General features: G+C 41.2%; 42 protein-coding genes, 2 pseudogenes and 1 riboswitch. Of the genes and pseudogenes, 23 read left to right on the forward strand and 21 right to left on the reverse strand.

What is annotated here, in order from left to right; translation table 11 throughout:
• Positions 1 to 629 (forward strand): annotated as a pseudogene (locus CWC18_RS10585) (transposase); the annotation flags it as partial.
• A gap of 218 nt (positions 630 to 847) precedes the next feature.
• Here the strand turns inward: CWC18_RS10585 and CWC18_RS10590 are convergent.
• Positions 848 to 1,084 (reverse strand): annotated as a pseudogene (locus CWC18_RS10590) (IS110 family transposase); the annotation flags it as partial.
• A gap of 132 nt (positions 1,085 to 1,216) precedes the next feature.
• Between CWC18_RS10590 and CWC18_RS10595 the strand changes: the two are divergent.
• The 3 genes from CWC18_RS10595 to CWC18_RS10605 all read left to right on the forward strand — a co-directional run bounded on the left by CWC18_RS10595 (position 1,217) and on the right by CWC18_RS10605 (position 3,319).
• Positions 1,217 to 1,714 carry a DUF1772 domain-containing protein gene (locus tag CWC18_RS10595; RefSeq protein ID WP_138675229.1) on the forward strand — a complete coding sequence of 166 codons (498 nt, stop codon included), beginning with the start codon at positions 1,217 to 1,219 and terminating at the stop codon, positions 1,712 to 1,714.
• Positions 1,715 to 2,035: 321 nt separating this feature from the next.
• Entirely contained in the window at positions 2,036 to 2,839 is an 804-nt protein-coding gene (locus CWC18_RS10600; RefSeq protein WP_138675230.1) for an alpha/beta fold hydrolase, read from the forward strand.
• A 228-nt stretch (positions 2,840 to 3,067) separates the two neighbouring features.
• Positions 3,068 to 3,319 (forward strand): YkgJ family cysteine cluster protein, encoded by a 252-nt coding sequence (locus CWC18_RS10605; RefSeq protein ID WP_138592276.1) that lies wholly within the window; start codon positions 3,068 to 3,070, stop codon positions 3,317 to 3,319.
• Positions 3,320 to 3,655: 336 nt separating this feature from the next.
• Here CWC18_RS10605 and CWC18_RS10610 read toward each other — a convergent pair whose 3' ends face one another.
• The 4 genes from CWC18_RS10610 to CWC18_RS10625 form a co-directional block, all read right to left on the reverse strand.
• On the reverse strand, positions 3,656 to 4,210 hold the full coding sequence (locus tag CWC18_RS10610; protein ID WP_138675231.1) for a DUF4136 domain-containing protein: 555 nt from the start codon (positions 4,208 to 4,210) through the stop codon (positions 3,656 to 3,658).
• Between the two features lie 63 nt (positions 4,211 to 4,273).
• Positions 4,274 to 7,057: an ATPase gene (locus tag CWC18_RS10615; protein WP_138675232.1), complete on the reverse strand. Its 2,784-nt coding sequence runs from the start codon at positions 7,055 to 7,057 to the stop codon at positions 4,274 to 4,276.
• Positions 7,054 to 7,605, reverse strand: a complete 552-nt coding sequence (locus CWC18_RS10620; RefSeq protein WP_138592273.1) for a condensin complex protein MksE — start codon at positions 7,603 to 7,605, stop codon at positions 7,054 to 7,056. Before CWC18_RS10620 ends, CWC18_RS10615 begins: the two co-directional genes overlap by 4 nt.
• Entirely contained in the window at positions 7,592 to 8,854 is a 1,263-nt protein-coding gene (locus CWC18_RS10625) for a hypothetical protein (RefSeq protein WP_138592272.1), read from the reverse strand. The genes CWC18_RS10620 and CWC18_RS10625 overlap by 14 nt, the downstream gene beginning before the upstream one ends.
• A 149-nt stretch (positions 8,855 to 9,003) precedes the next feature.
• Here CWC18_RS10625 and nhaD point away from each other — a divergent pair, with 149 nt between their 5' ends.
• From nhaD to CWC18_RS10645, 4 genes are all read left to right on the forward strand, one after another.
• Positions 9,004 to 10,251 carry a sodium:proton antiporter NhaD gene (gene nhaD / locus CWC18_RS10630; protein WP_138592271.1) on the forward strand — a complete coding sequence of 416 codons (1,248 nt, stop codon included), beginning with the start codon at positions 9,004 to 9,006 and terminating at the stop codon, positions 10,249 to 10,251.
• Positions 10,252 to 10,369: 118 nt separating this feature from the next.
• A riboswitch (Lysine riboswitch) is annotated at positions 10,370 to 10,543 on the forward strand.
• A gap of 88 nt (positions 10,544 to 10,631) precedes the next feature.
• The gene (lysC, locus tag CWC18_RS10635) at positions 10,632 to 11,978 is read left to right on the forward strand and encodes a lysine-sensitive aspartokinase 3 (protein WP_138592277.1); all 1,347 of its coding nucleotides are present in this window, start codon (positions 10,632 to 10,634) and stop codon (positions 11,976 to 11,978) included.
• Between the two features lie 103 nt (positions 11,979 to 12,081).
• Entirely contained in the window at positions 12,082 to 12,612 is a 531-nt protein-coding gene (locus CWC18_RS10640) for a DUF924 family protein (RefSeq protein WP_138592270.1), read from the forward strand.
• 111 nt (positions 12,613 to 12,723) lie between these two features.
• The gene (locus CWC18_RS10645; protein ID WP_138675233.1) at positions 12,724 to 14,046 is read left to right on the forward strand and encodes a sodium-dependent transporter; all 1,323 of its coding nucleotides are present in this window, start codon (positions 12,724 to 12,726) and stop codon (positions 14,044 to 14,046) included.
• Between the two features lie 70 nt (positions 14,047 to 14,116).
• On the opposite strand, the gene CWC18_RS10650 is transcribed toward CWC18_RS10645, so the two are convergent.
• Positions 14,117 to 15,424, reverse strand: coding sequence for an NAD(P)/FAD-dependent oxidoreductase (locus CWC18_RS10650; RefSeq protein ID WP_138675234.1), 1,308 nt, complete (start codon positions 15,422 to 15,424; stop codon positions 14,117 to 14,119).
• Positions 15,425 to 15,572: 148 nt separating this feature from the next.
• Complete coding sequence (locus CWC18_RS10655) at positions 15,573 to 16,439, reverse strand: helix-turn-helix domain-containing protein (RefSeq protein ID WP_138592267.1); 867 nt, start codon at positions 16,437 to 16,439, stop codon at positions 15,573 to 15,575.
• Positions 16,440 to 16,748: 309 nt separating this feature from the next.
• Between CWC18_RS10655 and CWC18_RS10660 the strand changes: the two genes are divergently transcribed.
• The 4 genes from CWC18_RS10660 to CWC18_RS10675 all read left to right on the forward strand — a co-directional run bounded on the left by CWC18_RS10660 (position 16,749) and on the right by CWC18_RS10675 (position 24,525).
• Positions 16,749 to 19,712, forward strand: a complete 2,964-nt coding sequence (locus tag CWC18_RS10660; RefSeq protein ID WP_138675235.1) for a TonB-dependent receptor — start codon at positions 16,749 to 16,751, stop codon at positions 19,710 to 19,712.
• 170 nt (positions 19,713 to 19,882) lie between these two features.
• A complete protein-coding gene (locus tag CWC18_RS10665) occupies positions 19,883 to 21,142 on the forward strand; it encodes an MFS transporter (RefSeq protein WP_138675236.1) in 1,260 nt (419 codons plus the stop codon).
• On the forward strand, positions 21,139 to 21,993 hold the full coding sequence (locus tag CWC18_RS10670) for an ROK family protein (protein WP_138592264.1): 855 nt from the start codon (positions 21,139 to 21,141) through the stop codon (positions 21,991 to 21,993). The genes CWC18_RS10665 and CWC18_RS10670 overlap by 4 nt, the downstream gene beginning before the upstream one ends.
• A complete protein-coding gene (locus CWC18_RS10675) occupies positions 21,994 to 24,525 on the forward strand; it encodes a family 20 glycosylhydrolase (RefSeq protein WP_138675237.1) in 2,532 nt (843 codons plus the stop codon). It abuts the gene before it with no gap.
• A gap of 91 nt (positions 24,526 to 24,616) precedes the next feature.
• On the opposite strand, the gene CWC18_RS10680 is transcribed toward CWC18_RS10675, so the two are convergent.
• Positions 24,617 to 25,597 carry a 2-hydroxyacid dehydrogenase gene (locus CWC18_RS10680; protein WP_138592262.1) on the reverse strand — a complete coding sequence of 327 codons (981 nt, stop codon included), beginning with the start codon at positions 25,595 to 25,597 and terminating at the stop codon, positions 24,617 to 24,619.
• Positions 25,563 to 26,078, reverse strand: coding sequence for a glutathione peroxidase (locus CWC18_RS10685; protein WP_138592261.1), 516 nt, complete (start codon positions 26,076 to 26,078; stop codon positions 25,563 to 25,565). Before CWC18_RS10685 ends, CWC18_RS10680 begins: the two co-directional genes overlap by 35 nt.
• A gap of 139 nt (positions 26,079 to 26,217) precedes the next feature.
• On the opposite strand from CWC18_RS10685, the gene CWC18_RS10690 reads away from it, so the two are divergent.
• Positions 26,218 to 27,105, forward strand: a complete 888-nt coding sequence (locus CWC18_RS10690) for an NAD(P)-dependent oxidoreductase (RefSeq protein WP_138592260.1) — start codon at positions 26,218 to 26,220, stop codon at positions 27,103 to 27,105.
• Between the two features lie 72 nt (positions 27,106 to 27,177).
• Here CWC18_RS10690 and CWC18_RS10695 read toward each other — a convergent pair whose 3' ends face one another.
• The 7 genes from CWC18_RS10695 to CWC18_RS10720 all read right to left on the reverse strand — a co-directional run bounded on the left by CWC18_RS10695 (position 27,178) and on the right by CWC18_RS10720 (position 35,266).
• The gene (locus CWC18_RS10695) at positions 27,178 to 28,944 is read right to left on the reverse strand and encodes an Lnb N-terminal periplasmic domain-containing protein (protein WP_171041084.1); all 1,767 of its coding nucleotides are present in this window, start codon (positions 28,942 to 28,944) and stop codon (positions 27,178 to 27,180) included.
• Positions 28,945 to 29,023: 79 nt separating this feature from the next.
• Positions 29,024 to 29,485, reverse strand: coding sequence for a DUF3015 family protein (locus CWC18_RS10700; protein ID WP_138592258.1), 462 nt, complete (start codon positions 29,483 to 29,485; stop codon positions 29,024 to 29,026).
• Between the two features lie 255 nt (positions 29,486 to 29,740).
• A complete protein-coding gene (locus CWC18_RS21495) occupies positions 29,741 to 29,929 on the reverse strand; it encodes a hypothetical protein (RefSeq protein WP_249348069.1) in 189 nt (62 codons plus the stop codon).
• On the reverse strand, positions 29,926 to 30,369 hold the full coding sequence (locus CWC18_RS21500; RefSeq protein ID WP_249348070.1) for a methyl-accepting chemotaxis protein: 444 nt from the start codon (positions 30,367 to 30,369) through the stop codon (positions 29,926 to 29,928). The genes CWC18_RS21495 and CWC18_RS21500 overlap by 4 nt, the downstream gene beginning before the upstream one ends.
• Positions 30,370 to 30,519: 150 nt before the next feature.
• Positions 30,520 to 30,681, reverse strand: a complete 162-nt coding sequence (locus tag CWC18_RS10710) for a hypothetical protein (protein WP_171041085.1) — start codon at positions 30,679 to 30,681, stop codon at positions 30,520 to 30,522.
• Positions 30,682 to 30,713: 32 nt separating this feature from the next.
• Positions 30,714 to 32,540, reverse strand: coding sequence for a di-heme-cytochrome C peroxidase (locus tag CWC18_RS10715; protein WP_138675239.1), 1,827 nt, complete (start codon positions 32,538 to 32,540; stop codon positions 30,714 to 30,716).
• A 173-nt stretch (positions 32,541 to 32,713) separates the two neighbouring features.
• Positions 32,714 to 35,266: a TonB-dependent receptor gene (locus CWC18_RS10720; protein WP_138675240.1), complete on the reverse strand. Its 2,553-nt coding sequence runs from the start codon at positions 35,264 to 35,266 to the stop codon at positions 32,714 to 32,716.
• A gap of 155 nt (positions 35,267 to 35,421) precedes the next feature.
• Between CWC18_RS10720 and CWC18_RS10725 the strand changes: the two genes are divergently transcribed.
• Positions 35,422 to 35,946 (forward strand): YaeQ family protein, encoded by a 525-nt coding sequence (locus CWC18_RS10725; protein ID WP_138592254.1) that lies wholly within the window; start codon positions 35,422 to 35,424, stop codon positions 35,944 to 35,946.
• Positions 35,947 to 35,987: 41 nt separating this feature from the next.
• Here the strand turns inward: CWC18_RS10725 and yfaE are convergent, their stop codons facing one another.
• The 5 genes from yfaE to ubiG all read right to left on the reverse strand — a co-directional run bounded on the left by yfaE (position 35,988) and on the right by ubiG (position 41,452).
• Complete coding sequence (yfaE, locus tag CWC18_RS10730; protein ID WP_119860558.1) at positions 35,988 to 36,260, reverse strand: class I ribonucleotide reductase maintenance protein YfaE; 273 nt, start codon at positions 36,258 to 36,260, stop codon at positions 35,988 to 35,990.
• Positions 36,260 to 37,390 carry a class Ia ribonucleoside-diphosphate reductase subunit beta gene (gene nrdB, locus CWC18_RS10735; RefSeq protein ID WP_138592253.1) on the reverse strand — a complete coding sequence of 377 codons (1,131 nt, stop codon included), beginning with the start codon at positions 37,388 to 37,390 and terminating at the stop codon, positions 36,260 to 36,262. Before nrdB ends, yfaE begins: the two co-directional genes overlap by 1 nt.
• A 47-nt stretch (positions 37,391 to 37,437) precedes the next feature.
• Positions 37,438 to 39,723: a class 1a ribonucleoside-diphosphate reductase subunit alpha gene (gene nrdA, locus CWC18_RS10740; protein ID WP_138592252.1), complete on the reverse strand. Its 2,286-nt coding sequence runs from the start codon at positions 39,721 to 39,723 to the stop codon at positions 37,438 to 37,440.
• 374 nt (positions 39,724 to 40,097) lie between these two features.
• On the reverse strand, positions 40,098 to 40,745 hold the full coding sequence (locus CWC18_RS10745; RefSeq protein ID WP_138675241.1) for an HAD family hydrolase: 648 nt from the start codon (positions 40,743 to 40,745) through the stop codon (positions 40,098 to 40,100).
• Positions 40,742 to 41,452, reverse strand: coding sequence for a bifunctional 2-polyprenyl-6-hydroxyphenol methylase/3-demethylubiquinol 3-O-methyltransferase UbiG (ubiG, locus tag CWC18_RS10750; protein WP_138592250.1), 711 nt, complete (start codon positions 41,450 to 41,452; stop codon positions 40,742 to 40,744). The genes CWC18_RS10745 and ubiG overlap by 4 nt, the downstream gene beginning before the upstream one ends.
• Positions 41,453 to 41,646: 194 nt before the next feature.
• On the opposite strand from ubiG, the gene gyrA reads away from it, so the two are divergent.
• The 9 genes from gyrA to pyrF all read left to right on the forward strand — a co-directional run bounded on the left by gyrA (position 41,647) and on the right by pyrF (position 51,966).
• Positions 41,647 to 44,340, forward strand: coding sequence for a DNA gyrase subunit A (gene gyrA, locus CWC18_RS10755; RefSeq protein ID WP_138592249.1), 2,694 nt, complete (start codon positions 41,647 to 41,649; stop codon positions 44,338 to 44,340).
• A gap of 68 nt (positions 44,341 to 44,408) precedes the next feature.
• Positions 44,409 to 45,491, forward strand: coding sequence for a 3-phosphoserine/phosphohydroxythreonine transaminase (serC, locus tag CWC18_RS10760; RefSeq protein WP_138675242.1), 1,083 nt, complete (start codon positions 44,409 to 44,411; stop codon positions 45,489 to 45,491).
• The gene (gene aroA, locus CWC18_RS10765) at positions 45,491 to 46,771 is read left to right on the forward strand and encodes a 3-phosphoshikimate 1-carboxyvinyltransferase (protein ID WP_138675243.1); all 1,281 of its coding nucleotides are present in this window, start codon (positions 45,491 to 45,493) and stop codon (positions 46,769 to 46,771) included. Before serC ends, aroA begins: the two co-directional genes overlap by 1 nt.
• Positions 46,772 to 46,932: 161 nt before the next feature.
• Positions 46,933 to 47,646, forward strand: coding sequence for a (d)CMP kinase (gene cmk, locus CWC18_RS10770; RefSeq protein WP_138592246.1), 714 nt, complete (start codon positions 46,933 to 46,935; stop codon positions 47,644 to 47,646).
• A gap of 93 nt (positions 47,647 to 47,739) precedes the next feature.
• Positions 47,740 to 49,407 carry a 30S ribosomal protein S1 gene (gene rpsA / locus CWC18_RS10775; protein ID WP_138675244.1) on the forward strand — a complete coding sequence of 556 codons (1,668 nt, stop codon included), beginning with the start codon at positions 47,740 to 47,742 and terminating at the stop codon, positions 49,405 to 49,407.
• Between the two features lie 60 nt (positions 49,408 to 49,467).
• Complete coding sequence (gene ihfB, locus CWC18_RS10780) at positions 49,468 to 49,758, forward strand: integration host factor subunit beta (RefSeq protein ID WP_010362991.1); 291 nt, start codon at positions 49,468 to 49,470, stop codon at positions 49,756 to 49,758.
• Positions 49,759 to 49,785: 27 nt separating this feature from the next.
• On the forward strand, positions 49,786 to 50,049 hold the full coding sequence (locus CWC18_RS10785) for a lipopolysaccharide assembly protein LapA domain-containing protein (RefSeq protein WP_138592244.1): 264 nt from the start codon (positions 49,786 to 49,788) through the stop codon (positions 50,047 to 50,049).
• Between the two features lie 2 nt (positions 50,050 to 50,051).
• Positions 50,052 to 51,188, forward strand: coding sequence for a lipopolysaccharide assembly protein LapB (locus tag CWC18_RS10790; protein ID WP_138675245.1), 1,137 nt, complete (start codon positions 50,052 to 50,054; stop codon positions 51,186 to 51,188).
• 73 nt (positions 51,189 to 51,261) lie between these two features.
• Complete coding sequence (pyrF, locus tag CWC18_RS10795; RefSeq protein WP_138592242.1) at positions 51,262 to 51,966, forward strand: orotidine-5'-phosphate decarboxylase; 705 nt, start codon at positions 51,262 to 51,264, stop codon at positions 51,964 to 51,966.
• Positions 51,967 to 52,006: the final 40 nt, after the last annotated feature.

Below are 52,006 nucleotides of genomic sequence, written 5' to 3' on the forward strand. Positions count from 1 at the left end.
CAGCCCAGCAAACCTTTTTAAATAAAGACATTGAACAATTTAGAGAACGTTTAGCGAGTATCAGTTGGTTTATGCGGGTGCTGAACGAAAGCATTGCCCGAAAAGCGAATAAAGAAGATAACTGTACAGGCCGATTTTGGGAGGGGCGCTTTAAATCACAAGCCTTACTCGATGAAGCGGCACTGGCAGCCTGTATGGCGTATGTTGATTTAAACCCAATCAGAGCCAAAATGGCTAATACACCCGAAACCTCAGACTACACGAGTGTTAAAACCCGCTGTGAACATGCCAAAGAAGGCAAGCAACCTAAACACTTGGCGCGTTTTGCAGGTAGCCCCCGAAAGTACATACCCAAAGGTTTACCCTTTGAATTAAAGTCCTACTTAGAACTTGTAGAGTTGACAGGCCGATGTATGCGGGCAGATAAGCGAGGCGCTATAAGCACAATCAACTCACCAATTCTAGACAGACTCAACATCGCCCCAGAGAACTGGCAAAAACTCACCACACAATTTACTAAAGTCTTCCATGGCGCAGTAGGGCGCCCTCAAAAGCTTGATAATTATTGTGCGAGCCTAGAAATAAAACGGCGGGCCAACTACACACAGTGTGAAAAGTTACTGGCTTAATTTTTAGTTCATCAAGATAATCTCTATATAACCGATACTCCATAACTTGGCGGCTTAGCCGTACCTTACTACTGGGCATGAGTTCAGTTTTTCTCTATTTTTGGTCTTATAGCGTATGTAGTCCATTTGATTTTAATAACTAAGCGATGTTTCAGCTTGAAGGTGCCTGTTTATTGATCTCAAACTGTGATTGGGTGTCACTTTAAGACTTCACTTTAAGACTTCATTAAACGGTAAATCCAGTAACCACAAGGGCCAGCCTCATAAACGAAATGCAGAGTTGCATTAGGGTATTTAGATTCAAATTGCCTGATAAGCTTTTTAATAGCGACTTTAGAAGAAGGAATTCGGCCGTGATGGATAGGTTGAGCGCCGCGTTGCTCTTCAATATAAGCCACTTCATTAAACCCTTTATGAGTATCTAAGCCAATGAAAAGTATGTTATGTTTAGTCATGCTAGCCTCTGCTATTTAGTTATTTGACAAACTAAGTATGGCTCTGGCTTTAGGCTAACCCACGAAAATGCGGAGGCTAGCACCGTGTGGGAGTCATTATGTCTAGGCTAAAAATCTAGTAGAGGAGGTAGAATGTTGGTTATTTCGGATGTTTCATTAGTTTTATCTACATTGATGTGTTCGCTAGTCGCTGGACTCCTTTTTTCCTATGCGATAGTGGTAATGCCAGGTTTAAAAGGGCTAGATGACAAGAGTTTTATCAAGGCCTTTCAAGTCACAGATCGTATTATTCAGGATAATCACCCCCTGTTTCTTCTAGTTTGGCTCGGTTCAGCAGTTTCTATTATTATTTTCTCTGTCAGTAGTTTTGGAAAATTAGATGGTATCGATTTTTTCCTGATGTTATTGGCTTTAGCTACATATATTTTAGGTGTTCAGATGCCTACAATTATTATACATCTGCCTCTGAACAATAAATTGCAGAAAGTAGACGTCGATAATTCCAGCGAAGAAGAGCTTAAAGCAGTCCGCATTGAATTTGAGCCTCGCTGGAATAAATCAAATGAGATTAGAACCTTTATGGCATGCAGTGCTTCTCTCATTTTGATAGTTTTGAGCTTAAAACTATAGAGTTATTTTGTTTGACATACCGGGAGTGTCCATATATGTCACTTTTAGTCTTCATCTATTTTTGGTCTTATAGCGTATGTAGTCCATTTGATTTTACTAACTAAGCGATGTTTCAGATTGAAGGAGGCCTGTTTATTGATCTCAAACTGTGATTGGGTGTCACTTTTAGACTTCATTTTTTATTATGTCCACACTTTAATGATTATTAATAAAAAAATTGCATAAGAATGAGGTCTAACGGTTGGCTGGCGCGCATTACTCGCGTATTTTAGCTAATTATTATTAGTCGATTTTAACGGCGTTATTATGTAAGGTGCTCTTGTGCAATTTGGTTGGTTATTTTTAATTTTTTTACTTAGCTTTAGTGCTTTAGCTGAAACTAGCATCGTAAAAGTAAAGGGTTACGACGTTGAATACGAAATAAAGGGTGATGGTAAAAATACCATTTTGCTAGAAGCTGGTGGATCAGCCAGTCTATCTGATTGGGACCCTATTTTTGAAAGTTTAGCTAGTAGTGCAAAAGTAATTCGTTACTCAAGAATTGGTAATGGCGGTTCTGAGCCAATTAAAAAGAACTATAGCTCTGAAGAGTATGCGCAAGAAGCTGCTTTATTCCTTGATGCGTTAAAGATTAAAAAACCTGTTGTGTATGTTGCTCACTCCTATGGTGCATATGTAGCCAGAAGGTTTGCATTTTTGTATCCTGAAAAGATAGCAGCATTAATGTTAATCGAACCTGCTTCTGAACATGATGTAGATATCATGCGCCAAATTGATTTGGTAAAAGCTGAAAAAGAAATCGCGCAAATAAAATTAGATGACCTTGCAAATGGTATGTCTAATCAATATTTAGATTTCTGGTCAAAGCGTCCATTGCCAGATTATCCTCAAATAGCCGATATTCCAGTCACCGTAATTGCCTCAATTAAAAATTACTCTGAACCACCGGTATTATTTTTCACTGCTCAGGGACGGAAGATGTGGGGAAAGTTGCATTCAGATTGGGCAAATGCATTTCCTCAAGGGAAGGTTATTTTAACTGAAAAAAGTTACCATTATCCACAAAATGATGAGCCTGAAATGGTCGTTTCAGAAATATTTGAGCTGATGTCCCGTATTAAATAGCATCTGATGTGAGCTTTAATTTGTTACTAGGGGGGATGTTTACCCTGACTTAATAGAATGGCAGAAATTGCTTTGAATGCTTTCTCATCTTCTGTTTATCCTTTGGTCGATTAAAATGAGACTCAGAAATGCTGAGCACGATACGCAAGGTATTAAAAATAGAACTAATGAAAGAATCTTATCGCTATTTTTGGTATACTGCGGCTCTGTTTTTTTTTGATCAGTATTATGGAATGTCGTTTGCACTGTGGTGCATGTTGTATTGCGCCCAGTATTAGTTCAAGTTTTCCTTTGCACCCAAACGGTAAGGCCGCAGGGGAGCGCTGTAAAAACTTATCAGACGACAATCTGTGTAAACTCTTTGGTCAACCTGAGCGGCCAGCCGTATGTCATGATTTTAAAGCAGTAGAGTGGGCATGTGGTAAAACATCTGCCGATGCGATGGCGATTTTGACAGAGATGGAAGAATTAACCGGCTAGCTTAGGTTCTACTGCACTTTATATATTTACACGACCGCGCTTGATGCAGTTACCCCCTCAAAACCCACATATTATCACATCGGCTGTGTATTATTTATAATAGACCCTATTACCCAATACCTCTATGTTAGTTGCGCTTTTTATCCTTTATAGCAAGTCTTATTTGAACACCTATGGCGGCATGTGGCCCCCTCCGATGAAACAGTCCGCCTTCACTTTGTGCTGTTTTGGAAATGTTACATGTACTTATTGCTTGGCCACTAACATTGCCCAGTTATTCATTGCTAATTGGTAGCCACAATGATCAAGAATATCCGATCATTGTGGGTGTCCAGTTTAATGTTCTTCGCTTGGTGGAAAGTTAGCTAAAATAGCAGACACCGTTTTATTCACAGACGTAGTTCGTTGCTCTGGTGTTTGTTTATTGCGTAACCGGCCTTCTTTCGCACCGCGCCATATTAATTGGTTTGATGTTTTGTCTATGACATCGATGACGAGTGTGCCAACATCATACTCACGTGTATGTGTTTGTGTTTGGTAGCCAAAGCCCCAATAATTCCAGCGAGCTGTGTAGCTGGTATTAAAAGAATCTGTTTCAATTTTACTGTCCACAGATGCATGATAATTCACAAGAATATCGGCATTTTTTGTCTCAACCAGCTTGATGTTATGCTTGAGCATTGCCTCGATAATGGCATTTCGAACACGCTTTTCCATTAAATCGTTAATTTGGTAGGCGTTACCATCATTATTTCTTAGATCCGCATCAGCTGACCAAGCAAAGGTTTTATAATTGGCAAACTCCACAGATTTGTCATAGTCCCAATCTGGGGTATTAGTACATGCACTTAAAATAAGTACTGAGGCGGCTAATATAATACTTTTTAACATATTTCATCTCCTAGAGGGCTGATATTAAGCCAGCCCATACTGCGTGTTGTCCTGTCTGACTACTTAATTTGTGGAATGTTCCACTTCAATCCAATCTTTTTCTGAAACCCAGTTTTGACTGCCATTTTTGACACTGCGTATTGGTACAATATAGTCGCAGCTTATTTGTGGCTTAACGGACGCGAAAATTGGCACAAACCCAAAACTCAAAGCGGTTTCAATAATTGCTTTTTGGTTTTGTGGATCAATATCAGCGGCTTCATCAATGTATATAGGAATACGGAATAAAGACTGTTCTTGATCAGAGAGTAAGTAACGTATGAATAACATACCACATAATAGCTTAATGGTAATACGGGTACCGTTTGAGCCCGCAGAGTCTATTTTGTCAAAATGTTCAGTGTCGCCTGCACGGTTAACAATTTCAAAGCGAATATCAAAAAGATCGGTCAGTGTTAAACCTGCTTTATCGCTTGCTAGCTTAATAAGGTGATCTTTGGCCTCGTTGAGTGCTTTTTCGTCTGAAGGCTGCTCCGATAGCAAGTCTAAGTTATCCCCCTGTTCATAGCTGTCTGATGTACTAATAATAGTATCAATACTCTCTACCAGCATTTTTCGTGGGATAATGTTAATTTTGAACGATTTGAGGTTAGAGATACGATGTTGACTGATCCCTCGGTTAAAGCTGTTCATTTCTCGACGCAGTCGGTCTAAGTCTTCACGAAGCCCTTTAATGGTAGCGGCAACTTCTGTAAGGGCCACACGGGCTTGACGGTCTACAGCATCACGTTCGTTGTCAATATTGTGATATGCCCCTATGAGTTTACTGTATTTACTTGTCTCATCACTTTCATTATCAAACTTGGTGATCCCCGCGTTATAAATATGTAGGTACGTATTTTTGACGTTGACGGCTAAATTTCGCAGTTCATTACACTCTTTGTTAAATTGATGCACGACCTCTGACAAATTATCAAATTCAATTTTAACATCGATGGGGTAAGGCGTTTGTGAGCCGCTATACACATCGAGCGTATGGTCTATACGTTCTGACTTAACTTGGCGTAAGCGGTCAGCCTGACGCGTCAGTAAATCTTGTTTACTTTTTATGATTGAACGTCTGTCTGAAATAGAGCCGGCGTTACGTTGAACGTCTTGTAAATACTCGTCTACTTGCTCCCGCTCTGCATTTAGCTGCTCTTTGAGAAATTCTTGTGCATCAACAGATTGCAACATGGTTTGATATTGCTCAAAGCGTTTAACCGCAGCCTCTAGTGCCATGAGCTCATCGTATAAAGTATCGCGCTCCTGCTGCTTTTGCGCCACATTAGCTGCAACATCACGTTGCTGTTGAAACTCTTGCAATGACTGTTGCAGTGCACTTAGCTGAGCTTCAAGTTGAGCTTTATTCTCGCCGCTTTGCATTTGCACTGGCGAGAGCTTTTTCAGCTTTATGGTCGCACCGGGTACCTTAAGTTCAGTACCTTTCACAGCTTTTGAAAGTTGGCTTAAAAACTCACCGAATGCGTCGTCATCAGTGATCGTGATTTCCCCTTGGCTGGTCGTGGCAAGCGACAGTAAATCAGTGTTTAGAATACGAGAAATTTCTTCGACTTCTTTTAAAGATAAGTCTTCACGCATGCGAGTGAATAAATTGAATTCTAAGTTTTTTAATTGCAGTTTTAAGCTTTTGATTTGTTTTTGTGTTTCGCTAATTCTAAAGTCGAGCGTATGTAAACTTTGCCCATGTGCGCTATTTATAGAAAAAGACAGTTGTTCGTATTCTTTTTTTAATAGTTGTAAGCTGGTTTTAAGTGTCGCGTGATTAGTAAGCTCAAATTCGGTTTTTAATGCATTGTAGTTTACAAACCATTGCTCTATTTGTGTTTGGCGGCGCTCAATATCTCGCGATTGTTGCAGGTATAGCTGCTGCTTTTGTTCAAAGTCATGCTTTTCTTGTTCGATATTTTGTAGCTGTTCAGTCAACTCGCTATGCTGAGACTGTTGGTATTCCTCAAACTCTACCAGTGCGACATCTATTTTTGGCGCGTAAGCAGCCAGCTTGCCTTTGAGCGTTGCATCAGTGCTGAGCATATCCTCCAATGCTGCAATAGGTTCTTGCATTGATTCTAATGCACTGAGCTCACGTCGCGAACGATTTACTTTGTCGAATGCTCGACGCCATACTTCATAAAAGTCGACCCGTGAGTTAGACATATGGCGCTCAAATACTCGAAGCATAAAGCGTTTAACATCTTGTGCTCCTAATTTGTGTAAATTAAGAATGCGTCGGAATATTTCTTTATAAATTGCAGCATCTTGCACATTGTTAAGCGGGATCATTTTTAAATTAATGTCGCCATCAAACTGTGTGGCCCCCCCAGTTAACAGCGCATTAAGCTCTGCGGCTTTTAGTTCGACGGGCTTCATGCCTTTACTTTGTAGGTGTTTGAATAGTTTTGTATATTTTATGATGCTTTTCCCTTCGGTAAAGTCATCAAGATTGAGTTTACCTGGGTAGCAAAAAAATTGATGGGCAAAGCCAGCTATTTTACCAAGGCCAGCGACACCAATCACCACATCGCCATGGGGCAGGTTAGCCTCTAGTAAAATGTAGGATTGATCAGATGAAAAGTAGAACTTTCGGGTTTCTTCTAAATCATGGCCATCCCATTCAGTGAGTCGAAGATCGTTGATCAATGGGAATTGCAATGCATTAATTACCGAGCTTTTACCGGTATTATTGGGGGCACAAATAGAGGCACTTTTGTCTAATGGTATCACACACTTTGCGTAGCCTGCGGTATTTAATAATGCAAGTTTGCTTAGGCCGTATAAGTCGCTCATAGTTCTTCCTCTAGTCCATCAAAATTCTCTTCGTTGACTTCCATTAACGCATCAATATAACGGTATAAAGGTGCTAAATGCATAAAGCCTTGCTCTGTTTCACGGGCAAGACCTAAGCGCACCATTCTTAAATACACGTCTTTGCGTAAGTCTGAACCTGAAAAAATCTCAAGCTGATCAAACAAGTGCTTATTGAGTTGCACTAAGGTTTGCATTAATTCTAAATCGGCGGTTTCATCAAAAATTGCACGCAGTGGATCTTTACCCTGATTGGCAAAGTACTCGATGAGGATAAATACAGTCAACGCAATCGCGCGAGAAATCTTACCCATATTGGGGGTACTCTCATCACTTGCTAAATAGTAGAAGCCGCGTGCATCGTGGTGTAAATCGTGACCTAATGCATTAAATAATGCTTGGTAAGCGTCTATGTTTTGATCAAGCTGTTGCCACAATGTGGTGTCTTGCTCACTGATATGGTAACCACTGGCAAGCTTTTTATTGATGGCTTGTAACTCTGTTAAATGTGCTAGATTAATTGTTGTCATTGGCATGTTCTATTTTGGTGCTGGCGTTAAACGGGTATAACGAAAAATCGTGTTCTGCAATGGTCACTGTGACGCGTTGCTCATCTTGTTGTAGGTCAAGTGCATCGTCACTGACTAATTTTTGATACAAGAACAATAACTCGTCTGCTTCTAACGCTGGATAGTGGTCTGTTAAAAAACCTAACAATGCTTTTTTCGTCTTGGTGGTGCCTGAAAAGCGCTTTTTAACTTCGCTATAATCGGGGATATGTGGACTCTGATAAGTTGGTACATCATTTTGATCAGGTAGTTGATATTCTTCATGTTCAAATTCAGCAAGCCCCGCCATATAGGCGACCATGTGACGCTGTTGTCCGAGAGAGAAACGTTGTATATCTGACACAAACTCAGGTTGAACGGGGCTGAGCATTCTATCTACGCCATTTTTTCGGATCATGCCCAGTACTTTTGACGCTTGACGAGTGATCAGTGAATTTCTACGTAACTCCTCGCGTAAAGGCATTAGCATATCGGCACTTTTTCTTAAGCTTTCACGGCCAATCAGATGCATATCTAAAATACGTGTACGCAACTGTTCAAGCATTCTTTTGTCTTGAGTGCCTCTACCATAGAGTTCTATGTTGTTTATTTGTTGGCTGAGCTGCGTTTCGATGATGTTAAAGCAGGCATGAAATTCACCGCGAATATCGACCATTTCAAGCATGGGTTCAATGTATTCATCAAACGCTTCAATGACGGCGCGATAGCGTTTTTGTAGTGATATGGCACTACTATCCGATTTTGCTTGCTCTACAATATTAAAAATTGCATTTTCGTTATGAATAAAGAGCTTAATGATTTTTCTAACCCGTTCATCCATGATCCGGCTAAATCGACGAAGTTCACTGTGGTCACCTTCATCAGCGGCTTGTTCTAGGCGATTCCCGAGTCGTTCGAGATCGTTAACCAATACGGTGATCTCTTGGGCTAAACCAAGGTGCTCTTCTTGCAATAAAAAGCTGGCAAAGTCCGCCACTGCTCGATTAATTTCAAGCTGGGATGATTTTGCTAGAGGAATAATAATCTCTTGGTTAAGCAGCCGGTTTGTTTCTCTAAATATTCTTTCGCTGGTCCATTGAGGATTTTTATGTTTTATGATGTTTTGGACATCTTTAACGCTGAAGTCGGTCATTTTAAAGCGTTTAAAAAGTAGCTCTAATACACTCCAATGTTCATTTAGCGTGTTTAAAACTTTCTTAGCTGGGATCATAACTTTCCAGTGTGTATCTTTTATGTGACGTTTATCGGAAATAAATTGAGCTTAGTCATAGCGCATCCTATATGTAAATGCTAGACTCCGCGCCGAATTACCTTACCGTTCTAAATTTTTAACTTATAATTACAGGTTGTTTACGCATTATGGTTACGCCCATTATCCTTACCCTGATAGCGATTGCGTTTGTGCTTATCGTTATAGAGGATATCATCCATGTAAACAAGGCCAAAACTACCCTTTTTTTTGGTACTTTATGTTGGATTATCGCTTTTATCTCCCCCATTCATGGTCAAAGCCCAGAAACTGTACAACATGAGCTAGATCATAATATCCTGGAAATCGCCACATTGTGGTTGTTCTTAATGGCTGCGATGACGTTTGTGGCTTATTTGAACTCAAAAGGGTTTATACAAAACATTGTGCATCGTGTTATGCCATCGCAGATCAGCGAACGTAAGCTTATGTTCTTAGTTGGTATTGCTGCTTTTGTATTTTCTTCGATATCTGACAATATTACCGCAACCTTGATTTCTTTGGCAGTAGTTATGTCGTTGAAGCTAGATCCAAAGAAGTTAATAAAGTATGCAACGTTAATTATTTTTAGTGTTAATTCTGGTGGTGTGTCACTCATCACTGGAGATGTCACAACATTAATGATTTTCTTAGCGGATAAAGTCACTATTCCAAACTTGTTATTGCTGGTTGGCCCTGCGCTTGTGAGTGTCATGGCATTGGCTGCCATGTTGTCAATTGGTATGAACGAGCAACTCAATTTTGAAAAACAAACTCAAAGACGTATTGAAAAAACAGATATTACCATTGCGGTCATATTTACTTCGACCATTTTCGCGACGTTATTTTTGAGTGTGCAGTATCAAGTTCCGCCTCTACTTACATTTTTGTTTGGTTTATCGTTGATGTTTTTGGTTGCGCAATTCCTGATGCGTAAAAAGGATGTGAACAAGAAAATTATCGATTATATTCGCGAGATTGAATACGATACCTTACTGTTTTTCGTCGGGGTGTTACTCCTTGTCGGTGCGCTAAAAGAAGTGGGAGTACTGGCTATGTTTACTGATCTCTATGTCTATATTCCACCTGAATATGCAAACTACTTAATGGGGCTACTTTCAGCAGCGGTTGACAATGTGCCGTTAACTGCCGCGTTATTAAAAGCTGAGATTATGATGACTCCACAGCAATGGCTTATGTTTACCTACGCTACCGGTGTAGGCGGCTCAATGCTAGTGATTGGTTCTGCGGCAGGTATTATTGCAATGAGTAAAGTGAAGGCGCTGACGTTTATGAGCTATTTGCGTATGTTCTTGTATCTATTAGTTGCGTATACCATTGGATATGCGGGGGCTTATGTCGCTGGTCAATATATCTAGAGATGTGTAACTTGAACAAATTATTACTTGACACCTAGACGTCTAAACGGTACTTTCTTTTTAACCCGCCCATTGTGCGGGTTTTTATTTTGTCTGTGTTCAGTTTAGAAACGGCAAAATAGACAGAAGAGGTGCGATACTTAGGTATTTAGTGAGAGGTGACGAACGCCATAGACCACTAAAGAGGGAAGTACTCGCCGAGGAAGTTCATAGTACGTCATTATGCACTTTCGGTTTACGAGGTTGAATCCTTGGAACTGTCACCGTTTTTTGGTGGAGAGCTTCTGGCAATGGTTACTTCTTTTCATACAAAGCACCTTAATATTGCCAAGTTCTCCTTATTATTGATGATTGCACCACAGCAGTCACAAGGAGATATCATGAGTTCACAGTACACGGTCGCGAAGTTTGGTGGCACCAGTGTAGCCGATTTTGACGCCATGCACCGCTGTGCACACATTATTCACGACGACAGTAACGTGCGTATTGTGGCCGTGAGTGCCAGTGCGGGTGTGACTAACCACTTAGTTACTTTAACCCAACAAAAATCCAATGAAGATGAACGTTTAGCGTTGGTCGATAATATAATTACAATTCAGAATGCGATTTTGGCTAAGTTAACTCTGGATGCCGATCTAGCTCAGTCTTTTGAATTAACACTCAATGAACTTAAATCGCTTGCAGCATTACCGGCGCTGAGTGCGCAACAATGCGATGAAATGTTAAGCTTTGGGGAGCGTTTATCTTCATTTTTATTTACGCAAGTTCTGCGAAACTTGGGCGTTAAAGCCGATCGCTTTGATGTACGTAAAGTACTTAAAACAGATAACCGATTTGGTAAAGCAACGCCAGATATTGCAGCAACCGCGCTGGCTGCTCAAAAGCACTTGCTGCCGTTGTTAGATGAAACGGTGATTGTTACGCAAGGTTTTATTGGTAGTGATCCTTACAATCAAACAACTACACTCGGCCGTGGCGGTTCTGATTATAGTGCCGCTTTATTGGCTGAAGCGATAAACGCAAAAAGTGTGCATATTTGGACGGATGTAGTAGGTATATTTAGTACAGATCCACGTTTGTGTGCCAAAGCATCGCCAATAGCGAAGTTAAGTTTTGACGAGGCCGCTGAAATGGCGACCTTTGGTGCAAAAGTACTACACCCTGCAACAATATTGCCGGCGAGTCGAAGTAATATTTCAGTGTTTGTTGGTTCAAGCCGTGATCCTCAGGCGGGCGGCACATGGATTGAAAAAGACACCTCATCGCAAACTGGGATCAGAGCCGTAACGCAACGAAAAAACCAGATATTGTTGACTTTGAAAAGCCCTGAGATGTTATTAGCAAGTGGCTTTTTAGCACGTATTTTTACCATTTTAAGTGCGTATAATATTTCTGTTGATTTAGTCACCACGTCTGAGATAAGTGTGGCGATAACCCTTGATAATGCGTTCAATGCTTCTCGTCCAGAGCTTGATCAACAGTGTTTAGAAGAGCTCAGTGAGTTTTGTCATGTGACGGTTGAGAACAATTTAACGTTAGTGGCGTTGATAGGCTCTCAAATTCAGTTACGTCAGCATGAAGTGAACCTTATGGAAGTGTTGAGCGACTTTAATATTCGTTTGATTTGTCATGGGGCGAGTAAACATAATCTGTGCTTTTTAGTTGAGCAAGCGGACTCAGATAAAGTGGTTCAATCTATTCATGCTAAATTACTTGAAGTTGCCTAATTGTTGGCAACATTTATCAAACAATAACTAATAATTAAGTTTTAGATTGCATGGTGGTAAGATCCCGAGTAGAGTGCTAATTAAGCAGTATTGGGAGGCCACCATGCAGTATCAAGATATTTATCAATTTTGGTTTGTCACTTGCTCAGAGTCTGACTGGTGGAAAAAATCGGTTCACTTCGACCATAAAATTAAATCACAGTTTTCAGTCCACCATCGCATGGCGATGCAAGGGGAGCTAGCCCATTGGCGTGCAGAACCTATTGGTGCGCTATGTGAAATAATTATATTGGACCAGTTTTCAAGAAATATGTTTCGGGATACGCCCAATGCATTCGCATCAGATGCTTTGGCGTTATGCCTTGCTCAGCATGCTATTGATAAAGGAGTGGATAAACAACTCAATGATACAGAGCTGAGTTTTTTATATATGCCTTTTATGCATAGTGAAAGTAAAATCATTCACCAACAAGCAGAAGCATTGTTTCGCGCATTACCCAATTATGAATTCGAGTTGGCTCACAAGAAAATTATTGACCAATTTGGTCGGTACCCACATAGAAATCAAATATTGAATCGAGTTTCGAGTGACGATGAATTACAGTTTTTAACGCAAGCAGGGTCTAGTTTTTAAATCGGGCTTGGGTTTGTTTTGGAAGGTTCCTTAATTTGAACCTAGGTAGTCGCATTTTTTAACAAGTTAAGTATAATCATTGGTCCAAAACAATAATCATATAGAATCGGTATGGCTCAATTGCGCGATGGTTTTCAAAGCCGACTTGGCTTTGTTCTTGCTGCTGCTGGCGCAGCGGTAGGATTAGGTAATATTTGGGGGTTTCCCACTCAAGCTGCAAACCATGGTGGTGGCGCTTTTTTATTGGTCTACTTCATTGTTATTTTTCTTTTGGCATTGCCTGCACTTTACACTGAGCTATATCTAGGCCATCAAGCACAGTCAAACCCTGTCCAAGCATTAAAACAAGCGTGGCAAGAAAAAGGGCCTAAAATAGGTGCATCTGCTGGATATATCGGATTGTTCGGCGCTATTATTATGCTTAGCTTTTATTCAATCGTTGCCGGGTGGATGCTTGCTCACTCAATCGAGCCTATTGCGCGTTTTTTGGGCTTTGAGCAATTAAGTGCCTTTTTAATTGGTGATTCAACACTACGTAATTTTATTTTCACGCCGATTATGTTGCTGCTAACCGCAAGTATTATATTGAAAGGGGTCAAATCTGGCATTGAAGCTTGGTCTCGTCGTTTGATGCCTATGTTACTGCTATTGTTAGTTGCTTTAATTGTTTACATTAGTACTTTAGATGGCGCAGCCGCAGGATTTAAAGCCTATTTAGTCCCAGACTTTTCACACATTACGGATCCAGACTTGGTTATTGCTGCTATGGGTCAAGCGTTTTTCTCATTATCACTGGGGGTCGGGTGTATGATGATTTATGGCTCATACCTTAAACCTAATGCAAATTTACCTAAACTTACCGCCAGTGTGGCGCTACTTGATACGGGTGTTGCGTTTCTTGCTGGCCTGTTGATTATACCTGCTATTTTTGTTGCGCAGCAAAATGGTGTTGAGGTCTTTCAAGATGGCAAGCTTATTGGCGAAGGACGTTTAATTTTTGCGGTTCTACCAGAGCTGTTTGCCAGTATGGGGGAGGTCGGGCTACTTGTAGGACTAACGTTCTTTATTTTAATGTCGATAGCCTCTTTGACATCTACCATTTCATCAACAGAAATTCCAGTTGCGTTTTTGTTTGAAAATCAAGACTTTAAGCGAACTAGTGCAACCTGGTGGGTAACGGCAACTATTTTAATTGCTTCAAGCGTTATTATTTTGAATTTTGATTGGCTATTTGGGTTAGTGATCAGTTTACTTACGCAATATCAGTTACCGCTTATGGGATTGTTTTACTTTATTACTGTGGGCTGGATGTGGAAGCGGGGTAATCAATTACACCTAGAGTGTAAAGGGCCACATTATTGGTTTGCACAATATGTGCGTTTTGTGTGCCCTGTATTAATGACGGCAGTATTTGTCAATGTTGCTTTAAAATAGCCTTTTAGAAATAGTGGTTTAGTAGGCTAAGCAATGTGTTTAGCCTACTAAAGCGTAGATAACGTAGATATTAATGTAGTTTCATTTTTGGTCTTACTATTTTCAGCATTTTCTCACTGAGCCATAGAATGAATGTGCGTAAAGAACCGTGTATTGCACGTTGGTGCATGCGGTAAAGTGATACGTACATTAGTCTTGCGATTTTACCTTCAATAAAAAAACTGTTTTTAGTTAAATTGCCCATAAGGTTACCCACCGCAGTAAACTGAGACAAGTTAACGAGTGAACCATGGTCTTGGTATTCGAATTGTTTTAAGGGCAATCCAAATATCTCTGCTATGAGGTTCTGTTGGACACACAATGCCATTTGATGAGCTGATTGGGCACGAGGTGGCACAATACTGCCATCGGTTTGAGTGCATGAACAGCAATCACCAATGGCATAGATTGAATCACACTGGGTACTTCGTAAATATGAATCAACGTTGATTTGGTTATTTGCATTAAGCTCAAATACATTAAGCTCTTTTATAAAGTCAGGGGCTTTAACTCCCGCAGCCCAGACTTTTATATCTGCTTCAATCTCTGTTTCTAGGTGGGTTTTAAACGCCGTTGCAGAGGCAGATCTTACTTTAGTATTTTCAAATACGTTTACGCCGAGTTTCAGTAACTCTCTTTTTGCTGAGTTGGCGATCCGTTCTGAAAGGGCGGGGAGTATTCGAGGGCCGGCTTCGATTAAGCTTATTTGTAGCTGATCAGAGGTCATATTATTTAGCCCGTATGTTTTCAGTAAATGTGTAACATGATACAACTCTGCAGAGAGCTCTACGCCTGTTGCGCCGCCGCCAACAATGGCAATATTAAACGGTTTATGTTGGGTAGAGTTGCTTTGGTGAATACGGGTGAAGTTATCGAGCAGTGCATGTTGAAAACGTTCTGCTTGTGTATGGGAGTCTAAAAAGAAGCAATGTTCTGCTACACCTGGGGTATTAAAATCATTACTGACACTGCCGATAGCCAGTATCAGTTTATCGAAGTGAATGTGCCGTTGTGGCAGTATTTGTTGGGCAGATTCATTCAGTAAAGGCTTGAGTATGAGCTGTTTTTGCTGAGTATCTAAAGTGGTGAATTCACCTAGGATAAACCGGTAATGATGCTTAGCGGCATGTGCCGAATACACCACGCCATCTAAATCGGCATCTAAAGATCCTGTGGCTACTTCATGGAGTAAGGGTTTCCATATATGGTTTCGATTTTTGTCAATCAGTACGATATCAGCGTGTTTTTTCTTTCCTAATTTATGGCCTAATTGCGTCGCAAGTGCTAACCCACCAGCACCTCCACCAACAATCACGATTGTAGGGCGTTGTGTAGACATAAGTATTCCTCATAAAGTAATAAAGGAATACTTATTATTGAGCGTGTCAATATTGCAATGTAGCGCTGAGTAGTCCTTTACAACCTAGTACCATGAGGATGTATGCCTATAAGTTAACATGGATTTGACTCCAAATTAAAGACGGATACTAAATTAATGTTGCTTGATGAATTCGTGATCTAAATTCACTTGGCGTACATAGTTTTATGGCTAAGAAACGCCGGTTAAAATTGGAGATATTATTAAAACCGCATTGGTCGCTTATGACCGAAATAGGCACTGAGCTGTTGACTAATAGTTTACAGGCCTTAGCTATTCTTAGTTGGTTAATAAACTCTGTCACGGTGCATTCAGTGCGCTTTTTAAAAAAACGATGAAAGTGATTGGTACTCATATGGGTGTATTGAGCGAGGGAGTCGACACTGAGAGGATCGCAGTAATTGTCATAAATATAATTGAGCACTTTTTCAAATTTATCTTTTGCGGGATCTAGCGTTCTTGGAAATGAAAATTCTTGACTAGATAGAGTCTGTGATTCGTTAGTACTTAACGTATACAGTAAAGACATTAATAAGTTGAATCGATGAAGCGGATCTGCACTGCCTATTGTTTCAAAAAGAGGAAGCAGAGATTTTGCCGTTTGCTCGCTAAAACGCACTCCGCAGCGTGCTTTGCGTAATAAGTGATTTAAATCTGCGAGTTCTGGATTGTTTTGTACTAACCCTTCAATCCATTGAGAAGGGACCTGTGCAACATGTACCAGCTGTTCTGTTCCGTCATGATTGGGCTGTGATTGCCAAGTATGTGGTAAATCTGGACCGAGTAATACCAAGTCAAAGTCACCGTATGGTGCTATGTGATCACCAATATGGCTCACGCCTTGGCTATTTAAGGTTAAACAAATCTCATATTCGGCATGATAGTGCCAATTGAACGGGATTTCGTTTAATTTATAGAGGCAATATCGCCATGAACAGTTGTCTGACGGGATGATTTTCTCACATAAAGCTCTCATAAATCGCTCCTTTTATTTAAGCTTAACAAGTTATTAATACATGATGATTAGTTAAGCACCTTAAAGTAATACGATTCAATTAACCATTAGTACAATCCTTGCATTTATTGCTGTAACTTACTAAAAAATATATATTAATTTTTCATTTCATGTGAATTACACGTTATGACAGCGATGTCAGGTAGGTAGGTGAGTACTAATAGATGATAGATATTGCGCACTTTTATTAAAAGCAACTGTTGAAATAAGGGGGTACCAAAAATCTTGGTAGTAAATGTGAAACTATCTAACAATTATCAGAGGAATGACATGAACAACAAGAGATCATTCAAGCTTTCCCTTATCAGTTACGCAATTTTAGCAGGTGTTATGTCTAGTCATGCCTTAGCGGTTGACGGGCAAAGTGAAGAGGAACTTGAAGTAATCGAAGTGCGTGGTATTCGGGCTTCTACAGAAAAAAGTTTAAATACCAAGCGCTTTGCTGATGGGGTTGTTGACTCCATCACAGCTGAAGACATTGGTAAGCTTCCAGATGCGACTATTGCAGATTCGCTGCAACGTATTCCTGGTATTCAAATTAGGCGAAGTGCGGGTGAAGGGTCGACGATTAATGTTCGTGGTATGCCTCAAGTCACGACGCTTCTTAATGGCGAACAGTTTTTAAGTGCCGGTTCATTAACGAAGGTACAGCCAGACTTTACAGACATTCCATCAAGCATGGTTGGGGCAATGAATGTGATGAAGTCACCGACTGCAGACACACTGGCTGGTGGGATCTCTGGTACCGTTGATTTGCAAACGAGAAAGCCGTTTGATTTAGCTGAGGGATTTACTGGTGCTGCGTCAATTGAAGCTGCAAGGGGTTCTTACTCTAAAGAAACAGACCCTAAAGCCATGGTTTTCGCAGGCTACAACGCAGATAAGTTTGCGGTGTTAGCTACCTTATCAAAAGATGAAGTGACGCTGGCAAACTATCGTTTAGGTGCAACGAATCATGGTTGGGTTGGAGCTGTCCCTGAATCTGGGGAGTGTTGGTATTGTCCGCAAACAGATATGAATGGTGATGGTGATACAAATGATGCGGAGTACACGTACGTCAGCTATGGGATGGTTAATCGTTTTACTGAACGTGAAAGAACGGGGGCTAATGTTAGTTTTCAAGCCCAGCTATCAGACACATTCGAATTAAATGCCGATGTGTTTTATACCAAAATGGATGATGCAGATCGCCAGAGAGGGTTAATGGCTGACAATGCATGGGGCGGGCATTGGCAATGGCAAGATCAACATGATCCAATTAATCGAGGTGAAATATTAGCGTCGGGCCATAGCTTATATACTGCTCAAGATATTACTTTGAATGCCCCTCGTGTGGTTGCACACTCAGAAAGCCACACCAATAAAAGAAAATCGACCAACTACAATATTGAACTTGTTTACCAAGGTGACGGGCCTTTTTCAGCAAAAATGCGCTTGATTACAGCGGATGCGTCTCGAAATCATACCGAAAACGTTGCTCAAGGATATTTAACCAATGGTTTGGCGCATGGCCTTCGTCGTAATGAAGGGAATGGCCCGATAGCCGTGAACCCGGATGGGTATGGTCCAAATACAGTGCCTATGCGCTTTGATTTTACGGGTAAATATGCGACGTTAACGCCGCCGTCATCATTACAGGGTGAAGCATTTGGTTCTAATATTAATCGTTATTCCGTCACATCAACTTACTCGGAGAATAATTATGATGAAGACGCGTCCTTAGATGTATTGCGGTTGGATGGTGATTATGAGTTTGATACCGATCATTTAAATGCCATGCGTTTTGGCGTACGTTTTTCTGAGCGAGATATTTCACGAGATCAATATGTGCTATTGGCACCATTTAATAACCCTGTGGGTGAGGGGAGCGTTAATGTTATGTGGAAAGACCAAGGGTTAGCTGCTTTTGATACAGACGGAAGTGGCGGTACGCCAAGTGCCTCCGCAGGTGATTTAACCATGGGCCATGATAATCTGATCACTTTTGCGAGCTTACCTGAAGGCTGGGTGCAATCGGTTTCTGATTTTGGCCCTAATAGCATCGGTAGTATCTACTTTATTGATCCAAAGCAATTAGATGATCCTTTTGCTTTCCAAAATAGGTTTTATCCGGGAAATGTACGAGGCATGGTACCCGGCAGTTCATACAAAGTGACCGAGCAGACGCAGTCTCTTTATTGGCGAGCAGACTTTTCTGGGGATAATTACCGAGCTAATGCGGGTTTCCAATACATTAAAACTGATTTGGAAATAGCGCAAAACGTGATAGGAGAGTCTATTTGTACTAACTGCCCAGGCACCGTTGCCGAAGATGCTGGCGATGTGATCACAGATAAGTCTTTTTCAGATTTTTTACCATCGTTCAATTTAAGCGTTAATTTAAGTGATGATGTTGTCTATCGTGCTGCGTGGGGTAAGACAATGACAAAACTGGATCTTCAGCAAATTGCGGGGGGGTTAACCATCAGCCGTACTCGGGCGGGTGATGACTTGGCTGCTCGAGAAGGTATTTCTCCAGACTTACTTATAGCGACAAATGCTACGATGCAAGGAAACCCAGAGTTAAACCCTTGGCGAGCAGAAAATAGCGATATGGCTGTAGAGTGGTATTTCTCACCGAGTGCGATGGCGAGTATTGGTATCTTCAATATAAAATTGGCTTCATTCATTGAATCAAGTACTTGGTTGCAGGCTATGCCTGACGGTGATGAAGTCATTCGCAGAGAAGTTACCGTTAATGGCTTAGTTAATGGTGCTGGTGGCACCATGAGCGGTGCTGAATTTTCATATCAGCAAGCGTTCGACTTTTTACCTGGTATGTGGAGTGGGTTAGGGGCGTCTTTTAACTATACCTATAGCGATAGTGAAAGTGGTCGCACTGATTTAGATGGTGAAGCGCTGCCGTTAGAAGATAATTCTAAAGAATCTGCCAATGCAGTACTGTGGTATGAAAAATCAGGGTTTCAATTTAGATTGGCGGCTAATTACCGCTCTAAGCGCTTAGCTGAAATTTCGGTTCCTTATGGTATGGGTGATACGGCAATTTGGACTGAACCTACGACATACATTGATGTGTCAGCCAGTTATGAGGTAGATGATAATTTCACGGTGTTTATGTCGGGCAGCAATCTGACCGAAGAATATGAAACCAATTACGCACAGTGGAAAGATAATCGTATTTCTCAAAACATTTATGAGCGACGACTCACGTTTGGTCTTCGTGCACGCTGGTAAAAATATAAGGCTTAAAGTAAGTGCTGCATGGGCGGCACTTACTTTATAAACAATGCTTTATAGAGTAAAAAACTCCCAAACCTAAGGCAATGCCCCCCTTGAGTCGAGTGTTTGTATCTCTACGAATACGCTCTATCGCTATTGCCTTATCTAAATTTTGAGGTAGGAATATGAACGTGAAATATGGGATTGTGGTGTTGGTATTGATCACTTTTTTTATGGTGTCGTTTATGACCAATATTCTAGGTCCGATTTTTCCTGAACTCGTCGATGACTTTAATATTGGTATTACGTTGGCCGGCTTTTTTCCGTTTGCTTTTTTTGTTGCCTACGCAGTAATGTCAATTCCCGCTGGCTTGCTGGTGCAGGCGAGAGGGGAAAAACCGGTGATGTTACTCGCATTCACGTTGGCTGGCGCTGGGTCTTTGAGCTTTGCGTTGTCTCCATCTTTTTTGGTGGCTATGTTTGCGTTATTTACCATCGGGTGTGCGATGGCCTTGTTACAAGTTGCTATTAATCCGCTGTTACGGGTAAGCGGAGGGAGTAAGCATTTCGCGATGTACTCAGTACTTGCACAACTTATGTTTGGCGGTGCAGCGACCTTGTCTCCGATAGTCTATAGCTCTTTTGTTGAAGGGATTACGCTGAATAAAGGAGTTGGCCGCTTTTTTATCGGATTAGTGCCTAGCTCAATGGCGTGGCTCAGCATGTATTGGCTGTTTGCTGCTTTGTGCTTGGGGATGGTGGTTTATATTTTGTTCACTCCGATAGCAAAGGTTGACCGTAATTGTAATGAGTTACTTAGCGTAAAGCAGAGCTTAGCACTGTTGAAAAACCCGATAGTTGTAAAGTTTTTCTTTGCGATCGTCGCATATGTTGCTTTAGAGCAGGGTATTGCAAATTCAATTTCTTTGTTTTTACAGTCATATCATGGACTAGATGCGCACACTCATGGTGCGTATGCGGTGAGTCAGTTTTGGTTGCTGCTAACAGTAGGCTGTCTGATTGGATTATTATTCTTAAAGTTTTTTGATGCACAGAAGTTATTAATGATCTTTAGCATGGGTGCTGCTAGTGCTCTATTGCTTGCGCTATTTGGCAGTAAGTCAACGTCGCTGTTAAGTTTTTCGGCCGTCGGGTTCTTTTTATCTATTATGTGGTCGGTGCTGTTTTCACTCGCCCTTAACTCGATGCAAGTAGGCCATGGTGCAGTGGCAGGTATTTTGTGCACGGGGATTGTAGGAGGCGCTATTGCGTCTCCTATTTTAGGGTTGTTGAGTGAGCTGATTGGCTCTCAGCAAATTGCAATGCTGGTCTTGTTGATCCCACTTGGCTATATATTCAGTGTTGGCATATGGGCTAAACCCCTGATTAATAATCATACGGTGAGTTTATTTAATCGTCGAACAGAGGTGTCACAATCATTATGAGTGGTATTTTGTGTATTGATTTAGGTGGGACTAAAGTCCATGTTGCTGAGGTTTCTAATAATGGTCTTGGCACTGTACATCGTTATGATGTGCCTTCACAAGGTTCAAAGCAAGCGGTTTTAGCGTTCATTGAACAGATCATCGCAGCGCACCTAAGTGTGCGATGTATAGGTATTTCGATCGGCTTACCAAGCTGTGTAAGAGTCGCTGATGGCTATATTATAGAAACGGTTAATATTCCAAATTTTCATTCAATTTCATTGAAAGAGTGGCTATACAAGAAGTTCGCTTTACCGGTTGTGGTTCATAATGATGCTAACTGCTTTACATTTGGCGAGTATCAGTATGGGTCACATTTGCCGTGCAATAATTTGATAGGGATCACCTTAGGGACTGGGTTAGGTTCTGGGGTTGTGCTTAACGGAGAACTATATACCGGGAGTAATGGTTTTGCTGGAGAGTTTGGCAGTTTTACATATTTAGAAGGGATAGTAGAAGAGTATACCAGTGGACAATTTTTTAAGCAGTTGGGACTTGATGGCTCGCAAGAAGCAGAAAAAGCAAAGCTTGGAGATGCAAAATCGCAAGCTCTATTTAATCAATTTGGACAACACCTCGGCCATGCGATATCACTGATATTATTGGCATTTGATCCAGATAAAATTGTGCTTGGTGGCTCAGTTACGCAGTCTTTTTCGCTATTCAAAAGCAGTATGTTCTCATCTTTTGATGAGCATAGTCACGACATGCTTGTATCAGAAGTGTGTATTCAACCAAGTCGATTACAATATGCCCCATTGTTAGGGTCATTTGCTTTATTTTTTAATGCCCCCATGCTAAGGAAATATTAAATGGTTAAGTATTTAATAGTAGTGTTGTTTATTATTAGTTTTAACGCTTTGGCATTAGAGCAGGTCGATTTAGATAAAATGTCACGTCAGTTAGATGTGAAATATACACTCATAGAGGCAAATGCCACATGCCCTGCATATGTGACGCAGTGTTACTTATCTGAGCTTGCACTCACATTACCGTATGATCTGTTAGATAAGAGTTGGGTCATTTATTTTAGTCAACTCATGCCAATCATACATGGTTCAAATCAGCAGTTTGACATCACGCATATTAATGGCGATCTGCATAAAATTAGCCCATCAGAGTCCTTTACTGGGTTTATTGCTGGGAAAGCGCATAAATTACGGTTTTATACACAAAATTCACAGATTACCCGCTCGGAGTTTATGCCTAATTATCTACTATCAGACGCTAAGCAGGCGTTGGCAACGAAGGTTATTGTAAGTACTTTAGTGGATGAAGATACAACGACAGGTCTTGAAACTCAGCCCTACCTCGAACCGTTTACGACGTTATCACAACTAAGAACCAGTAAAAGTGACAAAACCCCTTGGATGGGGCCTCGTTATCACTTTGAAAATAGCCACAAACCACTTAAGACAAGCTTTCCTGAAGGGATCATTCCAAAGCCCAGCGCTATGCAGGTTACTTCTGATAAAAAAGTTGACCTGTCAGGCGGTATTCGCTTAGTACTTAATGGCATCAAGCGAGATCGTATTTCAGCCGCGCTAGGAAGAATGTCGACTGTTGGAATAAACGAGCGAGAAAGTGGAGTATTGCTTGATATCTCATTACGCAAAAAGAGTGGAACGAGGGATGAAGCTTACACTTTGCTTGTGACAGAAGCGGGTATATATATTACTGCTAACACAAGTTCAGGGGCTTTTTATGCACTGCAAAGCTTGATGGGGTTATTTGATGGTAAATCTTTACTCGTTAATGAAGTGGAGATTAAAGATAGCCCTCACTACGAATTTCGCGGACTACATATAGATACTGCTAGAAATTTTCGCTCTAAACAGTTCGTGCTTGACACCATCAAGCATATGGCTAGTTATAAATTAAATCGCTTACATTTACATTTGGCCGATGATGAAGGTTGGCGGTTAGAAATTGATGGATTGCCCGAGTTAACCGAAGTGGGAGGGTATCGCTGTTTTGATTTATCAGAACAAAACTGCTTATTACCGCAACTGGGCGCGGGGAACGATAAGGGGTCATCAGTAAATGGATATTACAATCGCCAAGACTATATTGATATTCTTCGTTATGCTGATAAGCATCATATTACGGTGATCCCATCGCTTGATATGCCCGGACATTCTCGTGCAGCCATTGTATCTATGGAAGCGCGATATAGGCGTTTAACTGCGCTTGGTAAGTATGAAGCAGCGCAAAAGTATCGTCTAGTCGACACTGATGACAAGACAGTATATCGCTCTATTCAACATTATAACGACAACACATTAAATGTCTGCTTGCCTCAGACCTATGCATTTATTGATAAAGTATTAAACGGTGTACAAGGTTTGCATCGCCAAGCGGGCGTGCCGTTAAATACGTACCATATTGGTGCCGATGAAACTGCTGGTGCTTGGTTAAATTCGCCCGCTTGTAAAACCTTGCTTAAGACCTACGGATCATTAAATGGTTATTTTATTGAACGTGTTAGCCAAATGGTGACTGCAAAAGGAGTACAAGTTGCGGCATGGAGTGATGGTTTAGGAGACGTACGTGTGCATAACATGCCTACGAATGTGCAAAGCAATGTATGGGGAACGTTGGCCGAGGGCGGACATGTAGTTTCACATGAACATATTAATAGAAAGTGGCAAGTCGTTATTTCTAACCCTGATGTAACCTATTTTGATTTCCCATATACATCACATCCTATGGAGCGGGGTAATCACTGGGCGACGAGAGCGGTAGATACTCGTAAGGTGTTTGAGTTTATGCCTGATAATTTACCAGCCCATGCAGAGGTTTGGCGAAATAGCCGTTATCACCATTACGAGGCGAACGATACTCAAAGTGGGCTAAACGAAGGAGTTACGGCTGCGGGTATTCAAGCACATTTATGGTCTGAAATGATCCGCACAGACAAGCAAGCCGAGTACATGTTATACCCGCGTTTACTGGCGTTTGCCGAGCGGGCATGGCATAAACCCAAATGGGCATTGGAGTATAAAAAAGGGCGTATATATAGCGTATCTTCCGAGTATTTTGACAAAACAGCACAATTAGAAAGAGACGCTGATTGGCAGCGTTTTATTAGTATTTTAGGCTACAAGGAATTACCAAAGCTCGCCAAAGAAGGTGTTTTCTATCGTATTCCACATGTTGCTATTGGGTTGCATAAAAACGGAGAAATGATCTTTTTCACCCCTATACCAGGGTTTGATATTGAAATAAAAACGGCGCAAGGCTGGCAACCAGCACACGGAGGTATTCCTTTAGCTCACCTGCGAGCTGTACGTGCAAGAAAAGGGGATCGAGTGGGTAGAACACAATTAATGCACAATCACTAATATACCGGTATGGAATAAAAGGCGTTGTGTTCACATTTGCAGCATTAGGAGAACGAAGCCGCTGGCCTAACAGTGTGCTTCGTTTCTCATGCTAGATAACTTGATTCGTCAATGTGGCCCCTATGTTAACTTCATAGAGGTTACTGATGGTTACTTGAGCTATTTGGCTGAGCGCTTCTTGAGTAAAGAACCCTTGGTGACCAGTTATGAGTACATTAGGAAAACTAACTAAGCGGGTAAAAATGTCATCTTGAATTATTTCTGAACTACGGTCTTTGAAGAAAAGCTCAGACTCTTGCTCATAAACATCGAGCCCTAAATAACCAATTTTGCGACTTTTTAGTGCCTCAATACAGGCCTTACTATCAATCAGTGCTCCTCGGCTGGTATTTATTAACATCACACCGGATTTCATTTTGCTAAAAGCGTGTGCATCCAACAAGTGAAACGTGGCGTCGTTTAAAGGACAATGCAGGCTGATAATATCACTTTGGGCAAGAAGCATGTCGAATGTAACTTTGGTATAACTTCCTTCCCCAATATTTGGATCGAACACCAATACGTTTGCCCCAAAGCCATTTAATATTGAGATCAGTGCTTGGCCTATTTTACCTGCGCCAATAATGCCAACGGTTTTATTGTGCAGGTTAAAGCCTAATAAGCCATTGAGATCAAAATTGTCTTCTCTCACACGGTTATAAGCTTTATGTGTTTGACGGCTTAACGTGAGTATAAGTGCAATACAATGCTCAGCGACAGCTTCAGGGCTATAGGCGGGGACTCTGACAACTTTAATATTGAGAGCGTTTGCAGTGTGGATGTCGACGTTATTAAATCCGGCGCACCTTAGCGCAACTAAACCTACCCCAAAGTTCGCGAGTTGGCTCAGGATCTGTTCACCAACATCATCATTTACAAAGACACAGACCGCATCAAAACCTTCACACAAAGACACTGTTCGTTCAGACAAAGACTCACTAAAATAGGTAAGTTCTAAACTTGGGTAAGATGATAGCGCGGTATCAAAAAATGGCTTTTCATAATTTTGCGAACTGAATAGGGCGATCTTCATTATATAAATAGCTCTCTATAACCGGTTTTAGGGTTTCTGGTTTGGTGCGAGGGGCATATCTTGAGACGAGCTCACCTTCAGAGTTTACTAAGAACTTAGTAAAGTTCCACTTAATTGCGCGGTTTTGTGCGATGCCTCGCGTGTTCGATTTTAAATAATTAAACAATGGATGGGCATCGGGTCCGTTGACTTGGACTTTGTTACAAACAAGGAAGCTCAGGTCAAAATGACTGTTGTAAAACTCTTTTAGCATCGCATCTTCTAATGGTTCATTACGACCAAATTGATTACAGGGAAATGCTAAGATTTCAAGGCCTAATGGCTTATATTTTTTGTAAATTCTTTCTAAAGCACTGAGTTGACCAGCAAAGCTACATTTACTTGCTATGTTTGTGATCAAAACAGGGTTACCTGCCAATTGCTTAAGTGAAAGTGTTTCGCCATTTAGCAACTGAACGCTGTATCGATGAATTGTTTCCATTTTACGCATACTCCTTCACGGGCATGTTGTAAATTAGTGTTTTTAATACCTAATTTGTGTTTTAAATTTGCTATACGCCAATTGATTGGGGTATAAAATCTCCATTGTTAATACCATATCAGCGAAATAGGACAGAATTATGTCAATCAAAGTGGCATTTATCGGATTAGGGGTAATGGGTTATCCAATGTCTGGGCATTTGGCCCAAGCAGGGTATGACGTAACGGTGTATAACCGAACAACACAAAAAGCACAAACATGGGTTGAACAGCATGGAGGCAACTATGCAGAAACACCGAGACAAGCGGCAATCGGTGCACAGTTTGTTTTTATGTGTGTAGGTAATGATGACGACCTTAGATCTGTTGTGTATGGCGATGAAGGCGTTTTAGCGGGTATGGCAGCAGACTCTATCTTAGTGGATCATACAACAACCTCAGCTAAAGTGGCGCGCGAAGTCGCTGTGAATGCAAAAAAATCAGGTGTTCACTTTATTGATGCACCAGTGTCAGGTGGTCAAGCAGGTGCTGAAAATGGGGTGTTAACGGTGATGGCAGGTGGTGAGCAAACCTGTTTTGATAAAGCGCAACCAATCATGGCTGCATTTAGCCGTTTTAGTCAATTACTTGGTGAAGTGGGGAGTGGTCAAACGTGCAAAATGGTCAATCAAATTTGTATTGCTGGTGTGGTACAGGGATTGGCTGAAGGTTTGCACTTTGCTAAACAAGCGGGACTTGATGCTGAAAAGGTTGTTGAAACCATTTCTAAAGGGGCCGCAGGGTCTTGGCAAATGGAAAACCGTTATAAAACCATGAGTGCGGGTGAATACGAATTTGGTTTTGCGGTTGATTGGATGCGCAAAGACCTAGGTATTGCGCTTGATGAAGCGCGCAGCAATGGTGCGACATTACCGGTAACTGCATTGGTTGATCAGTATTACGCAGATGTGCAAGCATTAGGGGGCGGGCGTTTTGATACATCAAGTCTGCTGGCTAGGTTAGATGCTATCCATAATAAAAATGGTTAAGCTCGAGTAATAAATAAGGTAACAGAGTAGCTTGACACTTTGTTACCTTACTCCTAATTTGCGTTGATTATGTTAGCCCCAATAATAATTAAACACGAGTTGCACTTCATTATGGTTTTGCTGTTTAAAGATGAGCCTTAAATCATTGTTATCGTTTAATTGAAAAGAAGCTTCAAAATTTAATATAGGGTCTGAATTAAAGTCAGACTTAACAGAACTTCGAAAAGCCAGTTTGTCAGATACTCGACTGAGTATACCTAATTCAATACCAGGTATAACACGCCAATTATGTTCATTCTTTCCTATCTCTACGTTGGCAAGTGCGTATATTATACTCGAGGTTTTAACGCGCTTTGAATAACCACCACCTGTGCTTAACCCACCAAAATAGCATGAATGACAATCGAGATAGGATCTTTGAAAGCCAACGTTTAGCTGCCAAGCCCAATTACCATCAGGGAGAGTTTCTGCATAGCTAGGGTTGAAGGACTCCAAATCAATAATGTCTAGTTTTCGCACTTTAAGTTGGCTCTTGTTGTTCACTTCAAGCTCAATGTCAATCATTTCTAAATTAGAAAACTTTACACGGGCAGTATCTGGATTTAAAGCATCAAAATAAGTCAGCCGAAATCCGAGTGTAGCAGCATTGATATCATGACTAGACAAAACACCAGCGCTAAGCTTGGAAGCGTTTTGTGCTGTGTGGGGGGCTGATACATTTGGCTTAATGCTATTAGACGGTGTTGTCAGGCCAATGGGCAACTTAAAACGGTAGTTGATAAGTTTTTTCTTTAAACTTTGATGAAACTCAATACCCTCTTGTTCGGTGATTTTTAATTGGACGAATGACATTAAGGTTTCAAGTACATGCTTTTTTTGTTCGATTGTAAGCAATTCATATTTATCATCCTCAAACAAAGCAGGCTGCGTATATAGTTGGCCCACTAACTCTTTCAATGGTTCAGAAAGTAGGGTGTAGCTGCGATGGAACTCACTGCTTTTTGAAGGCGTATATTTGATCTCTCTAACGAGGGGGTGGTTCTGATAACGTGCGCTAGATAATTTCTTAAAAATAGTACTCGGAATAACCCAAGGCGTAAGATTATGAGTCAGTGTTTTACCAGTCACGACTTCAATGACTTTGGCGATATGATAAGCACAATTTTCGTCGATAAAATAATAATCAAATCGTTGCTCTATGAGCTCCCAAACATGCTCTAAAAGAAATTTAGTTTCGCTTTCTGATAATGATAATTCATATTCCCACAGGTCTCGCAGTTCGGTTGATGCATAATTATGGTGATGAGTGTAAAAGAGTTGGTCGCTAAAGCCTGCTGAGTAGCCACCGAATATGCCTTTGACTATGTAAGAAACACCATTCTCTTGTTCAGGAACCAATGCGCCGTAATTAATACTGTGATCGAGTAAGTGTGTACCATATGTGTTTGATTTATTGAATTTCAATAGCATATGGCCATACAGAGAAGCAGGGTTGCTCATATAACCAGACGCGAAAACTAAGCTGACTGAATCGACACTTTCCGCTTTTTTCCAAGTTTCAAATTTATTACAAATAGGTTTTTTAGGTAGTTTAATCCCTTGAGATTTGAGCCACCTAGTACGAGCTGGGAATTTACATTGTAGGTTAGGGTTGCGAGACAAGTTATGTATCGTGAGGGATAACTCTCGACGCGCGGAAACATCACCTGCCGAAAAATAGAACCCATCTGACTTGATATAAAACGTGTCACTCTCGGTATTATAGTGCAGTAGCCTTAGCCATTGTTCATGGTGTGATAAGGCGTCAAGATCATATGCTTTAGTTGTGATACTAAGCAAAAGAAAGAATATAGCAGTGAATAAGTGGGTAAAGTTCATATTGGAAAATAAACGGGCTTAAAGCCCGTTTATCTAATAATTAGCTAGCGCTGCACTGACGAGTAAAGTCAGTTGCAATGTTTTGCTCAACTAAGTTATACAGGCCTTCTGCAGTGCGAGTTGCTTGCTGTGCAAAATCACCGCGAACGGCAGCAACGATTTGTGAGTGTGATGCAATGTCACAACCACGTACTGATAGCATTGCTGAGATATACTCACCTTCACCCTGAGCAATCTCTTGTTCTAATGATGGGTAAGTTTGCTTGATAAACATTGCTGTTTTTACATTTGTACCACTACAATCTTCAGCTGAAGAGATCTTGGTAGAAATAGCGGTTGTACCTAAATCCCAAATGATGTTTGAAACTGCAGCTGCCGCTCCGTTATTAGGAAATACCATCGCGCCGATACCACAGTCCTGCCAAGGGTTTACTTGATTAGCTTGGGCTGACTGAGAGGTGACTGTACCTAGGACCGCGATTGCAAGGAAACGTTTTATCATTTTTATATCTCTTCAAATATTAAGTATAATTTACAAATGCGGCATGATAATTTGTCTCTTTTAAATATACAAGAAATAAAAACTTTAAATTAATAAGCATAATTTTAAAGGAAGTACTTGTCATCAGAGTAAAGAAAAAGATTATGGAATAATGATTGAACTTATATGAGCTTTTTCATTTTAAAAATATTAATAACAGGTATTTGAAAGAAATATTATGGGTAGGTCGCCCGCAATATCTCTATGCTAGTGTGCTTATACTTCAAATCCTGACATAAATCGATTGAGCTCATTTGTCTGATGATACAGGCCATTACTAGATGAGTTAGCACTTTCTACCAAAGATGTGTTTTTCTGAATAATATTATCCATCTGCTTTATGGCGACATTAATTTGACCAATGCTATTTGACTGCTCAGTACTTGCAAGTGCGATATTACTCATGAATTTCGATAATTATTTATACTATCAACGATGTCGCTGAGGGTTTGACCTGATTCAGTGACAAGCTGAAAACCGTGGTCAACTTTAATTGTGCTATCATTTAATAATGCTGATATTTCTTTTGATGCATTGGCACTGCGTTGTGCCAGTTCTCGCACTTTTACTGCGACAACCGCAAACTCTCTGCCGGACTCACCGGCACACACAGCTTCAACTGCGGCATTCAATGCCAATAAATTAGTTTGAAAAGCAATGTCGTTTATCACTTCGATAATATTCGATATCTCACTGGAGCTGTTACTTATTTCCTTCATAGCACTCACTGTAGAATGGACAAGTTCACCACCTTGCTGTGCTTGTTTATCGGCTTTATTAGCCAGAGAACTCGCAGAGTGAGCATCTTTTGAGTTGACTGTAACTGTATCGGTTATATCGTTCATGGATGCGGTTGTTTGTTATATAGAAGCAGCTTGTGACTCAGTTCTTTCACTTAAGTCATTCATCCCAGACTTTATACTACTGGCTGAGTTATTTATTGTGTTAGCTGTGATGCGGATCCGACTGACCATTTTGGCATAAATGATCCCTCCTTACTGTGAAGTGAGCATAACGGGCGCTGCGGCATTATCCAGAGCTTGCTTTGTTCTGTTATTCTCCAGGGCTTGAACTTTTTGCAGCGCCATTTTTTGTTTGAGATCTTCAGTCATGTTGAGCAAGTTTTGTTGCATAGTCGCGAGGTTTGCTAACAGCAAACCAAGCTCATCTTTTTTATGCCCCAAATAAATTATAACGTTTTCATATACTCGACTAATTGCCATTTTTGAATATCAGTCAGGGCTGTGCCGTAGTCATGCCCAAGGTTAGAGTTGCCTTTTTGCGGTTGTCCGTTCTTATCATTGACCCGAAATAAGTTTAAACCTGTATGTGTCTCGTATCCTACATTAACAGGATCGAATTCACGGCTTCCAACCCAGAACTCAGCTAAGCGCTTTTCAGGTATTTGTAATAGCTCCCATAAATTTGCAACAGATCCGTTGTGTAAATAAGGCGCTGTCGCCCAAATGCCATTGAGAGGCCTACCTTTGTAAACACCATTGTCTAGTGTGCCATCTTGACAGTCAGTCTCAATAACCTGCGCTTTTTTATTGCGCGCAGCCAAGTGTTCGGATATTAACTGTTTAAATTCTGCTAGCCCACTGATTTTCTTGCCGTCGTCAGTTGTACGCTCTGCAATATTACCGGCTTTAAGTGCGAGTGGAATATCTTTGAGCACTAGACCTACTACACCATTCACTGGAATATCAATGGCATTGTCTATTTCATCGAATTTATCGCCAATCAAGATACGTTCTTTGGTTCCCTCTAGAATAAGAGTTTTTGCCATATGACAAGACGCATTGTATGCTGTGACTGGATCGGTTTTAAGCTCAGAAATTGGCGTTTGGTTTGCGATGTATCTTTTTAACTCATCTTCTCGTGGGATCACCTGGTGGCAACTAGCACACTGTGCTTCATAGAGAACGGCACCTTTGGCTGCTTTGTCATTGTCTATGGCAGGAAAGTAATCTAATGGCCATTGTGGCGAGCGAAGGGTTTTAACCCAAGACTCTAAATATCCTAAGCCCATAATATCAACCGTTGATGAGTAGCGTACTTTCTTGCCCCATAAACGCTGCCAAAAGGGCGCTTCTTTGATCTCTAAACTGCCAAAGACTCCGACAACTTCACCGATGTTACGTACTAGCGGGCCAATTATGGGGGTATTAGGTGCTGAGGCATTCCATTGAACAACATCAGATTGGTGTGTTCCCCATAGAAATGGATAAGACACCGGACCTGTTGGCGTATTTTTGTTACTTAACTCATGCAACGCAAACGCGGTGCCTGCATTTTGTATATTACCAAATGCGTCTAACCGAGCATAGCTGGTGAAGTCTTCAGGGTAACCAGGAGGAAGTTGATTCACATTTTGTCTGTTAGTAGAGGCGAGCGCCACGTTTTGTAAGCGATGTTTTAGCTTAGTGATGGCGCTAACGGTGCTATTTTTTCCTAATACATTTATAGCAAAGCGTTGAAACTTGACATCGTCTGCTAATGTTTTATCCATGGCCTCTATGAGCTTTTTAAAGAAAAGTACAAAGTTACCTAAAGTCGGTGCGCCTTCAATTAATATTTTTGTGCCTTGGTAGTCTAATTGGTTCGTGTGGCACGCAGCACATGTCATACCGACCCAGTTCTCACCGGTCGTTTGATTACTATGCAGTGCGAAGCCGATGGGAAGACCACCAGGGTTCGCTTCTGAGGCCGGCATAGGTAGGTAGCGAAGCATTTCCATATGTTCTGAGTGGCGAAATAATTGTTGGCTATCGGCTTGTTCAAGCCATACAAACCAGTCATAGGGGATGATCTGCGCGCCTTGATTAGTGAACCAAAAATTCTGTCTTGTTTTTTCACTCCAGCCTTGGTCTAGCCATACTCGCTGAATATCATCCCCCTGTGCAGGGGTAATCTCAGGCGGTGAACTTGCTACTCTAGGTGGCTGTGTGCTACAACCAATGGCTGTGACGAGGCCAATTAAGCTGAAAGTAATAACCAAGCGTAATTTGCTCATTGCGTATTTCCTTACTTGATGAATTTCGCATAGCATAGAAGGCGATACTAAAATAGGCCATTACAGTAAATTACAGGGTGTTAACGTTGAGGTACTTAAAAATGAAAAAGGCGCAGCAAGGAGATTTAAGAAAGCGCAAGCCAAGCATTACTTGGCTTGCGTGTCGCGTTTATTTAAAAGTAAGCGCGTAAACCCAGTTTAAGGTTGCGCCCAGGAAGTGGTGCCTGATCTTTGATAAACGAGCTGTGCACAAAACCAAGCTCATCAGTTAAGTTATCGATATTTGCATATCCTACAAAGTCTATACCTTGCGCTTCAAAGTCATATCGAAGGCTGGTATCGATTAGGGTATACCCATTAGTTTGGGTTTCATAGCTGGTAATATTAGACTGACTATTGTAACGAGTAATAGTCATATTTGCTTTCCAACCAGCATGTTCAAATTCGTATTTTACACCAAACTTGTTACTAGGAATACGCGGCAAATATTGATCATTATCTAGTTTGGCAGTCAGTGAATCCGCAAATACTTTTACGCGATTTTTATCGTTAATTCGATAGTGCGCATCAAGTTCAATACCATATAATTCTGCATCGTTACTTACAAACTTAAAGACAGGTGAGGCACCTTCATGAAAGTGGTCTGCTTCTTCTAAACCATGCTCTGCGGTATACATTAAACCGGTATTTTGCTGGTAGTAGTAGTTGGCGATATCGTTGTAGAAAACATTGACGGTATAACCAAAATCACCCATGAAACGGCGAACACTAAAGTCGATATTTGTCGCAGTCTCTTGTTCTATGGTTTGTGGTTCAAAATGGATTTCACCCTCTTCGATTTCATAGCCCAGGCCTAGTTCATACGTACCAGTCGCAATGTGTGTACCATTTGACAATAACTCAGCTGTGAGTGGTGCACGCTCTGAACGAGAAAGGTTAACCGAAAAATTATGCCCTTCCGCAAAATTATACACGCCGCCAATTGAAGCACTGAAGTTAGTCATGTCTAATTCATAGGCAATTGTTTCAAACTCGCCGTGGTCGTCATGATCATCATGTCCATGGTCGTCGTGATCATCGTGCCCGTGGTCGTCATGATCATCATGCCCGTGGTCGTCATGATCGTCATCGTGGTGCGACTCATTTGTGACTAAGCTAGATAGCTGAAAATCTTCAATACGTGCGCCAAGCTCTAGGGTAAAGTCACCAAATGTACGTTCTTCAAGTAAGAAAAGAGCGTGAGACTTAGTTTCAGTAGCTGGGGTGAACGCTTCAGCCCCTTGCGCTTCATAATCACTGTCTGAGTAGTGGTAACCAATGATACCATGCCACTCACCAATACGATGCTCTACACCTGTGCGTAATTCAGTGGTTTTGTTTTTAAATGTTGTACCAATAGCACCATGTTCAATTTCACTGTGCTCATAATCTGTATAGCCAGCTCTTACATTAATCGATTCAATCCACTGATTATGTAGTGAGTAATTGAATAGAGCCTGCCAACGATCTTGCTTTACACGCGCATAAACAGCTTCTTCAGTATGCTCATCAGCATGATCATCGTGGTCATCATGTGCATCACTGTCGTGGTCATCGTGGTCATCGTGGTCATCATGCCCGTGGTCATGATCTTCATGACTGTGAGCTGGGATCCCATAATCAGTTTCAATGCGCCCAAATGCAAGTCCCAATGTTAAATGGTCATTTACGTAACTTGTACCAAAGTTCACTTGCTGTGAATCAATATACGTATTATCTACCTTATTGGCTGTTTCTGGTGCTTCTTCATGGTGGTCGTCATGATCTGCTTCAGAACCATGGTCGTCATGGTCGTCGTGATCATCATGATGGTCGTCTTCACCGTGCTCGTCGTGTGGCAGGTTAAACTGTGGCGTCTCGTAATCTCCGCCTTTTCTACTTACACCATCAAAGTGAAAGTTGAACCCTTCATGACCCGCTTCAAGCACTGCAGCATAAGTATTGGTATTTGATACCGTATCGTGGCTATATTCGGCTGCACCAGATAGTGACTCGATGATATCAGTAGGAATACGGTTATCGACAACGTTAACAACACCACCAATGGCGCCAGAGCCATATAATAATGTGGCAGGGCCACGTAATACTTCAATTTGTTGTGCAGATAAACTTTCGTTAGTGTTCGCGTGATCAGGACCTACACGTGACGCATCGCTACTATCTAAACCATTTTGCGTAATTTTTACTCGTGGACCATCTAAGCCACGAATAATTGGGCTTGAAGAAACCGGGCCAAAATAACTTGAGTTGATACCTGGTTGACCTTTTAAAGTTTCACCAAGTGTTGGTTTAGCTGCATTTTTTAGTTCATCTCCTGCCAGTACTGTTACTGGAGAAGCCATTTCAACGTTATTCTTGTGTAACGCTGATGCATAAACCACAATACTTTCAACTGAACTTGGCTTCAGGGTAACCGTAACATAGCCGTTGTTTGTGGTAACATCTAAGCGAGCATCTAAGTAATTATTTTTGGTAATATGAAGTTGTGAGTCGGCATCTACATTTATGGTGAATTGACCACTTTTATCTGTTGTTACTGATTGACTTTTACCATGCAAGTGTACCTTTGCACCGCTTACTGGCTGATTATTTTGGTCGAGTACTTTACCTTTAATATCTGCGGCTAGTACGTTACTAGAGAATAGCGCAGTAAGAATTGCACTGCTGATCAGGGATTGCTTCATCATAATTTATTAGACACTAACGTTGAGGTTGAAATAACTTGCAATAATATAACACCACATATATGACAGTTCAATGATGTTATACTATAGCTCGAAAGATTTTTGCTAAAATCGACACAAAGTCTATAGTTAATTCGTGGCAGGTTAGGAAAATTGACATGACTAAACCTTTCGTCTTCAAAGCACGTGTGAATGTGGCTGATCTATTTCATCATGCTAATCATCAAGAGGTGTTTACGACGGCATTACAAAAGTCAGAATCGCTTGCGCATTTTGTGTTAAAAATAGTGGGTTTGTGTGCCATTTCTTATGAACAAAGTGCGCATTTAAACACACACTCCGACAGACAAAAGCCAGATGTATGGCTTGAAGATGATACTGGGTATATAACCCTTGCGTTGTATGCCAGTGAGCTAGAACTAGAAGAGATCGCAAGAGTGGCAAAGTTATTTGGCAAAGTGGTGATATTATCGAAGCAGAATCCAACGTGGTTTAGTGAAATATCTGAACGCATACACATAGTGGAAAATGTGAGTATCTTCTCTTTAGAGCCGCAATTTGTCGAGTCATTAAGCGGCGCTTTGAGTCGCAGCCTGCATTGGGATGTTGTAATTGAGCAGAACCAACTGAGTGTTAGTGATAAAAATGATTATTACGAAACACAGGTAACTCAGCTGGTGTAATTGCCCAGTTTATTGACAGGCTATGTAATACATACTCGGTCTTAAAGAAGCGTAATCTTTATATCTGTAAGAGGGCGCGAGCAACATAGTAATACTTCACCTTCTCTAACGAATGCTAATGGCTCTTGAATATATGCAATTTTCCCGTCATTGAGTTGCGCTCGACAAGCACCACAAAACCCTTCACGACATTGGTATTGTACATCAATATTAGCGGCTTCTAGAGTATGCAGTAAAGTAGGGGATTGAGCCGCAAACTCTAGCGGCTCATCAACATCATTTATGGTGATCTTTGAACAAGGCTTTTCAACCATTATAAATCAAAATCACCAAAATCAGATGCGTCTACTTTAGCGTCGATTTGACCAACAAGGTAAGAACTAATCTCAGCTTCTTGGGGAGCAACTTGCACGTTATCAGAAATTAGCCAAGCATTGATCCAAGGGATTGGGTTTGACTTGTTTTCAAATTGTGTGGGTAGTCCAACAGCCGTCATACGTGTATTTGTTATATATTCTACATACTGGCACAAAATGTCTTTGTTCAAGCCAATCATAGAGCCGTCTTTGAATAAGTATTCTGCCCATTCTTTTTCTTGCTCGGCGGCTTCAACAAACATCGCAATGGCTTCTTCATGACACTGCGCTGCTACAATGGCCATTTCTGGGTCATCTTTGCCTTCTTGCATAATATTAAGTATATGCTGTGTACCAGAAAGATGTAGGGCTTCATCACGCGCAATAAGCTTGATGATTTTTGCGTTGCCTTCCATTAATTCACGCTCAGCAAAGGCAAAAGAACAAGCGAAGCTGACGTAAAAACGAATTGCTTCTAAAATGTTCACTGACATGACGCAAAGGTAAAGTAACTTCTTCAGCTCAAATAAACTAATAACAACGGTCTTACCATTGATCTCGTGTTTACCCTCACCATATAAGTTAAATATAGAAACCTGCTCAATTAATACATCGTAATAACGTGTAACCGCGTCAGCACGTTCATTAATTTTGTCATTACTTACTATGTCATCAAATATAAGCTCAGGCGACTGAGTAACATTACGAATGATGTGCGTGTAAGAACGGCTGTGAATTGTTTCGCTAAATGCCCATGTTTCAATCCAAGTTTCTAACTCAGGAATAGAGACGATAGGAAGCAAAGCTACGTTAGGCGAACGACCTTGAACACTGTCTAGTAGCGTTTGGTATTTCAGGTTACTTAAAAATATGTGTTTTTCATGCTCAGGGAGCGCTTGAAAATCGATTTTGTCTTTACTAACGTCAACTTCTTCAGGTCGCCAAAAGAATGAAAGCTGTTTTTCAATAAGCTTTTCAAAAATCGGGTATTTTTGTTGATCGTAACGAGACACATTAACAGTTTGGCCAAAAAACATTGGCTCCTTTAATTGGTCGTTGTGTTTTCTGCTAAACGTAGAATAGGACATAGTTAATACTCAATACTATAGAGAGCGGGCTGAAGGCCCGCTAAAACTTAAATTTTACACGCGCCGCCTTCACAGCCATCATCTTCAACTTCCGGTTTCATCTCGTCATGAGAGTCAGAAGCACCATCACGGGTGTTATGATAGTAAAGCGTTTTTACACCTAGTTTGTATGCAGTTAGCAAATCTTTAAGCAACAATTTCATTGGTACCTTGCCGCCTTCAAATTTATTCGGATCGTAATTGGTGTTTGCTGAGATCGTTTGGTCAACAAACTTTTGCATGATCCCGACAAGTGCAAGGTAACCATCGTTAGACGGAATATCCCAAAGCAACTCGTAGTTATCTTTTAATCGTTCGTACTCTGGTACTACCTGCTTTAAGATCCCATCTTTACTGGCTTTAACACTGATATGGCCGCGAGGTGGCTCAATACCATTGGTCGCATTTGAGATTTGCGATGATGTCTCAGATGGCATTAGAGCTGATAGTGTTGAGTTACGCATGCCATGCTCTTTAATGCTGGCACGTAGCGCGTCCCAATCAAGTTGTAATGCTTTATCACATACTTTGTCTAGATCACGTTTATAGGTGTCTATTGGCATAATGCCTTGAGAGTAGGTGGTTTCATTAAATAATGCACATGCACCGCGTTCTTTTGCCAGCTCATTTGACGCTTTCATTAGGTAATATTGAATGGCTTCAAATGTTTGGTGTGTGAGGCCATTTGCGCTGCCATCAGAGTACTTAACACCATTTTTTGCAAGGTAATATGCGTAGTTAATTACGCCTATTCCGAGTGTTCTCCTACCCATTGTCGCAGTATGGGCTGCAGGGACTGGGTAATCTTGGAAATCAAGCAAGTTATCCAGTGCTCTTACTGCAAGATCGGCAAGCTCTTCAAGCTCATCTAATGACTCAAGTGCGCCTAAGTTAAATGCAGACAATGTACATAACGCGATTTCGCCTTCTGCATCATTGACGTTATTAAGTGGCTTGGTCGGTAACGCGATTTCTAAACATAAGTTAGATTGACGAATTGGTGCAACCTTTGAATCAAACGGACTATGGGTATTACAGTGATCTACATTTTGCAGGTAGATACGGCCTGTACTTGCACGCTCTTGTGCAAACATAGAGAACAGCTCAATCGCTTTAATACGCTTTTTACGAATTGACTCATCTTGCTCATATTGAGCATATAGTGAATCAAATTTATCTTGATCTTCAAAGAATGCATCGTATAACCCAGGTACGTCTGATGGGCTAAATAATGTAATGTAGTCGTCTTTGATCAAGCGACTGTACATTGTCTTATTAAATTGCACGCCGTAGTCAAGGTGACGAACGCGGTTTTCTTCTACACCGCGGTTATTTTTCAGAACTAGTAAGTTTTCAACTTCTAAATGCCACAGTGGGTAGAATAATGTTGCCGCACCACCACGCACTCCACCTTGCGAACAGCTTTTAACTGCTGTTTGAAAGTGCTTGTAAAATGGGATACATCCGGTGTGGTAAGCTTCGCCATTACGGATTGGGCTACCTAGAGCACGAATACGGCCTGCATTAATACCAATTCCTGCGCGTTGGCTTACATATTTTACGATTGCTGATGACGTTGCGTTGATAGAATCAAGGCTATCACCACATTCAATGAGAACACATGAGCTAAACTGACGCGTAGGGGTGCGTACACCGGCCATAATAGGTGTCGGTAATGATATCTTGAATAAAGAAATAGCATCGTAAAAACGTTTGATATAGCTAAGGCGTGTTTCTTTTGGATAATCAGAGAACAGGCTTGCTGCAACTAAAATATAAAGAAACTGAGCGCTTTCATAGATTTCACCTGTTACGCGGTTTTGAACTAGGTATTTTCCTTCAAGCTGCTTTACTGCGGCATAACTAAAATTTAAATCGCGAGTATGGTCTAAATATTCATCTAATTGATCAATTTCTTCTTTGGTATAATCAACCAAGAGATGTTGGTCATAGCGCTTATCTTCCACCAACTTTGTAATGTGATCATAAAGGCGAGGAGGTTCAAATTGCCCGTATGCTTTTTTACGTAAGTGGAATATAGCCAATCTGGCAGCAAGGTATTGATAGTCTGGTGACTCTTTATCAATAAGATCTGCGGCAGCTTTGATGATTGTTTCATGAATATCTTCAGTACGAATACCATCATAAAACTGGATATGTGACTTAAGTTCAACTTGCGACACAGATACATTATTTAGACCTTCCGCAGCCCACGTGATAACGCGGTGGATTTTATCTAAATCGAGCGGCTCTTTACGACCGTTTCTTTTACTGACAGATAGCTGTTGGTTCATAGTTGCGCCTGTATTCTCTCGGAATGTGTATTTTTATATTAATGGCTGAGACAAAGAAGCATATAAAGCATTGCTTAGCTTTTAACCACTATATATGGTGGAAGTGCCCCTGCGGATCACAAGATAGTGGGGTTATCGCAATTTTGCAATAGAACAACGCACTCTCAATTGTGGATAACTTAGGGATAATTGCATTGTGTTAGTGCTTATTAACCTTTGAGGTTTTATACGCTCAGCCACCATAAAAAAATCAACCAAGAGAGGACTATTTTTTATTAAATTGAAAAAAAAAACTGACTGATTTTTTTATATGCAGCTTGGTGTAAAAATACAGACAAGGCACAACATATGGTGCCTTATCTGTTTTAGTACTACTAAATATGCTTAAGTAGTGCTTCTGGGTTAGTAAGATTGAGATCTGCACCCCACGACAATGCAATGCTCTTACTTGGAATATAGCCCCACAATGCTGTAACTGATCGCATTTCTGCGGCACGGGCTGCTTGAATGTCTCTTTCTGCGTCCCCAACATATACACAATTACGTGCATCAACCTTTAATTGTGCAGCCGCATGCAATAATGGTTTAGGGGAGGGTTTCGCTTCATCCAAAGTATCCCCACAAACGATCACTTGAATGTGAGCTAACTCTGGTATTTTGGTGAGCAAAGGAAGCGTGAGAAAGGTCGGCTTGTTGGTCATAATTGCAACTGAAATACCTTTGCTTTCTAGCCCCTCAAGCAATGCGTTTACACCATCAAAGCAATGACTATGGACGGCAATATTTTGAGCGTAATGATCTAAGACTTGTTGACGGAGTAACGCTTGGTCAAGCTTCTCTAGCTCTGTGCCAAAGCCCACTTCCAATAACGCTTTAACGCCATTAGAGATTGCAGGGCTGTAGCGTTCCTTAGCTACTTGGGCAAAGCCGTGTAAGCTCAGAGTGTGGTTTAACGCAGCACCTAAATCATCGCAAGTATTGAGTAAGGTACCATCTAAATCAAATATTACGGCTTCGGTCATGCTAGCTTCTCAAAATGAAGAATGTAATTAACACTGACATCATTGGTGAGTGTAAACGTTTGGCCGATTGGGTTGTAATTAATACCAGCGCTTGCGCGTACTTTAAGGCCGTTTAGCTCTGCCCAGCTGATGAGTGTTGAGGGGCGAATAAATTTGTCGTGATCGTGTGTGCCTTCAGGGACTATTTTAAGCAATTTTTCTGCCCCGACGATCGCGAGTAAATAAGCTTTTGTGGTTTTATTCAATGTCGAAAAGAAGACGCTAGCGCCGGGTTTAGCCAATTGTGCCACGGCTTTGATGATTGACTCTGGATCTGGCACATGCTCAAGCATCTCCATACAAGTTACAACATCAAATTTTTCAGGGTTTTGCTCTGCAAATGCTTCTGCCGGTACTTTTTGATAATCGACGCTAACACCGGCTTCTAGACTATGTAGTTTCGCGACATTTAGCGGTTCTTGCCCCATATCGATACCAGTTGCATTTGCTCCGAGCTTGGCCATGCTTTCTGTTAGTATGCCGCCGCCACAGCCTACATCGAGTACTGATTTACCAAATAAACCTTGGCTTTTATCATTAATAAAGTCTAATCGTAGCGGGTTTATTTCGTGTAATGGCTTAAACTCACCTTGGGTATCCCACCATTGTTGAGCGATCTCTTCAAATTTAGCTATTTCTTGTGGATCTACATTTTGATGTTCGGTCATAAAAAACTTCCTCGTTAATCTGAGCGCATTATAAGCTCGGTCAGATTAAAATCACTAAAATCTTGCGCCTGTAAATTATTAAAAAGTGTGTTAGCATAGCTATTCAGAAATTAATAATAACTCAATCTCTTTGTCATACTTAGTCTGACTAGTTTGACATAAAAGAGGTAGACACTGAAGGAAAGTGGAATCGAATGACTGATCTCGCCAATGAAATCCTGCCAGTCAATATAGAAGATGAACTCAAAAATTCATACCTTGATTACGCAATGAGTGTAATAGTAGGGCGTGCATTACCTGACGTACGTGATGGCTTAAAGCCTGTTCACCGTCGTGTATTGTTCGCTATGAACGAGTTGAAAAATGACTGGAATAAGCCTTACAAAAAATCGGCTCGTGTAGTCGGTGATGTGATCGGTAAATATCACCCACACGGTGATAGCGCAGTATACGATACGATAGTTCGTATGGCGCAACCATTTTCTCTGCGTTATATGTTGGTTGATGGCCAAGGTAACTTCGGTTCTGTAGATGGTGATTCAGCCGCTGCGATGCGTTACACCGAAGTACGTATGGCAAAAATATCCCATGAGTTATTGGCTGATTTAGAAAAAGAAACGGTTGATTATGTTCCTAATTATGATGGAACAGAGCAAATCCCAGACGTGTTACCAACAAAAGTGCCAAGCTTGCTAGTGAATGGCTCTTCAGGTATTGCGGTTGGTATGGCAACGAATATCCCGCCGCATAACTTAACAGAGGTTATTAATGGGTGTCTGGCACTTATTCAAAACCCAGATTTAACCATTGAAGAGTTGATCGACTATATTCCAGGTCCAGATTTTCCAACTGCTGCCATTATTAATGGTAAGAAGGGTATTGAGCAGGCGTATAAGACTGGCCGAGGCAAGATATATGTTCGAGCGCGCGCAGAAGTTGAAGTTGATGAGAAGACTAACAAAGAAACGATCATCGTTCATGAGTTGCCTTATCAAGTTAACAAAGCACGTTTGATTGAAAAGATTGCTGAGCTTGTAAAAGATAAAAAAGTTGAAGGTATCAGCGCGCTACGTGATGAATCTGACAAAGACGGCATGCGTATCGTCATTGAAGTCAAGCGTGGTGAAGTTGGTGAAGTAATACTTAATAACCTTTACTCGCAAACACAGTTGCAAACTGTATTTGGTATGAACATGGTCGCGTTGGATAACAACCAGCCTAAATGTTTCAACCTCAAAGAAATGCTAGATGCATTCATTATTCACCGCCGTGAAGTCGTTACCCGCCGTACCGTTTTCGATTTAAGAAAAGCGAGAGACAGAGCGCATACGCTTGAAGGTCTTGCGATTGCATTGGCGAATATTGACCCGATCATTGAGTTAATTAGAAAATCACCAAGCCCATCTGAAGCGAAACAAGCACTTGTTGCACGCCCTTGGGAGTTAGGTACTGTTAAGTCTATGCTTGAAAAAGCAGGTGAAGACAATGTAGCACGCCCTGATTGGTTAGAAGCTGAGCTAGGTATTCGCGATGGTCAGTACTACTTATCAGAACAGCAAGCTCAAGCTATTCTTGACTTACGTTTACATAAGCTTACTGGCTTAGAACATGAAAAAATCTTAGCTGAATACCAAGAGTTATTAGAGGTTATTGCTGAGTTACTCTTCATTTTGTCATCGCCTGAACGTTTAATGGAAGTGATCCGTGATGAGTTAGTTGAAATAAAAGAGACTTATGGAGACGAACGTCGTACTGAGATCAGTGCTGCCGCTCACGATATTAGCCTTGAAGATTTGATCAACGAAGAAGATGTTGTTGTGACGTTATCTCACGAAGGGTATGTAAAATATCAGCCATTGTCTGACTACGAAGCACAGCGTCGTGGTGGTAAAGGCAAAGCAGCAACTAAGATGAAAGATGAAGATTTCATCGAACGACTCTTGGTTGCGAATACGCACGACACCATTTTATGTTTCTCTACAGCGGGACGCATGTATTGGCTGAAAGTGTATCAGTTACCGCTTGCTTCACGTACAGCACGTGGTAAGCCAATCGTGAACCTGTTGCCGCTAGAAGCGGATGAACGAATTACTACGATATTGCCTGTTCGTGAATACGAAGAAGATAAATATGTATTGATGGCGACAGCTAATGGTACAGTTAAGAAAACACCATTGACTGCCTATAGTCGTCAACGTGCAAGCGGGATCATCGCGATCAACTTAAACGAAGGTGATAACCTAATCGGTGCCGATATCACAGATGGTAGTAATGACATCATGCTATTTACCGATCACGGTAAAGTTGTTCGATTCAATGAAAAACTACGCGACTCTGAAACAGGTGAAGTTAAAATTGACCCTGAAACAGGCGAAGAAATGTTAGCGTTACGTCCTATGGGCCGCACAGCAACTGGTGTTCGTGGCATAAAAATGCCAGATGATGTGAAAGTTGTATCGTTAATCGTACCAAAAAATGATGGTGCAATATTGACGGTGACGGAAAACGGGTATGGTAAACGTACACCACTTGAAGAATACCCCGCTAAGAGCCGAGCGACACAAGGTGTTGTATCTATAAAGGTTAGTGACCGTAACGGAAGCGTTGTTGGTGCTGTTCAGGTTGAAGATAACAACGAAATCATGTTAATTTCTAACCGCGGTACGCTTGTACGTACTCGAGTGAGTGAAGTGTCTACGGTAGGTCGAAATACCCAAGGGGTCATTTTGATCAGAACAATTGAAGATGAGCAGGTAGTGGGTTTACAGCGCATTGAAGAAATTGAAGTGGATGACTTGCCCGAAGGTGAGGATGGTAATGCAGACGTTGCAGAGAATGCTGACGTAGAGCAAAACACGCAAGTGAACGACGATTCACCGAGTGAATAAAGTAAACTAAAAAGCGGCTGTGGCCGCTTTTTTTATCTGTAAATTATTGTTGTTTAGGAATGAGGAAAATGACGGTATATAACTTTTGTGCAGGGCCAGCAATGCTGCCCCCTGAAGTAATGAAAAAAGCACAAGCAGAGTTTTTAAACTGGCAAGGCTTGGGTGTGTCTGTGATGGAAGTAAGCCATCGCGCGAAACCTTTTTTGGCGATGGTAGAAGAGTGCGAAGCATCTTTACGTCGTTTAATGAATATCTCAGACGACTTTGAAGTTTTATTTATGCATGGTGGGGGACGAGGTCAGTTTGCGGCTGTGCCTTTAAACTTACATCAAAATGATGCGCCAGGTTTCTATATTGAAAATGGTATATGGTCAAGTGGCGCTACCAAAGAGGGAGCTAAATTTACCGACGTAGCATCGTTGAACATTCGTTGTGATGATCACAGTACATTTGATATTCAGCCTGTAAATGACTGGCAGCTACCAGAAAAAGCGTCATTTATTCATTATTGTCCAAATGAGACAATCGATGGTATTGAAATATTTGACGTGCCAAAACACCAAAGTGCACCTATTGTCGCCGATATGTCTTCAATGATTTTATCACGTGAAGTTAATGTTGACGAGTTTGACCTGATTTATGCCGGCGCGCAAAAGAACATAGGGCCGTCGGGTTTATGTATCGTTATTGTGCGCAAAACATTACTTGAAAGAGACGGGCGACCTCGTCCTGCCATACTTGATTATGCAATTGAAGCTAAGCAAGGCAGTATGTACAACACACCTCCGACGTTTGCATGGTATTTAGCGGCTGAAGTATTTTCATACTTAGAAGCCCAAGGTGGCGTGCCAGCTATGGAAGCGCATAATAAAGAAAAAGCAGCACTTTTATATAACTATATCGATAGTTCAGATTTTTATAGTAATAAAGTTGCTGCGCATTGTCGTTCGTTGATGAATGTACCCTTTTGGTTACAGGATGATGACTTAAATGCTGCGTTTCTTACCCAAGCAGAAGCTGCTGGGCTAGTTGCTTTAGAAGGGCACCGGTTTGTCGGTGGAATGAGAGCAAGTATTTATAATGCTATGCCAATTGAAGGGATTAAGGCACTTATTACATTTATGGATAAGTTTGCAAAGGAGCATAGCTAATGGAGCAACTTACCTTAAAACCGATTTCAAAAGTATCCGGTTCAGTCACATTACCAGGCTCTAAAAGTTTATCTAATCGTATTCTGTTATTGGCAGCATTGTCGAAAGGAACGACAGAGGTTCACAACTTACTTGATAGTGATGATATTCGCTATATGTTAGGCGCATTAGAGCAAATGGGCGTGACGGTTAATTTAAATGCAGATAAAACAGTCGCAACGGTCGAAGGGTGCGCAGGGCAATTAAAAACGCCAAAAGAAGCACTATTTTTAGGTAACGCAGGCACTGCTTATAGGCCCTTAACGGCTGTTTTAGCCGCAACTGCAGGTCAATTTAAGTTGATTGGCGAACCACGTATGGAAGAGCGACCTATTGGTCATTTAGTCGATGCTATGGCCAAGTTAGGCGCAGACATTCGTTACTTAAAAAATGCTGACTACCCACCGCTATTAATTGAAGGCAAACCGTTAAGAGGTGGCCAGGTTGAAATTGACGGCAGTATTTCTAGTCAGTTTTTAACCGCATTACTGATGGCGGCACCACTTTTTACAGGCGATACTCATATCCGTATTAAAGGTGATTTGGTATCTAAACCGTATATTGATATTACGATCGGTGTGATGGCCCAGTTTGGTATTGAAGTGGTTAATGATAATTATCAAACATTTATTGTTAAGGGTCAGCAAGTATATCAATCCCCAAGCCGGATCATGGTGGAGGGAGATGCGTCTTCAGCGTCTTACTTTATCGCAGCAGCCGCTATTTCAGGTGGCGAAATAGAGATTAACGGTGTCGGTAAAAAAAGCGTACAAGGCGACATTGGATTTGCCAATGTGATGGAGCAAGTGGGCGCTAAGATTGATTGGTACGATGAAAAACTGGTGGTCAGTAAAGGTGAGTTAAAAGGCGTTGATATTGACGCCAACGCGATCCCTGATGCAGCGATGACGCTCGCAACCGTAGCTTTATTCGCTAAAGGGCCGACGGCTATTCGTAATATCTACAATTGGCGAGTCAAAGAAACTGACCGTTTAGCGGCTATGGCGACTGAGTTACGAAAAGTGGGAGCTAAAGTGATAGAAGGGCACGACTTTATCGAAATTACGCCGCCGTCAACTATTAATTTGACGGATATTGACACCTATAATGATCATCGTATAGCGATGTGCTTTGCTATGGTTGCTGTAGGCGGTCATGAGGTGATCATAAATGACCCAGGCTGTACTGCAAAAACATTCCCCACGTTTTTTAATGTTTTAGAGTCAATAACTACCCACTAATACTTACCGTATAATTGTAATAGAGCCTCAATAGTATGGCTCTATTCTTTTCTAACTTAGTACCTATTTAACAAAAAGTTACAGGTAAGTAAGGATATATTCATAAAACTTGCGTATAATGCACGCGGTTAATTTAAGGTGGGCATTTCAGGAGGTTTTAAATGCAGGCATCGATGCCAGTTATCACCGTAGACGGCCCAAGTGGTTCAGGCAAAGGAACCGTTTGTCGCTTGTTAGCTGAAAAATTAAATTGGGATGTATTAGACAGCGGTGCGATTTATCGTGTTCTTTCTCTCGCTGCGTTACATCATCAAATCGCACTAGACAATGAAGAAGCACTCGTGCCATTGGCGGCCAATTTAGACGTACAATTTTTAATTGATCCTGTTACTAAAAACGGCAGAGTCATTCTTGAAGGAGAAGATGTAACAACCACTATTCGTAATGAAGACGTAGGCGCTGCTGCTTCAAAAGTAGCTGCACTACCTCGAGTGAGAGAGGCATTGTTACGCAGGCAACGCGCATTTAGAACTGAAGCGGGCTTAATTGCAGATGGAAGGGATATGGGAACGGTTATTTTCCCAGAGGCCGAAATCAAATTGTATTTAACCGCCAGTGCTGAAGAGCGCGCGAACCGTCGATTCTTAGAGTTGAATGGTCGAGGACTAGATGTTACACTAAGTGGTCTGCTAGAGGACATTAAAGCCCGTGACGATCGCGATATGAATCGCGCAGTTGCGCCTTTGGTCCCAGCAAGTGACGCGATAACGATTGACACAAGTGAACTAAATGCTGAGCAAGTATTTGCTACTGTTGTGGAAATCCTAGAAGAAGCGGTACGCACCGGCAAACTAGAAAAGTCGCGTTTAACCTAATTTATTAATGCATTGGCAGGAAGCTGATGTTTATTTAACTACCCCATGCAGCATGGTTGCTAATTGGAATATACTTTATGAGACGTATTTAGTATGTCAGAAAATTTTGCGCAGTTATTTGAAGAAAGCCTAAAAGGTTTTGAAGCAGAGCAAGGCTCTATCGTTAAAGGTACAGTAATTTCAATCGAGAACAACATCGTTCTTGTTGATGCTGGTCTTAAATCAGAAAGTGCTATCCCTGCTGAGCAATTCAAAAATGCTGCTGGTGAACTAGAAGTTGCTGTTGGCGACGAAGTAGATGTAGCGCTAGACGCAATTGAAGACGGTTTCGGTGAAACTATCCTTTCTCGTGAGAAAGCGAAGCGTCACGAAGCTTGGATCCGTCTTGAAAAAGCATGTGAAGAGCAAGAGACTGTTGTTGGTATGATCAACGGCAAAGTTAAAGGCGGTTTCACTGTTGAAGTTGACACAATTCGTGCGTTCCTACCTGGTTCACTTGTTGATGTTCGTCCAGTACGTGACACAGCACACCTTGAAGGTAAAGAGCTTGAGTTTAAAGTAATTAAGCTTGATCAAAAGCGCAACAACGTTGTTGTTTCACGTCGTGCAGTTATCGAATCAGAAAACTCACAAGAGCGTGAAGAGCTTCTTGCTAACCTTGTTGAAGGTCAAGAAGTTAAAGGTATCGTTAAGAACCTTACAGACTACGGTGCGTTCGTTGACCTTGGTGGTGTAGATGGTCTACTACACATCACTGACATGGCGTGGAAGCGTGTTAAGCACCCTTCAGAAATCGTCAATGTTGGCGACGAAATCGCAGTTAAAGTTCTTAAGTTCGACAAAGAGAAGACTCGTGTTTCTCTAGGTCTTAAGCAACTTGGCGAAGATCCATGGGCAGCTATCGCTGGTCGTTACCCAGAAGGTGCTAAGCTTTCTGGTCGTGTAACTAACCTTACTGACTACGGTTGTTTCGTAGAAATCGAAGAAGGTGTTGAAGGTCTAGTACACGTTTCTGAAATGGATTGGACTAACAAGAACATCCACCCTTCAAAGGTTGTTAGCCTAGGCGACAGCGTTGAAGTTATGGTTCTTGAAATTGACGAAGAACGTCGTCGTATTTCTCTAGGTCTTAAGCAGTGTATTGCTAACCCTTGGCAAGAGTTTGCTCGTCTTCAAAACAAAGGCGACCAAGTTACTGGTAAGATCAAGTCTATCACTGACTTCGGTATCTTCATCGGTCTTGACGGCGGCATTGACGGTCTTGTTCACCTTTCTGATATCTCTTGGAACACTCCAGGTGAAGAAGCGGTACGTGAGTACAAGAAAGGCGACGAAATCACAGCAATCGTATTGCAAGTTGACCCAGAGCGTGAGCGTATCTCTCTTGGCGTTAAGCAAATCGAAGCTGACCCATTCAATAACTACCTAGACGTAAACAAAAAAGGTGCTATTGTTAAGGGTAAAGTGACTGAAGTTGACGCGAAAGGCGCAACGGTTGAGCTTATCGAAGGTGTTGAAGGTTACATCCGTGTAGCTGACATCGCTCAAGAGCGTATCGAAGATGCAACTACTGTTGTTTCTGCTGGTGACGAAATTGAAGCTAAATATGTAGGTGTTGATCGTAAGAACCGTACTATCAGCCTTTCAGTTAAAGCTATGTTCGAAGCTGAAGAGAAAGAAGTTCTTGAGAAGTTGAAGAAAGAAGAGCCTGCGTTTGAAAACGCAATGGCAGCAGCTTTCAAAAACGCTCAAAAAGACTAATATTTAAGTCTTATCAGGAAGGGCGCTTTAGCCCTTTCTTTTTATATTAAAGGAAACACTATGACAAAGTCAGAATTGATAGAACAACTTGCCGAGCAACACGCACATGTTCCTGTAAAAGATGTGGAAAATGCTGTGAAAGAAATTCTTGAACAAATGGCAGGTTCATTATCATGCTCAGATCGCATTGAGATCCGTGGGTTTGGTAGTTTCTCATTGCACTTCCGTTCACCTCGTACTGGTCGTAATCCAAAAACTGGTGATACGGTAGAATTAGATGGAAAGTATGTACCTCACTTTAAACCTGGTAAGGAATTACGTGATCGCGTAAACGCCAGTATAGCTGACTAATATACCTGTACATTGACGGAGTAGCACTTGGTAAAGGTAGTAAAAAAAGGATTCGTTTTAGCACTAATATTATTAGCGTTTGTAATTGGCACACAAAACCCTGAAGTGGTTAACGTTAATTATTTAATTGCTACTAGCGAGATACCTTTAGCAACATTGATGAGTATTTGCTTTCTTATAGGTGTACTTGTTGGCTGTATTGTAAGTGTAAAAGTGTTCTCTCAATTAAAATGGCAAAACTATCGCCTTAGAAAGACTAACCGTCAATTATCGCCAGATACTGAACGCTGACCATGATTGAGCTGTTATTTTTACTGCTTCCTGTGGCAGCTGCATACGGCTATGTGATGGGGAAAAATAGCGCTAAAAATCAAGCCCATGAACAAAGTCGCCAAATAACTTCTCAATATAGCAAAGGACTGAAGTTTCTACTAGATAGAGAAGAAGATCAGGGCTTAGAACACCTAATACAACTTCTCGAAGTATCTGCTGACTCAGTCGAACATTACCTCACTTTAGCCACCTTATTTCGTAAACGTGGTGAATTAGACCGCGCCATAAAAATTCATGAATTACTTCTCAATCAACCAACTCTAAGCGATGTAAATACCGAGTCTTGTCGTTTAGAGCTTGCTAAGGATTATATTCTGGCTGGATTATTAGACAGTGCAGAAGAACACTTAATCGTGTTAGTGAAAAGCGCGAATAAAGATTCACTAGACCCCATTATTAACTTGTATTCCCAAATGCGTGAGTGGCATAAGGGGATAAGTATGTATGAAGCACATAGTGACCTATTTACTAAGCCTCAGCATTGCGCAGCAGTGGCAAATTTCTACTGCGAGGCAGCATTGGCAGATAAAACGCCTAAGCTCATGGAAAAAACATCGGCATTAGAACATAAAACAATTCGCCCGTTGTATGAGTTAGGAAAAGATGCTTTTGAACAACAGGACTATGTAAAAGCAATTTATTACTGGCGCAAGTTAGTAAGCAGCTTTACGCATACTGCGCCGATATATATTGCCCAATTGGAAGAGAGTTACACACAGTTAAACTTAACAGAGCAGTTCAACGAGTTAATCATCGAATTACTTCCAAAAGGGGGAGTATTAATTCGAATTAAGCACTGTCAAGCATTGCTCACTAAAGGGGAGCAACAACAAGCAATTGATTTTTTAACCGATAGCCTTAAGCGAGAGCCTTCAATACGTGGCTTTAGCTTTTTATTACAATTGTTGGGTAATAGCAATAATAGAATTCACGCGGTGCTTGCAGAAGTTGATAAGCTGGTGCAATCATATATTGCTACAAAGCCAGAGTATCAATGCAGGCATTGTGGTTTTACAAGTCATACGCTTTATTGGATTTGTCCGTCGTGCAAACACTGGGAATCTATCGCACCAAGTAAAGGATTAGACGGTTATTAATATGTGTTTATCACAGAGTAAACACGCCTTTAAAAATGCTATTTCTGAAAATTAGGTCAACCTTAGGAATATTATGTCCCAAATAGATTCAAAGAAAGTGCTAATCGCACTAGATTACGATAATGAACAAGCAGCATTAAATTTTGTGAAACAGCTGTCACCAGATCAGTGTCGCTTAAAAGTAGGCAAAGAAATGTTCACTTATTTTGGTCCTCAATTTGTTAAGCAATTGGTTGATTTAGGATTCGATGTTTTTCTTGACCTAAAATTCCACGATATTCCAAATACAGTCGCTAAAGCAGTAACTGCTGCCGCAGAGCTTGGGGTGTGGATGGTAAATGTTCATGCCAGTGGTGGCCTAGAAATGATGCAAAAAGCTAAGCAAGCTTTAGCAAATTATGGTGAAAAAGCCCCATTGCTGATAGCCGTTACTGTATTGACCAGTATGGATCAAGCGCAGTTACTTCGCCTAGGGATTGAAAAAACACCACAAGATCAAGTGGTATACTTAGCGAAATTATCTCAAGAAGCGGGACTAGACGGAGTTGTATGTTCGGCGCAAGAAGCTAAAACGTTAAAAGCCGAATTAGGTAATAATTTTAAGCTTATTACACCGGGAATAAGGCCTGTTGGTGCTGATGCGTGCGATCAAAAACGTATCATGACACCACAAAAAGCCATTGATGCGGGCAGTGACTATCTAGTAATTGGTCGACCAATTACCCAATCAGATGATCCAGTTAAAACACTCGCTGAGATAAACGCATCAATTGCATGATTAAAATTAAAAGCAGTATATAGCTTAATGCCGATCAGAT

It is taken from the genome of Pseudoalteromonas aurantia, assembly GCF_005886875.1.
GTDB lineage: Bacteria > Pseudomonadota > Gammaproteobacteria > Enterobacterales > Alteromonadaceae > Pseudoalteromonas > Pseudoalteromonas aurantia_A.

Excerpts from the sequence above, each read along its gene's own strand:
- CWC18_RS10595 (WP_138675229.1), top strand. The coding sequence starts at position 1,217 with ATGTTGGTTATTTCGGATGTTTCATTAGTTTTATCTACATTGATGTGT.
- CWC18_RS10605 (WP_138592276.1), top strand. The coding sequence starts at position 3,068 with ATGGAATGTCGTTTGCACTGTGGTGCATGTTGTATTGCGCCCAGTATT.
- CWC18_RS10610 (WP_138675231.1), bottom strand. The coding sequence starts at position 4,210 with ATGTTAAAAAGTATTATATTAGCCGCCTCAGTACTTATTTTAAGTGCA.
- CWC18_RS10615 (WP_138675232.1), bottom strand. The coding sequence starts at position 7,057 with ATGAGCGACTTATACGGCCTAAGCAAACTTGCATTATTAAATACCGCA.
- CWC18_RS10620 (WP_138592273.1), bottom strand. The coding sequence starts at position 7,605 with ATGACAACAATTAATCTAGCACATTTAACAGAGTTACAAGCCATCAAT.
- CWC18_RS10625 (WP_138592272.1), bottom strand. The coding sequence starts at position 8,854 with ATGATCCCAGCTAAGAAAGTTTTAAACACGCTAAATGAACATTGGAGT.
- nhaD (WP_138592271.1), top strand. The coding sequence starts at position 9,004 with ATGGTTACGCCCATTATCCTTACCCTGATAGCGATTGCGTTTGTGCTT.
- lysC (WP_138592277.1), top strand. The coding sequence starts at position 10,632 with ATGAGTTCACAGTACACGGTCGCGAAGTTTGGTGGCACCAGTGTAGCC.
- CWC18_RS10640 (WP_138592270.1), top strand. The coding sequence starts at position 12,082 with ATGCAGTATCAAGATATTTATCAATTTTGGTTTGTCACTTGCTCAGAG.
- CWC18_RS10645 (WP_138675233.1), top strand. The coding sequence starts at position 12,724 with ATGGCTCAATTGCGCGATGGTTTTCAAAGCCGACTTGGCTTTGTTCTT.
- CWC18_RS10650 (WP_138675234.1), bottom strand. The coding sequence starts at position 15,424 with ATGTCTACACAACGCCCTACAATCGTGATTGTTGGTGGAGGTGCTGGT.
- CWC18_RS10655 (WP_138592267.1), bottom strand. The coding sequence starts at position 16,439 with ATGAGAGCTTTATGTGAGAAAATCATCCCGTCAGACAACTGTTCATGG.
- CWC18_RS10660 (WP_138675235.1), top strand. The coding sequence starts at position 16,749 with ATGAACAACAAGAGATCATTCAAGCTTTCCCTTATCAGTTACGCAATT.
- CWC18_RS10665 (WP_138675236.1), top strand. The coding sequence starts at position 19,883 with ATGAACGTGAAATATGGGATTGTGGTGTTGGTATTGATCACTTTTTTT.
- CWC18_RS10670 (WP_138592264.1), top strand. The coding sequence starts at position 21,139 with ATGAGTGGTATTTTGTGTATTGATTTAGGTGGGACTAAAGTCCATGTT.
- CWC18_RS10675 (WP_138675237.1), top strand. The coding sequence starts at position 21,994 with ATGGTTAAGTATTTAATAGTAGTGTTGTTTATTATTAGTTTTAACGCT.
- CWC18_RS10680 (WP_138592262.1), bottom strand. The coding sequence starts at position 25,597 with ATGAAGATCGCCCTATTCAGTTCGCAAAATTATGAAAAGCCATTTTTT.
- CWC18_RS10685 (WP_138592261.1), bottom strand. The coding sequence starts at position 26,078 with ATGGAAACAATTCATCGATACAGCGTTCAGTTGCTAAATGGCGAAACA.
- CWC18_RS10690 (WP_138592260.1), top strand. The coding sequence starts at position 26,218 with ATGTCAATCAAAGTGGCATTTATCGGATTAGGGGTAATGGGTTATCCA.
- CWC18_RS10700 (WP_138592258.1), bottom strand. The coding sequence starts at position 29,485 with ATGATAAAACGTTTCCTTGCAATCGCGGTCCTAGGTACAGTCACCTCT.
- CWC18_RS21495 (WP_249348069.1), bottom strand. The coding sequence starts at position 29,929 with ATGAGTAATATCGCACTTGCAAGTACTGAGCAGTCAAATAGCATTGGT.
- CWC18_RS21500 (WP_249348070.1), bottom strand. The coding sequence starts at position 30,369 with ATGAACGATATAACCGATACAGTTACAGTCAACTCAAAAGATGCTCAC.
- CWC18_RS10715 (WP_138675239.1), bottom strand. The coding sequence starts at position 32,540 with ATGAGCAAATTACGCTTGGTTATTACTTTCAGCTTAATTGGCCTCGTC.
- CWC18_RS10720 (WP_138675240.1), bottom strand. The coding sequence starts at position 35,266 with ATGATGAAGCAATCCCTGATCAGCAGTGCAATTCTTACTGCGCTATTC.
- CWC18_RS10725 (WP_138592254.1), top strand. The coding sequence starts at position 35,422 with ATGACTAAACCTTTCGTCTTCAAAGCACGTGTGAATGTGGCTGATCTA.
- yfaE (WP_119860558.1), bottom strand. The coding sequence starts at position 36,260 with ATGGTTGAAAAGCCTTGTTCAAAGATCACCATAAATGATGTTGATGAG.
- nrdB (WP_138592253.1), bottom strand. The coding sequence starts at position 37,390 with ATGTCCTATTCTACGTTTAGCAGAAAACACAACGACCAATTAAAGGAG.
- nrdA (WP_138592252.1), bottom strand. The coding sequence starts at position 39,723 with ATGAACCAACAGCTATCTGTCAGTAAAAGAAACGGTCGTAAAGAGCCG.
- CWC18_RS10745 (WP_138675241.1), bottom strand. The coding sequence starts at position 40,745 with ATGACCGAAGCCGTAATATTTGATTTAGATGGTACCTTACTCAATACT.
- ubiG (WP_138592250.1), bottom strand. The coding sequence starts at position 41,452 with ATGACCGAACATCAAAATGTAGATCCACAAGAAATAGCTAAATTTGAA.
- gyrA (WP_138592249.1), top strand. The coding sequence starts at position 41,647 with ATGACTGATCTCGCCAATGAAATCCTGCCAGTCAATATAGAAGATGAA.
- serC (WP_138675242.1), top strand. The coding sequence starts at position 44,409 with ATGACGGTATATAACTTTTGTGCAGGGCCAGCAATGCTGCCCCCTGAA.
- aroA (WP_138675243.1), top strand. The coding sequence starts at position 45,491 with ATGGAGCAACTTACCTTAAAACCGATTTCAAAAGTATCCGGTTCAGTC.
- cmk (WP_138592246.1), top strand. The coding sequence starts at position 46,933 with ATGCAGGCATCGATGCCAGTTATCACCGTAGACGGCCCAAGTGGTTCA.
- rpsA (WP_138675244.1), top strand. The coding sequence starts at position 47,740 with ATGTCAGAAAATTTTGCGCAGTTATTTGAAGAAAGCCTAAAAGGTTTT.
- ihfB (WP_010362991.1), top strand. The coding sequence starts at position 49,468 with ATGACAAAGTCAGAATTGATAGAACAACTTGCCGAGCAACACGCACAT.
- CWC18_RS10790 (WP_138675245.1), top strand. The coding sequence starts at position 50,052 with ATGATTGAGCTGTTATTTTTACTGCTTCCTGTGGCAGCTGCATACGGC.
- pyrF (WP_138592242.1), top strand. The coding sequence starts at position 51,262 with ATGTCCCAAATAGATTCAAAGAAAGTGCTAATCGCACTAGATTACGAT.